Origin of the sequence: Nocardia veterana NBRC 100344 (assembly GCF_000308855.1) — a bacterium.
Classification (GTDB): Bacteria; Actinomycetota; Actinomycetes; order Mycobacteriales; family Mycobacteriaceae; genus Nocardia; species Nocardia veterana.
Genome location: NZ_BAGM01000111.1, coordinates 1 through 45,363 on the forward strand (window position 1 = coordinate 1; position 45,363 = coordinate 45,363).

Here is a 45,363-nt window from a genome sequence, read left to right on the forward strand (position 1 = left end):
GCCTACCCGCGGACGAGCGACCGCACCCGCACCGCCGAACGCGCGCGGGTCGCCGAACCGCAACCCCGTCGTGGCCGGCCCCAGCCGCCGAGCGATGTGCCCCCGCATCCCCGCCCGAACGTGCGCTACCGGGACCGCTGAGCGGAATTCCTCGTCCGTCCCCGAATTCCCCACGCCCACACATCGTTTCGTGCGGACACGGCGTTACCTGGACGGTGGCGCGGCGGGCGCCGTGGATCGTCGGACGGCGGCGGGTGGTCACGGCCGCAACCCGCACCATCGGCAGCGCGATGACGGCGGCGCCGGAAGGGCTTCGCGGCGTGGGGCTTTCGTCACCGCCGGGTACGGGTCGTTACCGAGAAGTCGGCGGTCGCCTGCCGGTGGACGGCGCCGGGTGCACCACCGGCGGCCGGCCCGCTCAGCGGCGGGCGGTGCTGCGCAATTCGCGCGGGAGGGCGAAGACCAGGGTCTCGTTGGCGGTGGTGACTGGCTGAACCTCGCCGTAGCCGTGTTCGGCGAGCAGGTCCAGGACCCCTCGGACCAGGATTTCGGGCACCGACGCGCCGGAGGTGACGCCGACCGTCGTCACCCCGTCGAACCAGGCCGGATCCACCTCACGGGCGAAGTCGACCAGGTAGGCGGCGCCGGCACCGGCGTTCAACGCGACCTCGACCAGCCGTTTGGAATTCGACGAGTTGCGCGACCCGACCACGATGACCAGATCGCATTCCGGGGCCATCGCCTTGACCGCCACCTGGCGGTTCTGGGTGGCATAGCAGATGTCGTCGCTCGGCGGATCCTGCAGCTTCGGGAAGCGCTGCCGCAGCCGCTGCACCGTCTCCATCGTCTCGTCCACCGACAGGGTGGTCTGGGACAGCCAGATCACCTTGTTCTCGTCCCGCACCCGCACCCCGTCGACGGCGTCCGGGCCGTCGACCAGTTGCACGTGGTCGGGCGCCTCACCGGCGGTGCCCTCGACCTCCTCGTGCCCCTCGTGGCCGATGAGCAGGATGTCGTAATCGTCGCGAGCGAAGCGCTTGGCCTCCTGATGCACCTTGGTCACCAGCGGACAGGTGGCGTCGATGGTGTGCAGATTGCGCGCCGCGGCGGCCTCGTGCACGGCCGGCGAGACGCCGTGCGCGGAGAACACCACGACAGCGCCCTCCGGAACCTCTTCGGTCTCGTCGACGAAGACCACGCCGCGCTCCCGCAGCGTCTCCACCACGTGCCGGTTGTGCACGATCTCCTTGCGCACGTAGATCGGCGCGCCGTGCTTGTCGAGGGTGCGTTCCACGGTTTCCACCGCGCGGTCCACACCCGCGCAGTAGCCGCGGGGTTCGGCGAGCAGCACCCGCTTGCCCGCGCCGGCACCGGCCGCATCGGCCGAGCGGGCGATTCCGACATTCAGTGGGATAGCCGAGGACATGACCACAGCTTACGTGCGCGGCCCGGATCGGCCAGTGTCGCCTGCGCGGCGGGCCCGCGACCCGGCCCGGGAGGCGCGACAATGGAGCATGTGAACTCTGTTCTTTGCATCACCGGCCGTTTCGGGCAGGCTAGGGGCATGTTTCGACCTCCCTACCTGGCCCGGGTCGCCGCTGGGGCCGCCGTCTACGCACTCGAGGAAACTCGCCGGTTACCCACGGTGGCACTGCATCTGCCGATCACCGCGATCAGTCAGCTGCTGCAGACCTCGATGCATGTGCAGCAGTTCGTGACCAGCCTCGCGCTCAAGGGCGACGCGGTCTTCGACCGGCTCGCCAACCGCCCGGTGGAGCAGCCGGAGTGGGCGACCTTCGACGAGGACCTCGACGATGAGCAACCGTTCGGCAGTTCCGGTCGGGCCGGCCGCGGGGACGACGATTTCGCGGCGCGTCTGAGCCGCTTCGACAGGTATGCCGACCCGGATCCGGCGGCGGAGACCGCGGCGTCGGTGGCATCGATCACCTCGACCGCGACCAACGGCTATGCGGGATCTCACACCGGCGATGCCGCGACCGAGGCGAACCACAGCGGGGCGGGGAAGTCCGAAACAGCGTCCGCTGCCGAAGGGCCGGCCGAGCGCGGCGGTGTGGTCGAGCCCGAGGTCGCCGCCCGCTACGACTACGCGAATATGACGCTGGCCCAGCTGCGCGCGCGGCTGCGCATGCTCAGCGTCGAGGATCTGACCGCACTGCTGGAGTACGAGCAGCAGACCTTCGACCGGGCGCCGTTCGTGACCATGTTGACGAACCGGATCGCCACCGTGCAGGCCAAGTGACCGAATCACACGCCGACGCGCCGGCGACCGGGGGCCGAGCTTCCGGGGAACCGGCGCGTTCTGCTGCCCGCCCCGCCAACTCCGCCGAACAGCCCTGGCCGGTCCGCAGCATCGCGATGAAGGTCGCGCAGTGGATCGACCGGCTCGGCAGCGTGTGGGTGGAAGGTCAGATCACCCAGATCAACGCGCGGCCGGGCACCCGCACCGCGTTCCTCGTGCTGCGCGACACCGCTGCCGACATGTCGCTGTCGATCACCTGCGATCCGCAGCTGTTGCGCGCCGCGGCGGTACCGCTGCAGGAGGGCAGCCGGGTGGTGGTGTACGGCAAGCTTTCCTATTTCACCGGGCGCGGCACTATTTCCTTGCGGGTCACCGAGATTCGACCCGTGGGCATCGGCGAGCTGCTGGCCCGCATCGAGCGGTTGAAGGCCCTGCTGGCCGCCGAGGGGCTGTTCGATCCACGGCTCAAGCGCCCGATCCCGTTCCTGCCCAAGGTGATCGGCCTGATCACCGGCCGCGCGAGCGCCGCCGAACACGATGTGGTGACCGTCGCCCGGCAACGCTGGCCCGCAGTGCGTTTCGAGATCCGCAACACCGCCGTCCAGGGCCCGACCGCCGTCCCGCAGATACTGGACGCGCTGGCCGAGCTGAACGATCATCCCGAGGTCGAGGTGATCGTGCTGGCCCGCGGCGGCGGCAGCGTCGAGGATCTGCTGCCGTTCTCCGATGAAACCCTCTGCCGCGCCATCGTTTCCGCCACCACACCGATCGTGAGCGCGATCGGCCACGAGCCGGACAACCCGCTGTCGGACTATGTCGCCGACCTGCGCGCGGCCACGCCGACCGATGCCGCCAAACGCCTGGTGCCCGATGCCGCCGCCGAATTGGCGGGGGTACGCGAACTGCGCGCGCGTTCCGCCGCGGCCCTGCGCGGTTGGGTCGACCGCGAGGCGCGCGCCTTGCAGCAGTTGCGCTCGCGGCCGGTGCTCGCCGACCCGCTGCGACTGCTCGACCAGCGCCACGACGAAGTCGAACGCCTGCGCAGCGCGGCCCGCCGGGCGGTCGAGCACACTCTCACCGCGGAAGCCACCACGACGCGGCATCTGCGGGAAAAACTCACCGCCGTCGGCCCGGCCGCCACCCTGGCCCGCGGCTACGCGGTCGTCCAACGGGTCGCCGGGACCGAACGCCACGTTGTGCGCACGGTCGCCGAATCGCCGCCCGGCACGCAGCTGCGGATCCGCGTCGCCGATGGTGCGGTCACGGCCGCCGCGCTCGGCAGCCAGGCGCTGACGAACCCGCTCGCCGGCACACCACCCACCTCCGCGCCACCCGGACCCGAGCACGAGGAGTTGTCATGACCGAGAGCGAAGTCGCCGAAATCGCGACCTTCGGCTACGAACGCGCCCGCGACGAGCTGGTCAATGTCGTCAAGATGCTGGAACAGGGCGGCATGGACCTCGACGATTCGCTGGCCCTGTGGGAACGCGGCGAGGCCCTGGCCAATCGCTGTGAGGCCCATCTGGCCGGGGCCCGTCGCCGGGTCGAGGAAGCGCTGTCGCGTCGCGAGGACGGGGATTCGGAATGACCGTCCGCCGGATCGTCCCGGATCTGCACGTCGCCGATATGGAGCGCGCCCGTGCCTTCTACCGGGCCCTCGGCCTAGCGGAAGTGATGGATCTGGGCTGGGCCGTGACGTTGGCCTCGCCCGACAATCCGACCGCGCAGATCATGCTCCTCGACGCGAATACCGAGGCGCCGCAACCGGATATCAGTATCGAGGTGGCCGATGTCGACGCCGCCCACGACAGGATGGTCGCCGCGGGTGCGGAGGTGGTCTATCCGCTGCGCGACGAACCGTGGGGGGTGCGGCGCTTCTTCGTGCGCGATCCGGACGGGACGGTGGTCAACGTGGTGAGCCACCGCTGATCCGATTCAGGGCCGCAGCGGTGTCGCGGCCCCGACCGCCTGGGCCAGCGCGAGATAGGACGCCTCGTCGGCGGCGCCCTTGATCAGCACCCGGCTCGTCCCGAAGTCGGCGATCCAGCCCGGCTCACTGCCGGCGACGTGATAGACGGTCCACTTCTGCCCGCCCACCATGCGCGAACCGGACGGGCTGCGCGTGCTCACGATGTGGTCGGCCAGCGCGCTTTCGCCGGCGTTGGACTGGCTCAGCTGCAGATACGTACCCTTCGAGGTGATGTATCCGACCGTGCTGACCGCACCGCCGCTCGGGCCGGTGACGGTGTCCCGGCTTCCGGAGTTCGGCTTCCAGTCGGCGGGCACCTCGGGGTCGCGAATCGGGAAGGACAGGGTCTCGGCGTCGTCGTGCAACGCCGACTGCACATCGAAGTTCGGGACCTGTCCGGGCGTCGGGCCGTGCGCGGCGAAGCTGCACTGGCTGGCGACCGCGGCCAGCACCACGCAGATCAACACCAGCGGGATCAACGACCAGATCAGATCCCGATAGTCGTTCATGATGCGTGGTTTCTGCGACACGCCCCAAGTATCCACGCAGCGCGGCTCGCGCTCCGCGGGCCCCCGGGGCACGAGGCCGACGTCACAGCCGCCCGACCGGCCCGGACGGATCGCGCGCCGATCTGGAACAGCAGTACCTGAATGACGGATCCGACCGTTCTGCGACAATTCACGCAGCAATACACAACTCGAGGAGGCACCGTCATGACGGCACCCACACCCGCAACCAGTCGCCGCCGCGAGGCTCCGGACCGCAACCTCGCACTGGAGTTGGTCCGGGTGACCGAGGCCGGTGCGATGGCCGCGGGCCGCTGGGTCGGCCGGGGCGACAAGGAGGGCGGCGACGGTGCCGCGGTGGACGCCATGCGACAGCTGGTGGCGACCGTCTCCATGCGCGGCATCGTCGTGATCGGCGAGGGCGAGAAGGACGAAGCACCGATGCTGTACAACGGCGAGGCCGTGGGCGACGGCACCGGCCCGGAGGTCGATTTCGCGGTCGATCCGATCGACGGCACCACGCTGATGTCCAAGGGCTCGCCCGGCGCCATCTCGGTGCTCGCGGTCGCCGAACGCGGCGCGATGTTCGACCCCTCGGCGGTGTTCTACATGGAGAAGATCGCGGTCGGCCCCGAAGCCGCCGACGTGATCGACCTGTCCGCACCCATCGCCGAGAATCTGCGCCGCGTGGCCAAGGCCAAGAATTCGGCGGTATCCGACCTGACCGTGTGCGTGCTGGACCGCCCGCGGCACGCCCGCCACATCCAGGAGGTCCGTGACGCGGGTGCGCGCATCCGGCTGATCTCGGACGGTGACGTCGCAGGCGCGATCGCCTGCGCCCGTCCCGACTCCGGCACCGACATGCTGGTCGGCATCGGCGGCACTCCCGAGGGCATCATCGCCGCTGCCGCGCTGCGCTGTATGGGCGGCGCGCTGCAGGGCAAACTGGCGCCCAAGGACGACGAGGAGAAGCAGAAGGCGCTCGACGCCGGCCACGACCTCGACCGCATCCTCAACACCGAGGATCTGGTCTCCGGCGACAACGTCTTCTTCTCCGCCACCGGCGTCACCGACGGCGACCTGCTGCGCGGCGTCCGCTACTACAGCGGCGGCGCCTCGACCCAATCCATCGTGATGCGGTCGAAGTCCGGCACCGTGCGCATGATCGACGCCTACCACCGGCTGACCAAGCTGCACGAGTACGCATCGGTCGACTTCGTCGGCGACGAGGACGCGATCCCGCCGCTGCCCTGAGCGGATTCATCCGAGCCGGCCGTGGTCGCTTCGTCGAAAGCGAAGGGACCACGGCCGTTTCGGTATTCGCCGATCGGGGCACCGTGCGCCCGTCCCGGACGGCTATGAGTTCACGACGGATTGCGGCCCCTGCCGTCGGCCGTCGTGGGAGCAGAACTGCTCCGCGTTCATCCCCGCATACCGCCGGTTATCGCGGCAGCGAGCTTTCCGCCCACCCAGAGACCCGCGCCGTGGATGGCGTGCGCCCGAAGACTACCGACCCGCGCGCGGACGGGATTCGCCGTCTTCGATGCGGCAACGCCCATTCCGAACGCGGGCTGCATAACCAGCCAGGGCGCGGCCACGCTGCCCAACCCGACCGCCATCGCGGTACCCGGTCCGGGCCGGCCACCGGCCACGGTGTCGAGTACCCCGGCGAATCCGACCCCGATCGCATAGTGCGCCGCATAGCCGAGCTGCCGCTCCCCGGGAATCGGTGGTGCCGCGACTATCGAACCGTGGGCGAACCGCCCGCGCGGCATATGCCCGAGCCAGCGCCCGACGAGCCGATAATCGAGGGACACCACCCCGAACGCCTTGTGCAGGGCGAAGGCTGCGGCATCCATGAACGCCGTGGCCGTTACTCCCGTGACGATGATCCGAATTGCCCTTTTCATGAATGACTCCCTTGCCGCCGCACGGCGGACTTGTACTCGATGGATACACACACGACGGTCACCAGCGCCAGGCCGGCGCCGATCCATCCGATAGCGGTCACGGACGCACCGGCGTGCAATGCCGCGCCCGCGACGAACGGAACCAGGCTGATGCCCAGTTGGAAGGCCGATACCGTCGTCGCACCGGCGAGAGTCGGTGCGGCAGCGGCGATGTCGAACACGCGGCCGTAGATGGCGGGGTTGAGCAGGAATCCGAAGACTCCGAGCAGCACGACGAGCGAGACCACGACGGGCGGGTGCGCGGCGAAGATCGCGATCAGGGCCGAGCACACGCCGATCCCCAGGGCACCGGTAAGCAGTGCGCGGTGCGGTCGGCGATCGGAAATCCGGCCGCCGATCGCCAGGCCGATATACGCGCCGACACCGAACAGCATGAGCACCGGCGCCACCCACCCGGACGCGACGCCCGTGACGGTGGTCAGCAGCTCACTGAGGTAGTTGAAGACCACCATGTAAGCCGCGGTGCTCAGTAGCGTCACCAGGTATACGAGCCACAACCGGGGTTGTCGCAGCGTCGCCAATTCCCGTGCAACGCTGGGCATTTCCGCGGCACGGGTGGGAGGCAGCACCGCGGCGACCGCGGCTGCGGCGCCGAGGGTGAGAACGACGATCAACCAGAAACCGGCCTGCCATCCGAGGCGGTAGCCGATCGCCGTGCCTGCCGGACCGCCGAGAATCATCGCCAGGCCGAGCCCACTGATCACCACCCCTGACGCGCGGGCCGAGCGCTCCGCCGGCACCAGGCCGACGGCCGTCACCGCCGCGACGGCGAAGAATCCGGCGTAGGCGAGGCCCGCCAGGAATCGGGTGATCAGCAGCGCGGTGTAGCTGCCACCGATCAGACCGGCGGCGATGCACCCGGCGAAGGCGACCTGGGTGCACACCAGCGCGGTGCGGCGCGGCCAGCGCAGGCTCACGATCGCGAACGGCGGTCCGCCGATCACCACGCCGATGGCGAAGGCGGTGATCAGACCGCCGACGGTGGCGAGACCGACACCGATATCCGTGGCGATCGCCGGTAGCAGCCCGGCGAGCAGGAACTCGGCGCTGCCCATCGCGAAAAGACCGAAGGCCAACAGGTATACGCCACCCGGCAGCCGGCGCGTATCGGCGCCGGCCGGTGGGGCCGCTGTGCGGACACTCAACGAATCTCACCTCTTGCGTTGCTCTCAGGCATCGAATTCATGACCCGAACACTGCTCGACGCCCGACCGAGCGGCAACGAATCGTTGCCGAAACAGGAACGCTGATGTGTACTGGCGCGGTGACCAACCACCCCGCCATCGACGCGACGCTCGGACAGATCGGCATGCGACTGCGCCGAATCCGGGAGGCACAGGACGTCTCCCTGTCGGAATTGGCCCGCCGGACCGGCATTTCCAAGAGCACGCTGTCCCGCCTCGAATCCGGCGGACGCAAACCGAGTCTGGAATTGCTGCTGCCGATCGCGGCCGCGTTGGCGGTACCGCTGGACGACATCGTCGCCGCCCCACGCATCGTCGACCCGCGAATGCCGCAGCAACCCCGGCACAGCGGTGGGCGCACGATCGTCGCGCTGTCGCGAAATCAGGGCGAACCCAAGGCGTACAAGCTGACGATCCCGGCGAACGAATCCGAGCCGAATCCGCGCACCCACGCCGGCTACGAATGGCTGTTCGTGCTCAGCGGCCGGCTACGGCTCATCCTGGGCGACTACGACCTGGTTCTCGGCCCCGGTGAGGTCGCCGAGTTCGATACCCGGCACCCGCACTGGTTCGGTTCCACCGGGCACGGCAGTGTCGAGGTGCTCAGCCTGTTCGGTGGACAAGGCGAGCGAATCCACGTGCGCGCGCGGCCGAAGAATCCCGTGTCCGTGGCAGGGCAGCCGTAGCCGATATCGCCGCTGCCGATCATCCGGGGACGGGGACTGCTATTCCCCTGTCCCCTGTGCGAAAGGCCTCAGGCGTGGCAGCTCAACCGGTCCCGCTCCCGCCGTAACCTCGAGGTATGACCGACGAGACGCAGTACCGCATCGAACACGACACCATGGGCGAGGTCCGCGTTCCGGTGAACGCGCTGTGGCGGGCCCAGACGCAGCGAGCGGTGGAGAACTTCCCGATCAGCGGGCGCGGCCTCGAACGTGCCCAGATCCGCGCGCTCGGCCTGCTCAAGTCCGCCTGCGCGACGGTGAACCGCGATCTGGGCCTGCTCGACGGGGTGAAGGCCGAGGCGATCATCGCGGCCGCGAACGAGATCGCCGAGGGCCGCCACGACGACCAGTTCCCGATCGATGTCTTCCAGACCGGCTCGGGCACCAGCTCGAATATGAACGCCAACGAGGTGATCGCGAGCCTGGCCGCCGCCCGCGGCGTGACGGTCCATCCGAACGACGACGTCAACATGTCGCAGTCGTCCAACGACACCTTCCCCACCGCGACCCATGTGGCGGCCACCGAAGCGGTGGTGAAGGAGCTGATGCCCGCCCTCGACCACCTGCGGCTGCGGCTGCTGGACAAGGCCACCGAATGGCGCACGGTGGTGAAGTCCGGCCGCACCCACCTGATGGATGCGGTGCCGGTGACGCTGGGACAGGAGTTCAGCGGCTACACCCGGCAGGTGGAGGCCGGGATGGAACGACTCGTCGCCGCCCTGCCCCGGCTGGGTGAGCTGCCGATCGGCGGTACCGCGGTCGGCACCGGACTCAACGCGCCCACCGGCTTCGGCGCGAAGGTCGTTGCCGAACTGCGCAGGACGACGGGACTCGACGAATTGTCGGAGGCCCGCAACCACTTCGAGGCCCAGGCCGCCCGCGACGGCCTGGTGGAGATCTCCGGTTCGCTGCGTACCATCGCCATCAGCCTCACCAAGATCGCGAACGATATCCGCTGGATGGGTTCCGGCCCGCTGACCGGACTGGCCGAAATCCAGCTTCCGGATCTGCAGCCGGGTTCCTCGATCATGCCCGGCAAGGTGAATCCCGTTCTCCCCGAAGCGGTCACTCAGGTCGCCGCCCAGGTGATCGGTAACGACGCGGCGGTGGCGTGGGGCGGCGGCAACGGCGCTTTCGAACTGAACGTCTACATCCCGATGATGGCCCGCAACGTGCTGGAATCGATTCGCCTGCTGGCCAACGTCTCTCGACTGTTCGCCGACAAGTGCGTGGCCGGGCTCACCGCCGATGTCGAGCGGCTGCGCCGGCTGGCGGAGTCGTCACCCTCGATCGTGACGCCGCTGAATTCCGCCATCGGTTACGAGGAGGCCGCCGCCGTCGCGAAACAGGCTCTGCGCGAGAACAAGACGATTCGGGAAACGGTCGTGGATCGCGGCTTGATCGGGGACACCCTGTCGGAGGAAGAACTCGATCGCCGGCTCGATGTGCTGTCGATGGCGAAGGTCGACGAGCAGGACTGAGCAGCGGCCGGATCACCGTGCGGGGCCCTGGGTTCCGGGCTCCGCATCGGATTCCGAGGCCGGCGCGAACTCACCGCTCGGCCGCGACCAGGGCGGGATAGTCGCGCAAGTCGATGTCGTTGGCGGCGTTGTCGCTGTATTTCAGCATCAGATCGAACAGGCGCGAGCCGACGAACCAGTTCCGCATCCGGATGCCGCGCGCGGTCCGCGGGGCGAGGAAGCGACCGGCATTGGACTTGCCGGCGATCTTGGCGTAGCGCTTCATGGCCTCGTCGTAACGAGCGAAGGCGACGGTGTGGTCACCGTCGGCCAGGGCCAGTTCGCCCGCGAGCACATAGGCACCGACGACCGCGAGCCCGGTGCCGAAGCCGCCCAGCGTATTTCCGTAGGCCGAATCGCCGACCAGTGCGATCCGGCCCTTGGTGTAGCCGCCCTTCATCCGTACCTGACCGAGCGAATCCAGGTAGAACGAATCGAGATCGGCCAGCTCGGCCATCATCGCCGGCACGGGCCCCACGGCTCCGGCGAAGGCCTCGGCCAGTAGACGACGCTGCGCCGCCTCGTCCCGGCGGTCGTACTCCAGCACGTCGGCGGCAAACATGTACATGTGGGCGGCCTTGTTGCCGCCCCGCACCGCCAGGCGGCCGGGCTCGTTGTAGGCCACCGACCGGTTGCGGCGACGCGGGCCGTTCGGATCGTGGCCCCATCCCGCCGCACCGGCCGTGCAGTAGTAGTAGCCCAGATGCTTCACGAACTCGCTCTCGGGTCCGAGGGTGAGCGCCCGCACCCGGGAGTGGATGCCGTCGCATCCGACCACCAGATCGAAGGTGCGCGCGGGTGCGCGCTCGAATTCGACCTGCACGCCCGCATCGGTTTCCCGCAGCGCGGTGATCGAATTGCCGAACAGGTACTCACACCCCTCGGCAGTGCGCTCGTAGAGGATTTCCGCCAGATCGCCGCGCAGGATCTCGACATCGCCGCCGGTGAATTCCCCTGAGATGACGGCCGATTCGCGGCCCTCGGCGTCCTCGAGGACCATATCGGTCTTGCCCGTCTGCCGCCGATGGATCTCGTCCCAGATCCCCATCCGTTCGAGCACAGTGCGGTGGGTCGCCCCCTTGAAGTCCACGGCCTGGCCACCGGGCCGCAATTCCGGCGCGCGCTCGACCACCGTGACGGCGAACCCGTAGCGCTGCAGCCAGTAGGCCAGTGCCGGTCCGGCGATGCTGGCACCGGAGATGAGGACGGATGTGGTGCGCATGGCGACCCTCGTTTCTTAACTGCGTCTGATGGACGCTAATTAGCGTATGATGGACGCAGTTTCTCGTCAAGCCGGAATTCGGAGAGGATGTCGTCATGACCGCACCGACCGCTCTGGAACTGCTGTGGGGCGCCACTGCGCGCCCACGTCGCGGCCCGAAACCGTCTCTGTCCCTCGAACGCATCGTCGGCGAGGCGATCGCACTGGCGGATTCCGATGGTCTGGCCGCCGTCTCGATGCAGCGGCTGGCCGAGCGGCTGGGGTGCGCGAAGATGGCTCTGTACCGCTACGTGCCCGGAAAGACCGAGCTCACCGCGTTGATGCTCGATTACGGCATGGGCAGCCCGCCGGACCCGACGGCCACCGAGGACGGCGCCGCCGGCGGTCCGGATGCCGAACCGTGGCGCGAGCCGCTGCGGCAGTGGGCCCACGCCCTGTACGAGCGCTATCGCGCGCACCCCTGGACCATCGAGCTCACCCCCGGCGCGCGCCCGATGGGCCCGAACGAATTGGGCTGGACGGAGGCCGCGCTCGCGCCGCTGGCCGGTACCGGACTGCGCGGCGCCGAACGCCTCGACACCGTGGTGCTGCTGAACGGCCACGTCCGCAGCCTGGTGCAGCAGACCACCGGCGCCGGGCCGGAACAGGCCGAAAGCGAGATGGCTCGCCAGGTCGGCGAGGTCCTGACCACCCACGCCGACCGTTTCCCCGAGGTCGCCGCCGCCTTCGCCGACACCGCCGACGACGACCGCAACGCCGCCTTGAGCTACGGCATCGAACGCATCCTCGACGGGGTCGCCGCACTGATCGCGCGGCGACAGGCCTGACTCGTTCCGCCGGCTATCGAGGCCGGTCGAACACGATACTCACTCCTGAAAAGAGCGCGGCCAACGAAATCCCGAGGCATAAGCATGCGACCACCGCGGTAGGCATCGGCGAGGGGTGACCTGGGTCCCTGGCGTACCGGTTGCGGCGCAGCCGTAGCCCCGCCATCGTCGTGGCAACGACACCGACCAGGGCCGCAATCGATGCGGCCGGAAACTCGCCGTGTTCGCCGTGCAGTTTCAACACGGCGAAGGCGACGCCGACGGCGGTCAGACCGGTGCGCCGCCAAGCCAGGATTGTGCGTTCCGGTTGGAGACCGGGGTCGCGGGGTGCGTTCGCGCACGTCATCCCACACCTGCCACCGCGCAGATCAGCGCCGCCGCTACGACTCCGCCGACAAGTATCGACGTCAACGGGGTTCTCGGCAGCGGCGCGTCGTGTCGCATGGCACGCTGGACACAGCGCCACCGCAGCAACGCACCGACGGCGATCACCGCGGCCAGCGTGATACAGGTCAGAGCCAGCGCGCGCCGGGCCGACTCGGAAAACTCGGGAGCCAACAACTGCCCGACGGCGACGCCGCCTGCGAGCAAGGCCAATGCCGTCCGCACCCACGCCAGCAGGGTCCGCTCGTTGGCGAGGGTGAAGCGATAGTCGGGTTCCCGATCGGTCACATTCTCACTCCGTCTTCGCCGAAGATCGTCGCTGGTGCGGTCCGCCGACGGTGGTCGTGGAGTTCGTCGTCTGCCTGCATCGCCGCCTCCAGCAGCGACGCGCCTTCCTTGCGTAGTGCTGCAATGCGGCTGTTCCACCGGTCGAGCGTCGCTTTGGTCTCGATGACGAAGCTCTGCGCGGCCGGCCCCAGAGCTTCGGGGCGGTGGATGATTCCGAAGGGGGTGCGCAGTTCGGGCCGTGTTTCCACCACCACCGCCCCCGAACGCGCCGCGCCGGTGGCCATACGCAACGGCAGAAAAGCGCCGCCGATCCCGTCCAGCACCAAGGTCAGCTGCGCGTGACGGTTCGGAACCTGGGCCACGATCCGCGGAACCGCGGTCTCTCGGCGCAGTGTGGTCGTCACGATGTTGTTCTCCCGCTGTGCCGAGCTGCTGGCGATGAGGGCGACATCGTCGAGTCGGGTGAGGGAGAACGACTCGCTCGGATCGATGTCGGTGCCCGGCGGAAGCACGAGGAGTAGCCGTTGTTCGGCGAGCTCGACTGCCTTCAGGCCCGCCAGTGGCACGGGAAAGGTGGTGAAGCCCAATTCGCAATTGCCGCTCGCCACTTCTTCGCACAATTGCGCGGCGTCGGTGAATTCGAGTAGGTCCAATCGGATGCCCGGATGCATGCGCGTGAACGACCAACTCCACGCCGCGACCGCTTCGCTCGACATCTCGGGCATCGTCCCTACGGTGATCGCACCCACCTGGAGATCTCGTGCCGCGCGCATGATGTCACGCGCCGCGAGCACGTCGGCGAGAACGGTCCGCGCCGGTTCGACCAGCAGCTGCCCGGCGGGACTGAGAACGAGATTGCGTCCGGTGCGATGGAACAACGGCACGCCCAGTTCACGCTCGAGCTGGCGGATACTCTGCGACAAAGACGCCTGTGCGATGTGCAGGTGCTGTGCCGCCCGATTGACTCCCTGCTGCTCCACCACTGCGAGAAAGTACTCGAGCTGCCGAAATTCCATACTCGCTCCTGCCTGCTAAGCAGACTTCCGTCGGGTGACCCGGAAGCTGTCGGGCAGCGTGCCGTCCATCCCGACCTGTTTGATCATCGCCTTCGCAAGATTTCGTTCATGGACCGGCGAGGATCCCTCATAAATCCGCAGTGCCCGCACGTCACGCCACATCCGTGGCACGGGATGCGGCCCGACGATACCGGCACCACCGAGCAATTGGACACAGCGGTCCGCGACTCGGCTCGCCATCTCCGAGCAATACAACTTGGCCGCCGCGATCCGGTGGCGGGGAATATCGCCGGCATCGAAAGCCTGCGCACAGTCGAGCGTCATCGACCGCCCGGCCTCCAATTCGGCGAAACTCCGCCCGAGCTCGGCTTGCACCGCACCCAATTCCGACAACGGGCCACCGAACTGATGGCGCCGGTCGAGATAGGCGGTGGTCTCCTCGAGCATCCGGGTAGCTTGACCGACACATGTCGCCGCGACATGGAGGCGGGCGTGGTTGATACCGCGCAGCGCTTGCGTGAGGCCACGGCCCTCGATGCCACCGAGCAGATTGCCTGCGGGTACTCGTGTGTTCCGGAAGAAGATCTCGCCCACCGGGGCCTCGGCGTGCCCGTTCATCATCTCCGGTAGCGCTGTGCTTATGCCTGGCGATTGCGCGTCGACGATGAATGCGGAAATACCTTCGGCTCCCGGCTCGTTCGGGTCGGTTCGAGCGAAGACGAGAAACGCGTCGGCCCAAGCCGCGTTCGTGATGTAGCGTTTCTCGCCCTCGATCACATAGTTCTCACCCTGGCGCGTGGCAGTGGTAGCGAGATGCGCGGCGTCGGACCCGGCTTCCGCCTCGGTCAGCGCGAAGGCGGTGACGAGCTCACCGGCGGCCATCGCCGGTAACAGACGTCGCCGTTGATCCTCGGTGCCGTGGTCGAGAATCGCCTGCGAGCACAGCCCGATCACGGTCGAGAAGCGTGAACGGTAAACGCAGGAGGCGCGGGTGAATTCGAACGTCAGCCGCACCTGCTGACTCATCGACCATTCCAGGCCGCCGTAGCGACGCGGAATCGAAACTGCGAACAACCCCAGCCGCGCCATCCGCTCCACAATGTGCTGCGGCACAGCACCGTCGGCAACCATTTCCGGTTCCGAGGGGATGAGTTCGGTATCGGTGAATTCGGCTATCCGTTGCAGGTACTCTTCGAAACCGAGGCCCTCGACAGCGGGATCGATCATGCGTAGCGCCTTTCCATTGGTCGATGGTCGAGAGCGGAGATCACCCCGGCCTCGACCAGTACGGTGATGTCTTCGTCGGAATAGCCGACCTCGCGCAAAATCCGAGCACTGTCCTCACCCACGGCGGGGGCGGGGCGCGAAACGGTCCGCCGGCGGCCGTCGATCGTGAAAGGGCAACCGGGGAAGGTTATTTCGCCCCCGTCTCGCCCGGCGACCGATACCAGCACCCCGGCCGCCGATACATCGGGGTCCACGGCGACCTCGTCGAAAGCACGGACGGCGCCGCACACGATGCCCGCCGACTGCAGAAGTTTCGTCGCCTGCTCGCGAGTCATTCCGGCGAAGGCGTCGTTGAGCGCCGCAAGCAACTCCCCGCGATTGCGCACCCGGGCCGGGTTGTCGGCGAAGCGCGGGTCCTCGATCATGTCCGGCCGGTCTATGAGGGTGCACAGTGCTGCCCATTTGTCATCGGTATACGCCGACAGGACCACGGCGCCATCGGCAACTTCGAGAAGGTCCGCGGCCGGTGCCGCATTCGCCTGCCCATTGCCTTTGCGGCGCAGCGGAATTCCGGTGAGCTGGTATTCGCCCCAGGTCGCGGCCTGCATCGACAATACGGCTTCCATCAGCGAGGTCTCCACCTGCGCACCGCGCCCGGTACTGTGCCGCTCGTACAGTGCGGCCAAGATTCCCATGGCCAGCGCGTTGGCGGCCGAAACATCGGCAACCGCGAAACCGACTCGCTGCGGGCTACCGTCCGCGGGCCCGGTCGTGTGCATCAACCCGAACTCGGCTTGCGCCGCGATGTCGAGGCCCGGCCGGCGCCGAGAAGGGCCTCTGGTGCCGAATCCGGTGATGCCGGCATAGATCAGACGGGGGTATTGCGCCCGTAGGCTCTCGGCGCCGAGCCCCATTCGTTCGGCGGAGTCGGCGCGGAAGTTCTGAATCAGGACGTCGGCCCGTTCGAGCAGTGCGTGTAGAACACCCTTGCCCTCCGGCCGAGCCAAGTCGATTGCGAGACTTCGCTTGTCGCGGTTGTAGGCCTGCACCATCGCTCGACCGAATGTGCCCACGCCGCGTGCCTGGTCACCCCGGAGACTCTCCACCTTCACAACGTCGGCACCCAGATCCGCCAGCGTTTGCCCCGCGCTCGGGCCGGCGATGTACTGGCCGAAGTCCAGCACCCGTATTCCGTGCAGAGGTCCGCGTGTGGACATCAATTCTCCTTCCGAACTGCGACTGCGGCACTGAGTCGTTCGAGATCGGCGCGCGCCTTTTCGGGGTTCAACATCAACGCTCCGAGTACGCCCAGTACGCAGACGGCGATACCGACGGTCAGAAATCCCGTGGCGTATCCCTGGGCCGGGTCCGGCGCAGGGTCGACGAGGAGTCCGAGACCGTACGGTGCGACAATTCCGGCCACGCTGTACGCGGCGATGATGCAGCCGAAGAACGCCACTCGCTGCCGGGCGGGCAGGAAATCGGCTGCGCCCGCGAAGGCCACCGAGAAGGCGACGCTGTTCACCGAGAAGGCCACGGTCACCAGAATCAGTTGCATAATTCCTGCACCGGTCTGGGTGAACGCGATCATCGCCACCCCGCCGCCGAGTAGGTAGAGGCCGGTCAGGGCACCGCGTGCGAGTCTGGCGCTGTAACCGATGCGCAGGAGCCGACCGGACAGCAATCCCGCGGACAACAGCACGACCACAGCCGCCGCATAAGGGATCGAGGACAGCGCGCCCACGACGCGCTCGGAGTACCCGAGGCCGTCGTGCAGATAAGCGGGCAGCCAGGAAACCTTCAGCGAGGAAATCATGTAACCGGCAAATGACATGAGGACGAGTCCCCAGAAACTGCGCAACATCAGTAGCCGATAGAACGGCACGACGATATGACCATTCGGATCGAGATCGCCGGAGCCCACGGTCGTCCGGGTGCCGGGATGGGCCGAGTTCCGGAAGGGCATTCGGTCCGTGAACCGGACCCAGGCCAAGATCCAGAGCCCACCGACGACAACCAGAACGAAGAAGGCGGTGTGCCACGACCACGTGAGGATCACCCATGTCAGAGTGGGTGCGGCCACCAAGGGACCGATCGAGGACCCCGAATTGACCAGCGCCCCGGCGAAGGCCCGCCGTTCCGGCGGGAATCTGTCGGCGACAACGGACTGACAAAACGCGTGCGCGGGGCCCTCGAAAAAGCCCAGTAGCATCCGCGAGACCAGCAACACGCCGAAGGTCGTGGGCACGGTCAGCGGCAACATGGTGAACACCCACGCCGACATCAGCAACACCCCGCCCCAGACGTAGGTGATCTTGCGGAGGACGATCGCCAATGCCACGGCCCCCAGGGCGAACAGCCAGAAGAAGGCGCTGCTGAGCAGCCCGTACTGGCTTGCCGAGAGGTGCAGATCGTGACGGATGTGGGTGGCGGCCAGCCCGATCAGGGCCTTGTCCGCGAAATTCAGGGTGAAGAAGAGGAACAGGAACAGCACGAGAATCCAGGCTTTGGCGGGGATCTGTGGTTTCTTGTCCGCTCTCGAATTGACATCGGCCAGTTGAGCGGAAGTCGTCATATCTTTTCTCCTCAGTGCTGCCATCCGGATGCTGGGTGGCGCACTGGCTGCCAAATCCGAACCTGCTTCAGATCACACCAGGACGTGGTCGTGATCAATAGCCGAAACACGGTCGGACAATTCGGTTCTACCTATCGGTTCACATCGGTAACGGCTCGCGATCCACCGGACCCTCGGCCACCGACGCGGAGGCGAAGCCCGCCTGTCGTCGTCATTTCTTCGGAAACGGCGCGTTTATGGTGGTGAAATACTGAATGACGGCCGCGGCGGCGATGGGGGCGCCGACGAATATGGAGCCGGCGAGGACGCCCAAGGGGGCGAGGGCAGCCGCACCGATCAAGCATCCGGCGAGCGGCCCGGCGCCGAACAGGGTGGCCAGCGGCCCGGTAACGATCCCGCCGGTCACTCCGCCGAGCAGGCAGCCGAGCACACCGGCCGCCAGCGCGCCCGCCATCGCCCCGAAACTGGCTCCCATCGTGATGGTGGTCGTCAGCCGGCTCCAAGCGGCGGCTTCTCGGTCGTAGGGCGTTTTCCACGGTGCTTGGTCCTCGAAAGGCAACGCGGCGGGTTTGTAATGGGCCCGCGCGGGGTCGAGCACCGGCGTCAGTGTGGCCGTCCTTCCGTCGATACGGGCCTCGACAGGGAAGGCGATGTCGTCGACATCGACCTCGAGTGGGATACCGGCAAGGAGCTCACCGTTCGCTCCCATGATTCGAAACCGGCCATGCTCGGCCGACATGCTCCCACTGTCGAGGGAGATAACCGCGGAGTCGCCGCGGCGATAGGCGGTGTAATGCACCGAAGAGACATCGGAGACCCCGACGCCGGGGTCGGCGACCGCCGGACCCGACACGAGTACCGTGCCCGCGACAAGGGCAGCTGAGGATACAACGCTGGACAATTTCATGTGTGATTTCCTTTCGGCGCGCAATTGCCGTATCGGTCTCTCGCAGGCCGGCATCGGTAGTGCAGATGCTGCGGCCGCCGGATGCGCTGCCATGGTTCAGATCACACCAAGCGTCCGAGCTGATCAATGAACAAAATCCGGTCAGGGTGTTCGTTACTGCCGAACAGTGCAGGTGAGAGGCCTTTGCGGGCCACGTTCCGAGCAGCCTTCGCACATTCGCTTACATAGCCGGATCGAATGACGAAGCAATATCGAATGGCGAAAGATTCGACAGCCCGGACGAATCGAGGACCGAAATTCGAACCGGCGAAATCAGCGCGAGGACGGGTGTGGCATCCGGCCGGACCGAGCCGACCCGGGCGCGAAACGACCGCGATCATCCCCCGTCGGCGCGTCCGCGGGCCTACAGTCTGACTATGGCCGAACTACCGGAGCTACAGCAGAACGCCGTGACCACGGTGCGCGAATTCTTCGCCGCGATGGAGATGGGCGCGGTGAACGAGGCACTGGACCTGCTGGATGCCGACATCGTGTGGAAGAACACCTCGCTGCCGGATATTCGCGGGATCCACCGCGTGGGCGCGGTCCTGCGCGGACTCGGTCGCGACGCCTTCGGCTTCCGTGCCGACATGCACCACATCGCCGCGGAGACCGGTGCCGCCCCCGCGGTCGAGGGCGAGACCGTGCTCACCGAACGCACCGACTACCTGCGCATGGGCCCGCTGGAGATCGAGTTCTGGGTGTGCGGCACCTTCGAACTGGTCGACGGCCGGATCACCCTGTGGCACGACCACTTCAGCTGGGAGAACGTCCTGCGCGGCACCGCGGCGGGACTGTGGAATCTGGTCCGCCGCCGCTGACCGGGTGCCGCGGCGAACACCGGGGCAACCCCGGTGTCGCATCGGTGCGGCCGTGGTGCGCAGCCGCGACCACGACCGCTCGGAAAATAATCAGGGGCGCAGCTGCGCGACTTCGGCCCGCGCCGCTTCCCCTTCGGCCCCGAAATCATTGCGCGAGAAGATGTTCCAGCGCTGCAGTAGCGGTGTGAAAACCAGCTCGCCGGCCCGCGCGGGCTCGTAGATCCCGGCCTCGGCCAGCACATCGGTGCTGTTGCGGCCATCGGGCAGGGTCAGTTCGGGGACGCGGAACTCCGCGATCCGGTCCGCGATCGCCCGCATCGTCTGATCGGGGGTCAGCTCCAGCGCCGCGTCGACCAGATTCGCGAAGAACTCGGACTGTAGTTCGTCGTCGAGCGCGATTCGCTCGGCGATCGCGGTGACCATCGGATTCTCCTGCAGCGCCGCGATATTGCGATGCCGCACCGCCGAGGCGGCCTCCTCGAACGCGCACAGTGCCAGCACGTCCAGCAGATGCATGGGCGGGCGGCGGAAGCCGGTGGTCATATGCGCCATCCGGGCTCGTTCCAGCTCCACCGGATCGACCGCGCGGGTCACCATCAGGTAGTTGCGGATGAGGATCTCGTGCCGGTTCTCCTCGGCCGTCCAGCGGCCGACCCAGCGCCACCACGGCCCGGTCCGCAGGTACTTACCGAGCTCCCGGTGATACGACGGCAAATTGTCGGCGATCAGCACGCTCACCGTGAGCGCCACCGCGGCAACCTCTCCGAGGGCGACCTGCTCCGGATCCCAGTCGACGCCACCGAGGAAGCCGAAGTTGCGTCCGTCGCTGAAGGGCACGTACTCATGCGGCTGCCAGCCGTCGGCCCGGTCGATATGACGCCGGAGATTGTCTTCCACCGCGCCGGCAAGCGATTCCAGCAGCTCACGGTCGGTCATCAGAGTTTGCACCCGGACAACCTACCGACTGTTCGCCCGGAGCGGGGAAATTTGCGTCCCACACCGTGCGATACACAGCGGCGCGGCCGCGAGACCGTGATCCGGTCCCGCGGCCGCGGAGGTACACCCATGGGCTACTTGGTTGTCACCGTGGTCTGACGGTCCGACGAGTTCCAGGTGATCGTGCCGCCGGTGAAGTCGCTCTCCTTACCGGTCGGGTTGTCCTTCTCGTCGCTGGTCGGGTAGCCGAGCTTGCCGTTCACTCCGCCGTTGCCCTCCCATGCCTGGCGGATGTCGCCCCACACCACGTGCGCGTCGGTCTGCTCGCTCCAGCAGATCGCGCCGCCGGTGAACTCCTGGCACGAGCCGCCGTTCGGGCCGTTGACCGAGGCGCCGGTGGGCTCACCGAGCGGGCTCTGCACCCCGCCCATCTCGGTGTACTTGGTGAGGATGTGGCCGGAAACGGTGATCTCCTGGCCGTTCTGAGTGGCGATCTTGGTCTCCGATGCCGCGGCACTGCCGGACGGCGTCTCCCCGGAGGTGTTGGTGCCCGAGGCCATCGGGGCCGACGTCTCGGTGCCCGAAGCCATCGCGCCGGTGGTTTCGGTCATCCCGGCATGCGTGCTCGTCCCCGAGCTGTTGTTGTCGTTGCTACAGGCGGCAGTGAACAGCAGTGCCGTTCCGGCGAAAGCCATCACGACAGCGGCGGAGCGTCGAGCGAAGTGGTGCATGTCCATCCTCTCGAAGGTGAGAGCCGGTGGCGCCGCGGCTGCGACGCCACCGACCGTCAGGCCAGCGCTCGGGCTACGGTTCGGCGAATCGATTGTGAAACACCGACAACCGCTCCGAACAGGGTTCTTGCGGAAATATACCCGCCACCGTGTGGGATGAACCATATTCCGAATGTTTGCTGGCCCACACCTTTTCCCGCCCGCGCTCGGTCGGCGGGATTGCCCGAACGCCTCAGGCGTTCGGGCCGTACTCCTCCAGCATCTCGGTGACCAGCGCGGCGATCGGCGAGCGCTCGCTGCGAGTCAGGGTGACATGGGCGAACAGCGGATGGCCCTTGAGCTTCTCGATCACCGCGGCCACCCCGTCGTGCCGGCCGACCCGCAGGTTGTCGCGCTGGGCGACATCGTGCGTCAGCACCACCCGGGAGCCACTGCCCAATCGGCTGAGCACGGTGAGCAGCACATTGCGTTCCAGCGACTGCGCCTCGTCCACGATCACGAACGAATCGTGCAGCGACCGGCCCCGAATGTGGGTGAGCGGCAACACCTCCAGCATGCCGCGGGAGAGCACCTCCTCCATCACCTCCGGGCTGGCCAGCCCGTCCAGGGTGTCGAAGACCGCCTGCGCCCAGGGGCCCATCTTCTCGCTCTCGCTGCCCGGCAGGTAGCCCAGCTCCTGGCCGCCCACCGCATACAGCGGCCGGAAGACCACGACCTTGCGCTGAGAACGCCGTTCCAGCACCGCCTCCAGTCCGGCGGTCAGAGCCAGCGCCGATTTACCGGTACCGGCCTTACCGCCCAGGGAGACGATGCCCACGCTCTCGTCGAGCAGCAGATCCAGGGCGATGCGCTGTTCGGCCGACCGGCCGTGCAGGCCGAAGGCTTCCCTATCGCCGCGGACCAACTGCACTCGCTTGTCCGGCGTCACCCGGGCCAGCGCGCTGCCGTTGGTGCCGAGCAGTCGAATTCCGGTGTGGCAGGGCAGGTCCCGGGCCTCGTCCAGATCGACGACCGATTCGGCGTAGAGCCGGTCGACGACGGCGGCGGAGACATCCAGTTCGGTCATTCCGGTCCAACCGGAGATGACCACGTCCTGTGCGTGATATTCCTCGGCCGGCAGGCCCACCGCGCCCGCCTTTACCCGCAGCGGAATGTCCTTGGACACCAACACCACCCGCTGCCCTTCCGCGGCCAGATTGAGCGCGCAGGCCAGGATCCGGGAATCGTTGGTGTCGGTACGGAACCCGACCGGCAGCACCGCGGGATCGGTGTGATTCAACTCCACCTGCAGCGTGCCGCCGTCCGTGCCGATCGGAACCCGCTGATCCAGCCGGCTGTGTGCCAGGCGGAGATCGTCGAGGTTGCGCAGGGCTTCGCGGGCGAACCAGCCGAGTTCGTGATGGTGCCGTTTGGCCTCCAATTCGCTGATCACCACCAGCGGCAACACCACGTGGTGTTCGCCGAAGCGCGTCATGGCCCAGGGGTCGGACAACAACACGGAGGTGTCGATCACGAAGGATTTGCGGGGCGAGGTGCCGGCTCCCTTTCCGGAGCCTCCGCTCTTGCCGGAGCGGGCTTTCGAGGGAGCGATGACGGAGCGTGCATCAGTCACGGTGGGCTCCTTTGTTGTCCGTGCCATACCCGCACGGACGTTCTCGCTGGGCCGGTCCGCCCTGGGGTCAAACGACCCGAGGGCCGGGTACCGGCCCCCTCGTACTGAGTTGCTCAGCCACGATCAGGACCTCCCGGACGAGCCACACCGACGCGGCTCGCACTTCGACGGTACTGCGGTTTCGCGATTCCGGCTCCCGAGATGACAGGCGTGTCGATGAACAAGTAGTTAACGCCGACCAGTAGCTATCGGTCAGCTACAAGGTTGCCCGCGGTGGTGACCGAACCCGCTAGAGTCGGTACATGAGCGATGTCGCGGAGCTGGAGAAGCTGTCGTCGAAGGAACTGCACGATCGGGCGGTCAAATACGCGGTGCGCCACGGCGATGTGAAGTTCCTGTGGCGCCTGCTCGAACAGATTCCGGCCGCCCAGGCGGCGACCGGCGATATCGGCGAGAGCGAGGCCGACATCAAATACGTACTGCCCATGCTCGACGACTACGTGCACGCCGGCGAGGGCAAGATAGCCGAGGCGTTGCGCCCGCTGTACATCGAATATCTCAGCACCCGGGACTGACCACTACCAGGTGACCGGCAGGCGGTCCACGCCGTGGATACCCGTACCCTGCCGCAACTCGATGTCGACGGGATCGACCGCGAGGCGCAACGTCGGAAAGCGAGAAGCCAAGGCGGGCAGGGCTACTCGCATTTCGACTCGCGCCAGCTGCTGACCGAGGCACAGATGTGCGCCGTGCCCGAAACCCAGATGGCCCATCGCATCGCGCCGCACATCCAATACATCGGGATCGTCGAACCGTGCCGGATCGCGGTTGGCTGCCTGCAGTGACACGGCGACGGTCTCCCCCGCCCCGATGACCTGCCCGTTCACCTCGACATCGGTCAGCGCGACCCGGGTCGCGGTGTGCGCCACGGACAGATACCGCATCAGCTCCTCCACCGCGCCCGCGGCGAGACCGGGTTCGGCGCACAGCAGGTCGAATTGGTCGCGGTGGGTCAGCAGGGCATAGGTGCCCAGGGCGAGCATGTTCGCGGTGGTGTCCAGCCCGGCGGCGAGCAGGAATGCGCCGACACCGGCCAACTCGTCGAAAGTCAACTCCCCGCTCGCGGCGAGATCGCCGAGCAGATCGTCCGTAGGCTCGGACATCTTGTCCCGCACCAGGTCTCGCAGGTACGCGGTCATCGATTCATAGGCGGCATAGGATTGTTCGGGCGTGGCGTCGACGCCGCCCATGGCGGCCGCCATGCGCTGGAAGGACACTTCGTCGTCGAAGGGGATGCCGAGCAGCCGGCAGATGGTGAGCGCCGGAATCGGAAATGCGAAGGCCTGCACCAGATCCACCGATTCTTCGCATCGAGCTATGGCGTCGAGCCGATCGGCGGTGATCCGCTCGATGCCCTCGGTGAGCAGGCGCATCCGCCGGGCGGTGAACTTTCCCGCCAGCAGTCTGCGATAGCGCGTGTGCTCGGGAGCGTCGATACCGGTCAGATCGCCGAGCGGGGCGGGTGGAATCGCACCGATATCGGCGAAGGGATAGTGCGCCAGCTCGACGCGCGAACTGAATCGCGGATCCGCCAGAATCGCCCGCGCGGTGTCGTATCCGGTGGCGAGCCGGCCGCGGTGACCGTCCGGAAACAGCATGCGCTGCAACGGATTGCGCGCACGCAACTCGGCGAGGCCGGCCGGTGGGTCGAACGGACAACCGGAGGGGCGGTCGGTGGGCAGTCGGACCGGTTCCGAGGGGGCTTCGGGGAGGGACATGGCGAGCGCTCCGTTCACTGTTCGGACTGAACAGAACGCTACGTTGCATTCAACAATTCAACAACGCTACGGGCGCGGGATTGAGCCCTTATACGCTGGTAAATAGCAGATATATCAGTGCAACCGGCCTGCCGATCAATGCAACGGAGTGAGACGCCCGTTGCAATGATGGAGTCTTCGCGGACATACTGTGCAACGACCGTGCGACGACGACCGACCAGGAGACGAAATGCCCGGCGGCAGGCTGACCGCGAACGATCGCCGGCGAATCGCCGAAGGACTCGCGGAGCATCTGGGCTACGCCGAAATCGCGCGACGGATCGGCCGGCCCACCTCCACCGTCAGCCGGGAGGTCAACCGCAACGGCGGACCGGGCCGCTATCGGCCCGAACGCGCCCAACGCGCCACCGATTCCCGCGCCCGCCGCCCGCGCAAGCACGAAATCCACAGGCCCGCACTATCTTCGGCGCCGAAGCCCACCCCGGTGGACGACGGGATCGCGGCGTACACCGGCGAGCTCACCGACGTTCTGGTCCGGACCGGGGTGCCGCGGACCGGCGCGGCGATCGTGGCACGACTGATTCTCAGCGAAACCGGCAGCAGCAGCGCGGCCGAACTGGCCGCGGCCCTGCGGGTGAGCCCGGCGACGATCTCCACCGCGGTCGCGACGCTCGAAGCGCACGAACTGATTCGGCGAAGCCATGAGCCCGGCACCCGCCGCGACCGTTACACCCTCGACACCGCCGTCTGGTATCGCACCACCATGGCGGGGGTCCGCGCCAACCACACCCTCACCGAGACCGCGCGCCGCGGCGCGGAATTGCTACCCTCCGGCACCGCGGCCGGGGCGCGCATTCGCGCAATGGCCGCCTACCTGGAGCACATCGGCGCAGATATGGAGCGCTCGGCTCGCCGCTGGCGCCATCTCCTCGACGCCGCATCGTCCTGATCGCTCGAACCCCCTCGGCGACGAGTACGGTCCGCACCGGATCGGCAGCGAGCGGCGCCGGTAAACGAAACGAACCGGCCGCGGGCCGATGGCACCGCGGCCGGTTGGTTGGGGTAGCTCAGCCGAGCAGCTTCCAGTCCTCCAGGCCCTCGTAGAGCGGGAAGTCCCGGGCCAGCTTGGACACTCGCGCCCGCAGCGCGGCCAGATCGGCCTTCCCGGCCAGCGCGGTGGCGATGATGTCGGCGACCTCGGTGAATTCGGCATCGCCGAAGCCGCGGGTGGCCAGTGCGGCGGTGCCGATGCGCAGGCCGGAGGTGACCATCGGCGGGCGCGGATCGAACGGAACGGCGTTGCGGTTCACCGTGATTCCGACCTCGTGCAGCAGATCCTCACCCTGCTGGCCGTCCATCTGCGAGTTGCGCAGATCCACCAAGACCAGGTGCACATCGGTGCCGCCGGTGAGAACCGTGACGCCGTTACCGGCGACATCGGCCCCGCCGAGGCGTTCGGCCAGGATCTTGGCGCCGGACAGGGTGCGCTCCTGCCGCTGCTTGAACTCCTCGGTTCCGGCGATCTTGAAGGCCGCCGCCTTGGCCGCGATCACATGCATGAGCGGGCCGCCCTGCTGACCGGGGAAGACAGCGCTGTTGAGCTTCTTCGCGTACTCCTGCTTGGCGAGGATCACACCGGACCGCGGTCCGCCGAGCGTCTTGTGCACGGTCGAGGACACCACATCGGCGTGCGGCACCGGCGAGGGGTGCAGCCCGGCCGCGACCAGGCCCGCGAAATGCGCCATATCGACCCACAGGTAGGCGCCGACCTCGTCGGCGATCTCCCGGAAGGCCGCGAAGTCGAGGTGCCGCGGGTAGGCCGACCAGCCGGCGACGATCACCTTCGGCCGGACCTCGCGCGCCTGCTTGCGCAGCTCGTCCATATCGACCCGGTGGTCTTCCTTGCTCACGCCGTAGGCGTGCACCTCGTACAGCTTGCCGGAGAAGTTCAGCCGCATGCCGTGGGTGAGGTGACCGCCGTGCGCCAGGTCCAGACCGAGCAGCTTCTCGCCGGGATTCATCAGCGACATCAGGACCGCGGCATTGGCCTGGGCCCCGGAATGTGGCTGCACGTTCGCGAATTCGGCGCCGAAGAGCTCCTTGACCCGCTCGCGCGCCAGGTTCTCGACCACGTCGACGTGCTCACAGCCGCCGTAGTAGCGCCGGCCGGGGTACCCCTCGGCGTACTTGTTGGTCAGCACGCTGCCCTGCGCCTGCAGCACCGCGCGCGGCACGAAGTTCTCCGAGGCGATCATCTCGAGGGTGTCGCGCTCACGGGCGAGCTCGCCCGCCATCGCGGCGGCGAGCTCGGGATCGAGATCGGCGAGCGATTGGGTGTTGACAGAAGCGGCGGTCGTCTGGGTCACGCGGACAGTCTATGTGGTGGCCACTGCGGGACCCGAAGTGCCCGGACGTCGCGGCTCACCCGCCTGCTAACCGAATGCCCGGGCCCGCCGATACCCCGGAGGGAGCCGAGCCTATCTCGCGAGCCCGGCGGCCCGACCGTCCGTCGCCGATACCGAGGAGGAGCCCCGTGCAGCCCGCATTCGTCCCCACCGATCCCCTGCAGGCCCTGCTGCTGTGGGTGCACAACATGCTGTGCACGCTGGTGTCCGGCGCGCCCTGCATGATGCCGATGTGAGCCGCTGGATTCGGCCGGCTCGCAGGCGGGCGGCTCACATTCGGCGCAGCGCCGCCGGGGTCAGCGGCTCGTCGAGCAGGCGGCCGAACCGGGCCACTCGGTCGGCGGCATCGGTCGCACGGTCCAGCCAGCCGCCGAGCAGCCGGTAGCCCTCCACATACGTGCTGATGTAGGCCCGCCACAGCGGCGAGGACAGGAAGCGCAGCGACTGGCGGGCCCGGGCGGGCGTGGTCAGGCTCCAGCGCTGCAGGAATTCGGCGACCTCGTCGGCCCCGCGCCCGCGATCGTGCAGCAGCAAGGCGGCATCCTGACGCACGCCCAGCAGGTTCGCCGAGGCGGTCGAAATCTGTTGGGCGCGTTCACCGTCGAACCGCAGGCCGAGATCGGCGTAGATTTCCTGCGCCCACCGCCCCCAGTCCGGCCCGACGATGGATTTCAGCGCCAGATCCGCCAGCCCCTCCGCCATCAGGCACTGCGGGGTGTTGACCACGAAGAGGGTCTGTTCGGCCTGCCCGGCGGCGACCAGTCCCGCTTCCTTGCGGCAGTGCTCGGTGTGATGGCCGGGATACGCCTCGTGCGCGATCAGCGCCGGAAGCTGCGCCATATGTTGTTTGAGGTCGGAATTGATCGCGACTCGGGACCGGAAGTTGCCCAGGTAGTAGTTGAACCCCGACCAGGGCTTGTCCCCCACGATCTCGTATTCGACCTGTTCGTGGTCGGGCAGCGGGTAGCGTTCGCGCACCAATTCGCGCAGCGCGCCGGAGAAGGCCTGGACGCATTCGGTGAGCCGGTCCGGCGGAATCTCGTCGGCCCGCCGGTGAGCGATCATGCGATCGAGCAGCGGACCATCGCCCGCCAGCACCTCGTCGAGCCGACGATGCGCCTCCCGATAGTCTGCCTCGTCGCCGAGTTCGATATCGACGTCGAAATAGGCCCGGACCTCGTCGACGAAGGTGATCTCGTCCCCGGCGAACTTGCGGGCCGAGCATTCCAGTGCCCGCAGGTGCGCGGCGAGGAATTCCGTCCGCTGCTCGCTCAGACCGGCCTCGGGCAGCGCTTCGGCCAATGTGGCTGCGCGATGCGCCAACTCGCGCGGCTGCGGCGCCGGCGCCGACTCGACGGCCCGCCGCAGCGCGGGATCGCCGGTGTAGGCGTCGACGAATCCGGGTTCCAGCCGGTCGAATGCCAGTCCCAGGCGCAGATATTCGGTGACGAGCGGATGCGCTTGCATGACATCCGACGATAGCGGCCGGCCCGTTCCCAGCGCGGTCGGCGAGCGAAACCCGGCGCCGGCGAGAGAAATGTCACCCATAGTTACCGGCGAGTAATAACACCCCGCGTTCGACCGGGTGCCGACCCCGAGGAGAATTCGCCTATGCGAGGACTGTCGAGCGGATCTCACCACGCCGGGCACGGCATCGGTGAGAACTTATCGGTGAAATCGGGTCGGCCCACCGTGCGCCCGCCCGGCGGAGGGACGCCGGACCGGGAGTGTAAGTAGGTGGGGCGGATGAGCGAGCCGAGTCCGTATGTCGAATTCGATCGCAAACAATGGCGCACCCTGCGCAAGTCGACCCCACTGATCCTCACCGAGGAAGAGCTGATCGGGCTGCGCGGTCTCGGCGAGCAGATCGATCTCGAAGAAGTCGCCGAGGTCTATCTGCCGCTGGCCCGTTTGATCCATTTACAGGTAGCGGCGCGGCAACGCCTGTTCGCCGCCACCGCTACCTTTCTCGGCGAAACCCATCCCGATCACCAGGTGCCCTTCGTCATCGGTATCGCGGGCAGTGTGGCGGTCGGGAAGTCGACGACGGCCCGCGTGCTGCAGGCCCTGCTCGCCCGCTGGGATCACCATCCGCGCGTGGATCTGGTGACCACCGACGGATTCCTTTATCCCACAGCGGAGCTCACCCGCCGCGGCATCATGCACCGCAAGGGCTTCCCGGAAAGTTACGACCGGCGCAAACTGCTGCGCTTCGTCACCGAGGTCAAATCCGGGGCGCCGGAAGTGTACGCGCCGATGTATTCCCATATCGCCTACGACATCCTGCCGGACCAATTCCACTGCGTGCGCCAGCCCGACATCCTCATCGTGGAGGGGCTCAACGTCCTGCAGACCGGGCCGCGGCTCATGGTGTCGGATCTGTTCGATTTCTCGATCTATGTCGACGCCCGCATAGAGAATATCGAGCGCTGGTACATCGATCGGTTTCTCTCCCTGCGTAAAACGGCGTTCGCGGATCCCAATTCGCACTTCCATCACTACGCGAAGTTCACCGACTCCGAGGCGACCATCGCCGCCCAGGAGATCTGGAATGCCACCAATCGGCCGAACCTCGTGGAGAACATCCTGCCGACCCGGCCGCGGGCAACCCTGGTGTTGCGCAAGGATTCCGACCACAGCATCAACCGGATCCGCTTGCGCAAACTCTGATCAGGCCGGCCAGGCCGCGTCCAATCGGGCGGCGACGTCGATATCGCGGACCGCCGCGATATGGGGTTTGCGAATCTCGTTGGCGACGTAGCGCGCCACGAACCGGCGAATCTCGTGATCGACGCTGGCCAGCAGCCGCAGCAGCTGACCACGCCGGGTGGCGGTGGCGACGTCGACGCGCACATCGCCCGGCCGCGGTTCGGCGATGTCGACCACGATCCGCAGCGGCGCGGCCGTGCGCACCGTCAGACGAATGTGCACGAAACCCGTCACCTCGAAGCGGTGCCGGTCGACGGCCAGGTCCAGGAGCAGGTCGATCTCCAGCGGAACGGCGAGATCGAAGGTGACGAGCTCACCCACCGTTCGCTGCAGAACCGGCTCGCCCAGCTGCACCTGCGCCGACGCCTTGGCCAGATGCGCCGGACCCACCCCGATCGGCCCGAAATCGAAAGCGCTACCTGCCAATTCGCCGAACACCGCGGCGATACGCTGCTCCGAGGCGGCATAGGCGACGAATCGGCGGCCGAATTCGGCATAGCTGACCTCGGGCAACGGGGACTCGGCCGGCTCCGTCACCCGCGTACCGCCCCGCATCTCGCTCATGTTCGCGACGGTACGCGAATGGCGCCGCCCACCGGGCGATGATCATGCAATGCAACCCATCCTGCGCCGGGCCGTTATCTACGACCGGCACATGCGGTGGATCCGCGATCAGATGCCGTACCGGCGGTATCAGATGCCGTACCGGCGGTGCCGGGCGGCGTAGTCGCGCAGCGCGCGCAGGAAGTCCACCCGCCGGAACTCGGGCCAGTACGCCTCGGTGAACCAGATCTCGGAGTACGCGCTCTGCCACAGCAGAAATCCGGACAGCCGCTGCTCACCGGAGGTCCGGATGACCAGATCGGGATCGGGCTGCCCGGAGGTGTAGAGGTGCTGGCCGATGGCGTTGACGGTGATCGACTGCACCAGGTCCTCGCCGGTCTCCCCCGCCGCGATCTCCTGCCGCACCAGCGAACGCACCGCGTCGGCGATCTCCTGCCGCCCGCCGTATCCGATCGCGACATTGACGTGCACCCCGCCGCGTCCGTGCGTTTCGTCGGCGGCCTTCTGCATCCGGCGGGCCACATCCTCGGGCAGGCCGTCCAGCGATCCGACGATCCGCACTCCCCAGTTGTTCTCCGGCGCGGACAGTTCCTCGACGACGTCGGTGATCACCTCGAACAGGGTTTCCAGTTCGTCGGCGGAACGACTGAGGTTCTCAGTCGACAGCAGGTAGACCGTCACCATCTCGATGCCCTCGGCCTGACACCAGCCGACCAGTTCGGCGATCTTGAGCGCGCCGACCCGGTGTCCGTGGGTGACGTCGGTGAAGCCGTTCTCGCGGGCCCAGCGGCGGTTTCCGTCGCAGACGACCGCCACGTGCCGCGGATGTTGTTTGCCTGCCAGCTGTTTCGACAGTTGCGCCTCGTAGATGCGATAGGGCAGGCTGCGCACCTTACCGATGAGCACCCCACTAGCAAGCTTCACGGCTGCCAACCTTATCCACCTCTCGCGTGCCGCCCGAGCTCTCCGCCAACTCTGCCGCGCAGGGATGGCAGCGGACACCACGAATCAGTTCCTCGGTTCATCGACCATATCGCTCCGTCCGGCGGCACGCGGAGCCCAGTGCCGGTACAGTGGCTACAGGACTAACCTACGGGACCGTAGGTTACTCAGGAGGTAACTAGTGTCCGAAACGGTGAGCTCGGTGAATCCGGCCCCCGGCGACCACGCCGCCTCCGGCTCGCGGGGATCGGCTTTCGAGGAATTGGCCCGGGAGGGCCTGCGCACCCTGGCGGTGAAACCCCGGATGCGCGGCTGGATCCACACCTACGCGGCCGGCATCGCCGCGGTGGCGGTCGCGGTCCTGGTGAGCGTCGCGGCCTCGGTCTCGGCGACCGCGGGCTGGTCGACCCTCGTCTACGGCCTGACGGTCTGCGGACTGTTCGGGGTGAGCGCCGTCTACCACCGGGTGACCTGGCGCACCCCACGCGCTCGAACCCATATGAAGCGCGCCGACCACTCGATGATCTTCCTGTTCATCGCCGGGAGCTACACCCCGTTCGCACTGCTCGGCCTGCCCGGGGCCACCGGAATCACGCTGCTGAGCGTGGTCTGGTGCGGCGCCGTCGCGGGGGTGGCCCTGAAACTGCTGTGGCCCAGCGCGCCGCGGTGGGTCGGCGTTCCGCTGTATCTGCTGCTGGGCTGGGCGATCGTGCCGGTCGCGGCGACACTGACCCACAACGTGGGGGTGGCGCCGATGATTCTGCTGCTGATCGGCGGAATCGCCTACAGTGTGGGCGCGATCCTGTACGCCACGAAATGGCCCAACCCCTGGCCGGAGATCTTCGGTCACCACGAATTCTTCCATGCGGCAACGGTTCTCGCCGCCCTGTGCCATTACGCGGCGATCTGGCTGGTCGTATTGTCGTAGGGCAAGATCGCCGGTAACCCGTCGCGTCGATGCGCGCGGGATCTATGCTCGTTCGTGCTATACGTCCGAAACCGGTGATACCGAACCAGACCACTGCCAGGGGCTATGACCAGTCGACTCGTGCTCTGGGCCCTGCGTGCGCGCTGGGGCCTTTCGACGGTGGTGATGGTCTGCAACCTCGGCGGCCTCGGCGTCATCGTCGTCGAATTGTGGCTCAGCGGATTTCTTGCCAATCTCGGCGAGGACTGGCTGCGCGCCGTCGCCCAGACCGCGATCTACCCGGTCCTGGGCGCACTGGCCGGGATCGTGCTAGCGGTGCGCGATCGGGTGTACTACTTCGGGTGGATCGACCAGACCCGCCGCCCCACCCGGCCCGAGGCCGAGCGGCTGCTCAAACTGCCGATCGCGATCACCGCCCGGGCCCTGGGCATCTGGATTCCGGGCGTCGCCATCGCGACCGCGCTGTTCGCGCAGGTGGTGCCGACCCGTGCATTGTGGGCCATCGGGGCGATGTTCTTCCTGGGCGCGCTGGAATCGGCCGGATTCACCTTCCTGGTCGTGGACCGGCTCATCCGGCCGACCATTCCGGTGATCGCCCGGGTACTCGGCGGCACCTCGCACTGGAGCGCCACGGTACTGAACCGGCTGGTGATCTCCTGGGCGGTGGCCGGCGCGATGCCGCTGCTGATGTTGATCACCGTGCTGGGCGATCCGGTGGCCGATGCAAGCGATCGGGTGCGCACCGCGTTGTACATGTCGCTGGTCGGCCTGGTGGTCGGCGCGCTCACCACCGCCACCCTGGCGCGTTCGGTCGCCGCGCCGCTGCGCACCCTGCGGCGGGCGCTGGATCGCATCGCCCGCGGTGAACTGTCGGCGCGGGTGCCGATCACCAGTGCCAGCGAGATCGGCCGGCTGGAACTGTCGGTGAACGAGCTGGCGGAGAACCTGTCCGAACGCGAGCGGATGCGCGATGTCTTCGGCCGCCACGTCGGCAACGAGGTCGCCGAACGGGCGCTGGCGGGCGGGGTCGACCTGACCGGCGACGTGCGGGTGGTGACCGCGCTCTTCGTCGATGTCACCGGATCGGTGGAGATGGCCACCGAGCTGGCGCCGCACGAATTCGTCGAGCAGCTGAACCGGCTGCTCGCGGTGGTGGTCTCGGCGACCGAAGACAACGGCGGTCTGGTCAACAAATTCGAGGGCGATGCGGCCCTGTGCATCTTCGGCGCTCCGATCGCCCTGGGCGACAACGCGACTCCAGCACTGCGCGCGGCCCGGCGCATCCGGGACGAGGTCGCCCTCGGCGGTGAATTCGACATCGGCATCGGAGTCGCCCGCGGCACCGTCTTCGCCGGCGATATCGGCACCGACACCCGGCTGGAATTCACCGTGATCGGCGATGCCGTCAACGAGGCATCGCGGCTCACCGCCGAGGCCAAGGAGGTGCCGCGGCGCATTCTGGCCAGCCAGGCGGTGATCGACGCGGCCACCGAATCGGAGCGATCCCGCTGGGTGCTCTACGACAAGATCCAGTTGCGCGGCCGTCGAGAGCCGACCGCCTGCTGGACCGATCACAAGCCGGTGGGCGTGCAGCCGCGCGAAACCGACGCGCCGGATTGACGGCGGTCGGCCCGCATCGGCGACGCAAGCGCAGCGCCGCCCGTGGCCGATGTCAGTCGCCGACGAGCGCGGCGCGTACCCGCGACGGATCCGAAACCGGTAGGTCGCACACCGCACCGCGGCAGACGTAGGCGGCGGCAGCCACGCCGAGCGCGGGCCGATCGGCCAACAGCGGAACCGAATCGGCTTGTCCCGCAACGACTACGGCCCCTCCGGGAGCGAATCGGCGTGCGGTACGGAGCAGTTCGGTGGCCTGATCGTCGGCCGGCCGGGAGATCGCGATCTGGATCGGCCCGGTCACCGCCGCTTCCGCCACACTGAGCCACTGGCCGCCGGATCGCGGTGCCCGGGCGAGTACGAGGGTGCCGGCGTTCAGGGTGGCGTCGGCCAGGGCCCGGTAGCGGACCGCCTGCTCGGGGGCGCTCAACGCCGACGCGGTCAGCAGCGCTTCGGCGAACGCGGAGGCGCCGGCGGGGGTCGCGCCGTCGAGCGGGTCGCGGGGGCGGGCGACCAGTTGTTCGGCGTCGGCGGCGGTGTCGAACCAATTGCCCGGCCGCTCGGGATCGTCGAAAAGAGTGACCGCGGTGTCGATCAGCGATTGCGCCCGGTTCAGCCAGCCCAGCTCACCGGTGGCCTGATGCAGCGCCAGCAGCGCGGTCGCCAGCCAGGCGTAATCCTCGAGCACAGCCGGCGCCGAGCCGGGCGCCCCACCGAGCGAGGCGCGCACCAAGCGTCCGTCGACCAGATGACGGTCCAGCAGGTAGTGCGCGCAGCGGGCCGCGGCCGCGATCCACTCCGGTCGATCGTGCACCGCGCCGGCCTCGGCGAGCGCGGTGATCGCCATCCCGTTCCAGGCGGTCACGACCTTGTCGTCCCGCTCGGGTTGGGGGCGGCGGTCGCGGACCGCGCGTAGCCGCTGCCGGATCTCGTCGAAACGCCGAGCGTCTGCGGGATCCTGCCCCGGGCCGGCGCCGGGATCGGTGTAGCGGGTGAGCACCGACGTCCCGTGTTCGAAGGTCCCCTCCGCGGTGACCCCGAAAACGCTTGCCGCCCAGGGGCCGTCGACCGGTCCCAGCGCCTCCGTCAACTGCCGCGGCGTCCAGACGTAGGTGGCGCCCTCGACTCCCGGCGCGCCCGGTTCCAGGTGGGTGTCGGCGTCGAAGGCGGAAGCGAATCCGCCCTCGTCGGTCAGCAGATCGGTCAGCAGGAATTCGGCGGTTTCCGCCGTGACCCGCTGTGGCAGGGTCGAATTCGCTTCCGGATCGCGCGCCGCCGATCGCGCCAGATGGGAGTAGACCCGCAGCAGCTGCGCGTTGTCGTAGAGCATCTTCTCGAAATGCGGGACCACCCAGGCCGCGTCGACCGAGTAGCGGGCGAAACCACCCCGCAGCTGATCGTAGATCCCACCCCGCGCCATCGCCGCGCAGGTCTGCGAAACCACCTGCCGCACTTCGTCTTCGCCGGTGCGCTCATAGTGGCGCAGCAACCCCTCGAGCAAGGCCGAGGGCGGGAATTTCGGCGCCCCGCCGAAGCCGCCGTGCCGGTCGTCGACATCACGCAACACGGTGGCCACGGCGTGGGCGAGCAGTTCCGGGGAGACGCTGGTCTCGCTCGCGGGCAGCCCCGCGCCCTGGCTCCGGAGCGCCTCGGCCACCTGCCCGGCCGCCTGATCGACCTCCTCGCGGCGGTTGGCCCAGGTGTCGGCGACGGCGGTCAGCAACTGGGTGAACGACGGCATTCCCCCGCGCGGTGTCTTCGGGTAGTAGGTGCCGCAGTAGAACGGCTCCCCGCTCGGGGTGAGAAAGCAGGTCATCGGCCAGCCACCCTGCCCGGTCATGGCGACGGTCGCCGCCATGTACACCGCGTCGATATCGGGACGTTCCTCCCGATCGACCTTCACACAGACGAAGTTCGCGTTCATCAACGCGGCAGTGGCCTCGTCCTCGAACGATTCGTGTGCCATCACATGACACCAGTGACAGGAGGCGTAACCGACCGACAACAGAATCGGCACGTCCCGCTCGGCCGCCTCGGCCAGAGCGGCCGGACCCCACTGCCGCCAATCCACCGGATTGGCGGCGTGCTGACGCAGATACGGCGATGTCGCACCGGTCAATTCGTTCACCTCCCCAGCCTCCCACACCCGCGCCGGGCCAGCGGGCCCCACAGCTGCCGGCCCCCGGACCAGTCCGCCCCACCTGCGTCTTCGGCGGTCGCGAGAGTTCCCGGCAGCGGCAAAAGCCGGCCCGGCGCAGCCCGGCGTTTCGCGATACATTCGTGCCGCTTCGACGAGCATGTTCGTTCGGCGACATGGCGGATGAGGCACCCGCAATCACGAGAAAGCGAGTTGTTCATGCGCGCATTGGTCGTCGACCCGGCCGCTCCCGCGAAACTCCGCCTGGACGAGGTTCCCGAGCCCGTTCCCGGCCCCGGCCAAGTAGTTATCGAGGTGCAGCATTCGTCGCTCAACGCGGCGGAACTGTACTTCGCGGAACGCTCGCAGCCGGGAACCGTGCTGGGGTTCGACGCCGCCGGTGTCGTGGTCCGGGCGGCCGAGGACGGATCCGGACCGGCCGTCGGCAGCCGGGTGGTGACTTTCGCCGCCGACGGTGGCTGGGCGCAGCGCCGGGCGGTCGATGTGATCGACCTGGCGGTGGTTCCCGAGTCGGTCGGGCTGGCGGAGGCGGCGACTCTGCCGGTCGCCGGGGGCACCGCCCTGCGGGCCTTGTGGCAGGCCGGGCCGATCGCCGGTCGGCGGGTGCTCGTGACCGGCGCGTCCGGTGGTGTGGGCTCGTTCGCGGTGCAGCTCGCCGCCATCGCCGGCGCCTATGTGATCGCCTCGGTCGGCTCGCCCGAGAGCGGGAAGGGCCTGGACGAGCTGGGGGCCGACGAGGTGGTCCTCGGGCCGGAGAATGTGGACGGCCCGATCGATGTCGTCATCGACAACGTGGGCGGGCCGCAGCTGGCCACCGCCTACGGCTTGCTGGCCCCGGGCGGAAGTTTGCAGAGCGTCGGGTGGGCCGCCGGCGAGCCGGCGGTGCTGGCACCCGGATCCACACTGGGCCGTCCGACTCCGGTATCGATCACCTCGGTCTACAACGGCTCCGGTCTGACCGACCGGCCCGCCCAACTCGAGGCACTGCTGCGGCTGGTCGCCGCGGGCCGCTTGACGCCGAAGATCGCCTGGCGCGGCCCGTGGGACCGGATCGCCGAGGCCGCCGACGCGCTGGCCAACCGCCGGCTGCGGGGCAAGGCCGTGCTGGACATCCACACGTCCTGAGCCGGCCCGGCCTCAACGCAGCCGACGCTCGCGCCGGCGGGGCCGCAGGACCCGGACGGCGCGACGCCAGCCACGCGGTCGGGCGACGAACCGGATCGGGCGGTCGTAGCGGGGGTCGGGGTCGTTGCGTGCCTCGCGGCGGGCGGCGGCGAAGCGGGCCAGGCCCTCGCGGAATGCCGCCGGATCGCCGCCCACGTCCGGATGCGCACTGCGGACGAACCGGCGATAGGCCGCACGGTCGGCCGCCGTCCACCCGGCGCCCGACTCCGTGGGCTGACGATCTCCTCCGGTCTGCACCATCGATTCCAGTATCACCACATCCACCGCGACGGCCGTCGGGCGGGGCACCCCACCCCGGTATCGCGGCGAAAACGTGACCGTATCCGGCGGCGCCGGTGGGTACTCCGGCTCCATGGACGACACTGCGCAGACCCGGCCGGCACCGGCGCGGCGGCGCCCCTGGTTCGCGGATCTGGAAGAGGCCGAACGCCGTGGCGCACACGGCAATGCGGGACTCGGATACTTCGATTGCGATTGCGAGATATGCCATCGGCGGTTCCGGCCGACCGCGGTGTGACGGCGCGGAGGTGAAATCCGCTGCCGGAAAACGGGATGCCGCGGCGCGGGCGGTCTTCTACTGTGGTCGAGTGCGCCCGGTGCGCAGGCAGCGGTTACTTCCTCTTGCGGAGATGGTCGCGGGTTCGAGTCCCGCCCAGGTGATCCACCTGGTAGCTCAGTCGGCAGAGCATCTACGTACCGTCGCCGACATCGATCTCGGGCGCATCCCGTCGTCCCTCGCTCGATTCCGCACATCGAATCCTCGCGGGCTGCAACATATCCGGGCTCGAACGGTTTTCTCGGCGCCGATAAATCGGATGCGCGCCGCACTGCCGCGCCGATAGACTGACGCACGCGTCCGGTGCGCAGATCACGGTTACTTCTGGCGTCAGCGGGTTCGATTCCTGCACGATCCCCGGTTCCGCCGGGGATCGGAACCGTGGCCGAACAGTTCTCGGACGCACTCACTTTCGCACCTCCCGGTGCGAAGTCGGCGCGGGGGGACGTGCCGACGCCGAATTCGGGAGGCGGGCGTCCACAGCTGCCCGTCCCCGGTGGACCACGGGGGTTTCCGTATGGGCAAGTTCAATTCCGCTCGGCTGCGGCACGCGGCCCGGGCCGCCACCTCTCCGATCCGATCCGCACGCTTGCCCGCCGGCCACACGGCCGAGGGCGCACCGGGGTTTCTGCGGACGCCGCAGGGTGAGCTCTTCCTGCTCGCGGTGACGAATATGGTGGGCGAGGACGCCTTCTACGAATCCGCGACCGACCGGAACAGCCGCTACGCCGAGCTGGTGCGCGAAGTGACGCTTCTCGACCCGGACTGGACTGCCCGGTTTCTCCGCTGGCTGCGCGGCACCGCGAATATGCGGAGCGCCGCACTGGTCGGCGCCGCCGAATTCACCCGGGCCCGCCTGGATGCCGGGTTGTCCGGCAGCTCCCGGCAGGTCGTCGACTCGGTACTGCAGCGCGCCGACGAGCCGGGTGAACTGATCGCCTACTGGTTCGCCACCTACGGGCGCGCCCTGCCGAAGCCGGTCAAGCGCGGGATCGGCGACGCCGTGCGCCGCCTCTACGACGAGCGATCCCTGATCAAGTGGGATTCGGACGCGCACGCGGTGCGGTTCGGTGACGTGCTGGATCTGACCCACCCCGCGCCCGCACCCGAAAAGCCTTGGCAGGGAGAGCTTTTCCGGTACGCGCTGAATCGGCGCCATCAGCGCGGGGATGCGGTGCCCGACGCACTGCCGGTGTTGCGAGCCCGGGCCGCACTGCTCGCGCTGCCCGTCGACGACCGCCGTCGGCTGTTCCGGGACGGCGCACGGGCCCGCGACGCCCTGCGTGCGGCGGGGATGACCTGGGAGTCGGTCGCCGGCTGGCTGCAGGGCCCGCTGGACGCCCGCGTCTGGGAGGCGCTGATTCCCTCGATGGGCTACATGGCCCTGCTGCGGAACCTGCGCAACTTCGACCAGGCCGGGGTGAGCGACGCGGTCGCCGCGCAGGTCGCGGCCGAACTCGCCGATCCGGAGCGGGTCGCTCGGTCCCGGCAGTTGCCGATGCGGTTCCTCTCGGCCTATCGAGCGGCGCCGTCGCTGCGCTGGGGGCACGCGCTGGAAACCGCGCTGGGCCATTCGCTCGCGACGGTTCCTAGGCTGCCGGGCCGGACCCTGGTGCTGGTCGACACCTCCGGCTCGATGGATTCGGAGTTCTCCGCCGACGGTTCGCTGCGGCGCTGGGATGCGGCCGCGATCTTCGGGATCGCCCTGGCGAGCCGGTGCGAGGCCGCCGATGTGGTGTCGTTCTCGCAGGCCGGGACGTGGCAGGGCCGCACCTACGCCGCGAGTCGAGTCTTCGAGCTGCGTCGTGCCGAGCCCCTGCTGCGGGCCGTGGAGCGATGGAAGTCCGATGGCTACTTCATCGGCGGCGGCACCGACACCGCCCGCGCCGTTCGCACCCACTACGCCGGGCACGATCGGGTGGTCGTCCTGACCGATGAGCAGGCCACCGGCGCCGAGGTGAACCGGGCCGTCCCGGCGGCGGTACCGCTCTACACCTGGAATCTGGCGGGCTACCGCTACGGCCACGCGCCGAGCGGCTCGCACAACCGGCACGTATTCGGCGGTTTGACCGATGCGGCCTTCGGGATGATCCCGCTGCTGGAAGCGGGGGCGAACGCCGACTGGCCGTTCTGAACGATCCCGGCCGGGCAAGCATGCCCGGCCGGGACTCCCGCTCAGGCGCCGAGCGCCCCGGCCAGCGTCGGCCACGAATCGTGCAGGTCCTGTTCGAACAGCCCCCAGGTGTGTGATCCTTCCGGCCGATCGACATAGGTCGCCGCGATTCCGAGCTGGGCGAGACGACTCGCGAAGGCCCCGGTACACGCGCTCGCGACGGCCTCGACCGGCGGGAAGGGCAAACCGCGATCGATGCCGCCCGGAATGCCGGAGGCGGCGGACAGGTAGATCGCCTTACCGGCGAGGGCCCCGGCCCGTGCGAAGGCGTCGTGGGCGGGCCAGGCACCGGCCCCGGGCGGTCCCCACATATTCCCCGGGTTACCGCCGCCGCGGATCACCTGGGCGCTCACCATCGCGATTCCGGCCGGATCGTCGGCCCAGGGGCAGCCGCTGTAGGAGGCGACCGCGTCGTAACGCTGCGGCGCCTGAATGGCGAGATCCACGGCCGACGCGGCGCTCATCGACACCCCGGCGATGGCATTGCGTCCGCTGGTTCCCAATTGGGCGTCCACGACCCCGGGCAGCTCCTGGGTGAGGTAGGTCTGCCAGCGGTTGCGGCCCATCACCGGATCGTCGGCGATCCAGTCGGTGTACATGCTGTTGGGTCCGCCGACCGGCATCACCACATTGACGTGCTTGTCGGCGAAGAAGGCCCGCACATCGGTGTCGTCCCACCACGAGATGTTGTCGACGCCGCCGCCGATTCCGGTGAGCAGATACAGCGTCGGCGCGGGTCCGCCGCCGGCCGCACGGATCACGCGGTTGGTGATCACGCGGTCCATCGACGGTGAGTACACGTCGAGCTGCACGGCCGCCGGGCCCAGGGGTGCTTCGTTCACCACATGCGCCGCGGGTGCGGCCGCAGCCGAGGGCAGTGCCGTCAGCGCGAGGACGCCGCCGACAACGACCGCGCTCAGCATCGCGAGGAAGTGTTTGGTAGTCGTCACCCCCGCCGAGTACCCAGCCCTCCGGCCGCCTATCGGAATCGGATGGCTCCCAGCATGATCGGGCCGACGTTCCCGGTGCGGCGCGGGCCGAGATTCGAAGCCGAACCGGTTACGGTCCGGCCGTGCCCGGCGGTGGTTTCGGGCCGTTCTCGCCGCCGCCGTTGCTCGCGCCGTGCGGTTCGTTCTCCGGCGCCTTCGGATCCGTCTGCGATTCCGGGTCGCGGCCGGCCACACCGGGTTCGGTCCCCTCGTCGGCTTCTTGATCCGGTTCCGGGTGCTCCCGGGAGAAATCGGCGGGCAGCCGCTTGATGTGCTTGTTCATCGAGCGGATCAACAGCACCGTGCCGGCGAGCAGCACCAGGATGATCACCAGACCCAGCGGCGAGGCCTTGCCGAACTCGGGACCGGTCGGGTTGGTGGTGGTGTTCTGAGCCAGCAGGGCGGTGTGCGCGAACAGGACCATCATCGAACCGTGCCTTCGACCGCGTGCTCGGCCACCGGGACGTCGTCGGCGTCGCGGATTCCGGCGAACAGGTCGGTCTCCGGAATCGCGGTGCGGACCCGGGTCCTGGCCAGTTCGAATTCCTCGGTCGGCCACAACCGCTGCTGCATCTCCAGCGGGATGGCGAAGAACATGCCGTTGGGATCGATCTGGGTGGCGTGCGCGCGCAGCGCCTCGTCCCGCTGCGCGAAGTATTTACCGCATTCGACCTGCGTGGTCACCCGCGACATCACGTCGCCGTGCTCGGCGGCGCGCTCACGGATGCGCTCCATCCAGTCGCGCAGCGGGAAGGGCTCGCCGATCCGCTCGTACTCGTCGGCGAAGATCTCCAACCGCTGCAGGCTGAAGCCGTGGTTGTAGTACAGCTTCAGCGGCGTCCACGGCTCACCCGCATCGGGGAAGCGTTCCGGGTCACCGGCCGCCTCGAAGGCCGCCATCGACACCTTGTGGCACATGATGTGGTCCGGATGCGGATAGCCACCGTTCTCGTCGTAGGTGGTCATCACGTGCGGCTTGAACTCGCGCACCACCCGGACCAGCGCCTCGGTGGCCTCTTCGAGCGGCACCAGCGCGAAGCTGCCCTCCGGAACCGGCGGCAGCGGATCCCCCTCCGGCAGCCCGGAGTCCACGAAGCCGAGCCAGCGGTGCCGGACGCCGAGCGCCTTGGCCGCGGCTGCCATCTCCTCGCGACGCACCTCGTGGATGCGATCGAGAATGCCGGGCACATCCATCGCGGGGTTGAGAATCGATCCGCGTTCACCGCCGGTCAGGCTCACGACCAGCACTTCGTCACCCTCCGCGGCGTATTTCGCGGTGGTGGCGGCGCCCTTGCTCGACTCGTCGTCGGGGTGGGCGTGGACCGCCATGAGGCGCAGCGGCCGATCGAAGCTGCCGCTCACTTCTCGTTCACCTCGTTGCTCACCGTTTCACCTCATAGCCGTCCGCCGTGCCCGAGCGGCACGCGGGTGTCCGAACTGCATTCCCTATAGTTCCATCCGACGGGTCTTTTGTTCCGACCTACCCCCTGATCGACCACGGGAGCAACCACATCATGAGCGAGGCGGCGCCGCAGTCCGACCGGACCGATCCGGACGGGCGCACTGCCGACGCCACCACCGGCACGGGCTCCGACCGCGTATCGGATCGTTACGGCGCCGGGCCGGTTCGCAATCGCCGCTGGATTCCGATCGCACTGGGCATCGGGGTGGTGATCCTCGGGCTGATCGTCGCCTACGCGGGGTATCGGCAGTACGGCCCCAAGGATATCGAGCCGGATCAACTCGGGTACGGCGTCGTCGACGACTCCACTCTGACCGTCCACTTCAAAGTGACCCGTAAACACCCCGAACAGCCGGTCGTCTGCCTGGTGCGCGGCATGGATTCCGGGGGCAGTGAAGTCGGCCGCCGCGAGGTCCTCGTTCCGGGGTCGAGCAGCGGCACCGTCGAGCTCACCACCACGGTCCGAACCACCGCGCGACCGGCCAACGGCAACATCTACGGATGCAGCGATCAGGTGCCGCCCTATCTGAAGGCGGGCTGACACCCCAGAATCAAGCCTTCTACCTGCACATTTCCAATTCGTGCTAGAATGGCGCGAACACGGTTCCGAACGTTCGGAGCCGTGTTTGCTGCATTGACGGCCAGCGCTGCCGGTTCCCGGGCACACAATGCCCGCGACACCGTCGGGGTTCGAGGACTTCCCCCCGGATCGCTCTAGCCGTCGACCGTTGCTGTGCGCGGACGTGTGCCCGCACACCGGCGACGGGTATCACGGAACCCGGCGCGCCGGGAACAACTACTAGGGAGTGATCGAGATGACTGAGACGCAAGTGACCTGGCTCACACCGGAGTCGCATGAGAGGCTCAAGAGCGAACTCGACGCGCTCATTGCCAACCGTCCGGTCATCGCGGCCGAGATCAACGAACGCCGCGAAGAAGGCGACCTCAAGGAGAACGGCGGCTATCACGCCGCCCGCGAGGAGCAGGGCCAGCAGGAAGCTCGCATTCGGCAGCTGCAGGAGCTGCTGAACAATGCCAAGGTCGGCGTTCCGCCGTCGAAGTCCGGCGTCGCCCTGCCCGGCTCGGTGGTCAAGGTCTACTACGACGGTGACGAGACCGACACCGAGACGTTCCTCATCGCGACCCGCGAGGAGGGCCTGGGCCGGTCGGATCTGGAGACCTACTCACCGAGCTCGCCGCTCGGCGGCGCGCTCATCGACGCGAAGGTGGGCGAGACGCGGGAATACCGCCTGCCGAACGGCAACATGATGAAGGTGACGCTGGTCAGCGCCGAGCCCTACCACAGCTGAGGCGGGCCATGGACGCGGGCAACAGTGGAATCCCCGGCAGCTCCGGCGACCCGGACGACGACCACCCCAATCCGGTCGGTGACACCGTTCTGGGCCTGTTGCGCGCCGTCCTGGGCAGATTCGGCCGGGTCGGCAGCAGCCTGGCCGAACGCCTGAAATAGTCCGGAACGACGAACGGCCGCACCGTATCGGTGCGGCCGTTCGTCGTTCGGCGTGCGGTGTCGACCTATTTCAGCGCCTGCTCCACATCGGCGAGCAGATCGCTGATGTCCTCGATGCCGACCGACAGCCGCACCAGATCCGCGGGCACCTCCAGCTCGGAGCCCTCGGTCGAGGCGTGCGTCATGGCGCCGGGGTGTTCGATCAGCGATTCCACGCCGCCGAGCGATTCGGCGAGGGTGAAGATCTGCGTGCGGGCGCAGAAATCGTGCGCCGCCTGCTTACCACCGGCCAGACGCACCGAGATCATCCCGCCGAAGCGACGCATCTGCTTCTGCGCCACCGCATTTCCCGGATGCTCGGGCAGGCCGGGATAGATCACCTGGCTGATCGCCGAGTGATCGGCGAGGAATCCGGCCAGGGTTTCGGCATTGTCGCAGTGCCGGTCCATCCGCAGCGCAAGGGTTTTGATGCCGCGCAGGGTGAGGAAGGCATCGGTCGGTCCGGGCACCGCGCCGGCGCCGTTCTGCAGGAAGGCGAAGGCCTTGTCCAGTTCGGCGTCGTTCGTGATCAGCGCGCCGCCGACCACATCCGAGTGCCCACCCAGATATTTGGTGGTCGAATGCACGACGATATCGGCGCCGAGCAGCAACGGCTGCTGCAGGTAGGGCGAGGCGAAGGTGTTGTCCACCACCAGTTTCGCGCCTCCACCGTGGGCGACGTCGGCCAGCGCCGCGATATCACCGATATTGAGCAGCGGATTGGTCGGCGTCTCCAGCCACACCAGTTTGGTGTTGGGGCGCATGGCATTTCGCACGGCGTCCGGATCCGTCACCGGAGCCACCGAATACTCGATACCCCAGTGCGTGAACACCTTGTCGATCAACCGGAACGTGCCGCCGTAGGCGTCGTTCGGGATCACCAGATGATCGCCCGGGCGCAGCGTGGCCCGCAGCACACAGTCGGTGGCGGCCATCCCCGAGGAGAAGGCCCGCCCGTAACCGCCCGATTCCAGCGCGGCCAGATTCGCTTCCAGCGCGGTGCGGGTCGGGTTGCCGGTGCGGGCGTACTCGTAGCCGCCACGCAGCCCGCCCACGCCGTCCTGGGCGAAGGTCGAACTGGCGTAGATCGGCACGTTCACCGCGCCGGTCTGCGGGTCCGGATCGCATCCGGCGTGCACGGCTCGTGTGGAGAACCCCAGCTGATCATCGGTCATACCGACCAGCCTAGAGCCGGGCCGAAAGCGGCTGAGAAGCGGGAACCCCGCTCATCGTCCGATGTGAGCGGGGTCATCGCCGTGTGGGCGTTCAACTCAGTACGCGGAGTTGACGTTGTCCATCGAGCCGTAACGGTGCGCGGCGTAGTTGCAGGCGGCCGCGATGTTGGCAACCGGATCCCAGATGTCCCAGGAGGTGCCGTCGACGTGGTAGGCCTGGAAGGTCGGGTCGATGACCTGCAGCAGCCCCTTGGAGGGGATGCCGTTCATGGCGTTGATGTCGTACAGGTTGATGGCCTGCGGGTTACCCGAGGACTCCCGGATGATGTTGCGGTAGATGCCGTCGTAGCTGCCGGGGATTCCGTGCGCGGCCATGATGTCGAGGGCGTTGCGGATCCAGCCGTCGAGGTTGTCCGGGTAGACCGGGGCCGGCGGGGGCGGCGGCGGCAGCACCGGCTCGGGAGCGGGGGCCGGCATCGGCGCCGGAATGGCC

Annotated in this window: 47 protein-coding genes and 1 tRNA gene; 21 read left to right on the forward strand and 27 right to left on the reverse strand. The window is 68.1% G+C overall.

The features are described from left to right. Positions 1-418: 418 nt before the first annotated feature. Positions 419-1,426 (reverse strand): 4-hydroxy-3-methylbut-2-enyl diphosphate reductase, encoded by a 1,008-nt coding sequence (locus tag ON37_RS20955; protein ID WP_040721644.1) that lies wholly within the window; start codon positions 1,424-1,426, stop codon positions 419-421. Positions 1,427-1,564: 138 nt separating this feature from the next. Here ON37_RS20955 and ON37_RS20960 point away from each other — a divergent pair, with 138 nt between their 5' ends. From ON37_RS20960 to ON37_RS20975, 4 genes are read left to right on the forward strand one after another with little or no spacing between them, the layout of a single operon-like run. Then, positions 1,565-2,260 carry a lipid droplet-associated protein gene (locus tag ON37_RS20960; RefSeq protein ID WP_040721645.1) on the forward strand — a complete coding sequence of 232 codons (696 nt, stop codon included), beginning with the start codon at positions 1,565-1,567 and terminating at the stop codon, positions 2,258-2,260. Next, positions 2,257-3,621, forward strand: coding sequence for an exodeoxyribonuclease VII large subunit (gene xseA, locus ON37_RS20965; RefSeq protein WP_083893167.1), 1,365 nt, complete (start codon positions 2,257-2,259; stop codon positions 3,619-3,621). Before ON37_RS20960 ends, xseA begins: the two co-directional genes overlap by 4 nt. Further along, positions 3,618-3,848, forward strand: a complete 231-nt coding sequence (locus tag ON37_RS20970) for an exodeoxyribonuclease VII small subunit (RefSeq protein WP_040721646.1) — start codon at positions 3,618-3,620, stop codon at positions 3,846-3,848. The genes xseA and ON37_RS20970 overlap by 4 nt, the downstream gene beginning before the upstream one ends. After that, positions 3,845-4,189, forward strand: a complete 345-nt coding sequence (locus tag ON37_RS20975) for a VOC family protein (RefSeq protein WP_040721647.1) — start codon at positions 3,845-3,847, stop codon at positions 4,187-4,189. The genes ON37_RS20970 and ON37_RS20975 overlap by 4 nt, the downstream gene beginning before the upstream one ends. 6 nt (positions 4,190-4,195) lie before the next feature. Here the strand turns inward: ON37_RS20975 and ON37_RS20980 are convergent, their stop codons facing one another. Next, complete coding sequence (locus tag ON37_RS20980) at positions 4,196-4,759, reverse strand: DUF4245 domain-containing protein (RefSeq protein WP_174362132.1); 564 nt, start codon at positions 4,757-4,759, stop codon at positions 4,196-4,198. 183 nt (positions 4,760-4,942) lie between these two features. Between ON37_RS20980 and glpX the strand changes: the two genes are divergently transcribed. Further along, a complete protein-coding gene (glpX, locus tag ON37_RS20985) occupies positions 4,943-5,989 on the forward strand; it encodes a class II fructose-bisphosphatase (RefSeq protein WP_040721677.1) in 1,047 nt (348 codons plus the stop codon). Between the two features lie 167 nt (positions 5,990-6,156). Here glpX and ON37_RS20990 read toward each other — a convergent pair whose 3' ends face one another. Continuing rightward, positions 6,157-6,645, reverse strand: a complete 489-nt coding sequence (locus tag ON37_RS20990; RefSeq protein ID WP_040721649.1) for a DUF2938 family protein — start codon at positions 6,643-6,645, stop codon at positions 6,157-6,159. Continuing rightward, positions 6,642-7,850: an MFS transporter gene (locus ON37_RS20995; protein ID WP_040721650.1), complete on the reverse strand. Its 1,209-nt coding sequence runs from the start codon at positions 7,848-7,850 to the stop codon at positions 6,642-6,644. The genes ON37_RS20990 and ON37_RS20995 overlap by 4 nt, the downstream gene beginning before the upstream one ends. 104 nt (positions 7,851-7,954) lie before the next feature. On the opposite strand from ON37_RS20995, the gene ON37_RS21000 reads away from it, so the two are divergent. Together ON37_RS21000 and ON37_RS21005 are read left to right on the forward strand one after the other, a co-directional pair. Then, positions 7,955-8,575 carry a helix-turn-helix domain-containing protein gene (locus tag ON37_RS21000; protein ID WP_210741990.1) on the forward strand — a complete coding sequence of 207 codons (621 nt, stop codon included), beginning with the start codon at positions 7,955-7,957 and terminating at the stop codon, positions 8,573-8,575. Positions 8,576-8,691: 116 nt separating this feature from the next. After that, entirely contained in the window at positions 8,692-10,095 is a 1,404-nt protein-coding gene (locus tag ON37_RS21005) for a class II fumarate hydratase (RefSeq protein WP_040721652.1), read from the forward strand. A 70-nt stretch (positions 10,096-10,165) separates the two neighbouring features. On the opposite strand, the gene ON37_RS21010 is transcribed toward ON37_RS21005, so the two are convergent. Next, a complete protein-coding gene (locus ON37_RS21010) occupies positions 10,166-11,356 on the reverse strand; it encodes an FAD-dependent monooxygenase (RefSeq protein WP_040721653.1) in 1,191 nt (396 codons plus the stop codon). Between the two features lie 95 nt (positions 11,357-11,451). Between ON37_RS21010 and ON37_RS21015 the strand changes: the two genes are divergently transcribed. Beyond that, positions 11,452-12,183, forward strand: a complete 732-nt coding sequence (locus ON37_RS21015; protein WP_040721654.1) for a TetR/AcrR family transcriptional regulator — start codon at positions 11,452-11,454, stop codon at positions 12,181-12,183. Positions 12,184-12,196: 13 nt separating this feature from the next. On the opposite strand, the gene ON37_RS34750 is transcribed toward ON37_RS21015, so the two are convergent. The 7 genes from ON37_RS34750 to ON37_RS21045 form a co-directional block, all read right to left on the reverse strand. After that, positions 12,197-12,529: a DUF202 domain-containing protein gene (locus tag ON37_RS34750; RefSeq protein WP_174362133.1), complete on the reverse strand. Its 333-nt coding sequence runs from the start codon at positions 12,527-12,529 to the stop codon at positions 12,197-12,199. Next, positions 12,526-12,855 carry a YidH family protein gene (locus tag ON37_RS21020; protein WP_040721655.1) on the reverse strand — a complete coding sequence of 110 codons (330 nt, stop codon included), beginning with the start codon at positions 12,853-12,855 and terminating at the stop codon, positions 12,526-12,528. Before ON37_RS21020 ends, ON37_RS34750 begins: the two co-directional genes overlap by 4 nt. Further along, the gene (locus tag ON37_RS21025; RefSeq protein WP_040721656.1) at positions 12,852-13,871 is read right to left on the reverse strand and encodes a LysR family transcriptional regulator; all 1,020 of its coding nucleotides are present in this window, start codon (positions 13,869-13,871) and stop codon (positions 12,852-12,854) included. The genes ON37_RS21020 and ON37_RS21025 overlap by 4 nt, the downstream gene beginning before the upstream one ends. Positions 13,872-13,886: 15 nt before the next feature. After that, the gene (locus ON37_RS21030) at positions 13,887-15,098 is read right to left on the reverse strand and encodes an acyl-CoA dehydrogenase family protein (RefSeq protein ID WP_040721657.1); all 1,212 of its coding nucleotides are present in this window, start codon (positions 15,096-15,098) and stop codon (positions 13,887-13,889) included. Continuing rightward, a complete protein-coding gene (locus ON37_RS21035; protein WP_040721658.1) occupies positions 15,095-16,315 on the reverse strand; it encodes a CaiB/BaiF CoA transferase family protein in 1,221 nt (406 codons plus the stop codon). Before ON37_RS21035 ends, ON37_RS21030 begins: the two co-directional genes overlap by 4 nt. After that, complete coding sequence (locus ON37_RS21040; RefSeq protein WP_051031854.1) at positions 16,315-17,673, reverse strand: MFS transporter; 1,359 nt, start codon at positions 17,671-17,673, stop codon at positions 16,315-16,317. Before ON37_RS21040 ends, ON37_RS21035 begins: the two co-directional genes overlap by 1 nt. 211 nt (positions 17,674-17,884) lie before the next feature. After that, a complete protein-coding gene (locus ON37_RS21045) occupies positions 17,885-18,673 on the reverse strand; it encodes a DUF8020 domain-containing protein (RefSeq protein WP_245553288.1) in 789 nt (262 codons plus the stop codon). A 323-nt stretch (positions 18,674-18,996) separates the two neighbouring features. On the opposite strand from ON37_RS21045, the gene ON37_RS21050 reads away from it, so the two are divergent. Next, the gene (locus ON37_RS21050) at positions 18,997-19,440 is read left to right on the forward strand and encodes a limonene-1,2-epoxide hydrolase family protein (RefSeq protein WP_040721678.1); all 444 of its coding nucleotides are present in this window, start codon (positions 18,997-18,999) and stop codon (positions 19,438-19,440) included. Positions 19,441-19,530: 90 nt separating this feature from the next. Here the strand turns inward: ON37_RS21050 and ON37_RS21055 are convergent, their stop codons facing one another. The 3 genes from ON37_RS21055 to phoH2 form a co-directional block, all read right to left on the reverse strand. Then, on the reverse strand, positions 19,531-20,376 hold the full coding sequence (locus ON37_RS21055) for an acyl-ACP desaturase (RefSeq protein WP_051031855.1): 846 nt from the start codon (positions 20,374-20,376) through the stop codon (positions 19,531-19,533). Between the two features lie 134 nt (positions 20,377-20,510). Beyond that, positions 20,511-21,113, reverse strand: a complete 603-nt coding sequence (locus tag ON37_RS21060; protein WP_245553289.1) for an LGFP repeat-containing protein — start codon at positions 21,111-21,113, stop codon at positions 20,511-20,513. A 226-nt stretch (positions 21,114-21,339) separates the two neighbouring features. Next, entirely contained in the window at positions 21,340-22,719 is a 1,380-nt protein-coding gene (gene phoH2 / locus ON37_RS21065) for an RNA 5'-3' helicase PhoH2 (RefSeq protein WP_083893168.1), read from the reverse strand. A gap of 302 nt (positions 22,720-23,021) precedes the next feature. Between phoH2 and ON37_RS21070 the strand changes: the two genes are divergently transcribed. Then, positions 23,022-23,294, forward strand: coding sequence for a hypothetical protein (locus ON37_RS21070; RefSeq protein ID WP_040721663.1), 273 nt, complete (start codon positions 23,022-23,024; stop codon positions 23,292-23,294). A gap of 3 nt (positions 23,295-23,297) precedes the next feature. Here ON37_RS21070 and ON37_RS21075 read toward each other — a convergent pair whose 3' ends face one another. After that, positions 23,298-24,497 carry a cytochrome P450 gene (locus ON37_RS21075; RefSeq protein ID WP_040721680.1) on the reverse strand — a complete coding sequence of 400 codons (1,200 nt, stop codon included), beginning with the start codon at positions 24,495-24,497 and terminating at the stop codon, positions 23,298-23,300. Positions 24,498-24,726: 229 nt separating this feature from the next. Here ON37_RS21075 and ON37_RS21080 point away from each other — a divergent pair, with 229 nt between their 5' ends. Further along, positions 24,727-25,446, forward strand: a complete 720-nt coding sequence (locus ON37_RS21080) for a helix-turn-helix domain-containing protein (protein WP_040721664.1) — start codon at positions 24,727-24,729, stop codon at positions 25,444-25,446. A 118-nt stretch (positions 25,447-25,564) separates the two neighbouring features. Here the strand turns inward: ON37_RS21080 and glyA are convergent, their stop codons facing one another. Beyond that, entirely contained in the window at positions 25,565-26,863 is a 1,299-nt protein-coding gene (gene glyA, locus ON37_RS21085) for a serine hydroxymethyltransferase (RefSeq protein WP_040721665.1), read from the reverse strand. Positions 26,864-27,172: 309 nt separating this feature from the next. After that, entirely contained in the window at positions 27,173-28,369 is a 1,197-nt protein-coding gene (locus ON37_RS21090) for a hypothetical protein (protein ID WP_040721681.1), read from the reverse strand. 270 nt (positions 28,370-28,639) lie between these two features. Here ON37_RS21090 and coaA point away from each other — a divergent pair, with 270 nt between their 5' ends. After that, on the forward strand, positions 28,640-29,572 hold the full coding sequence (coaA, locus tag ON37_RS21095) for a type I pantothenate kinase (RefSeq protein WP_040721666.1): 933 nt from the start codon (positions 28,640-28,642) through the stop codon (positions 29,570-29,572). Here coaA and ON37_RS21100 read toward each other — a convergent pair whose 3' ends face one another. Together ON37_RS21100 and ON37_RS21105 are read right to left on the reverse strand one after the other, a co-directional pair. Continuing rightward, entirely contained in the window at positions 29,573-30,166 is a 594-nt protein-coding gene (locus ON37_RS21100) for a hypothetical protein (protein ID WP_051031860.1), read from the reverse strand. Between the two features lie 138 nt (positions 30,167-30,304). After that, positions 30,305-31,099 (reverse strand): isoprenyl transferase, encoded by a 795-nt coding sequence (locus ON37_RS21105; protein WP_245553291.1) that lies wholly within the window; start codon positions 31,097-31,099, stop codon positions 30,305-30,307. Between the two features lie 322 nt (positions 31,100-31,421). Between ON37_RS21105 and trhA the strand changes: the two genes are divergently transcribed. Both trhA and ON37_RS21115 read left to right on the forward strand, forming a co-directional pair. Next, a complete protein-coding gene (gene trhA / locus ON37_RS21110; protein WP_051031861.1) occupies positions 31,422-32,045 on the forward strand; it encodes a PAQR family membrane homeostasis protein TrhA in 624 nt (207 codons plus the stop codon). Positions 32,046-32,150: 105 nt separating this feature from the next. Then, the gene (locus tag ON37_RS21115) at positions 32,151-33,665 is read left to right on the forward strand and encodes an adenylate/guanylate cyclase domain-containing protein (protein ID WP_051031856.1); all 1,515 of its coding nucleotides are present in this window, start codon (positions 32,151-32,153) and stop codon (positions 33,663-33,665) included. 52 nt (positions 33,666-33,717) lie between these two features. Here the strand turns inward: ON37_RS21115 and ON37_RS21120 are convergent, their stop codons facing one another. Beyond that, entirely contained in the window at positions 33,718-35,790 is a 2,073-nt protein-coding gene (locus tag ON37_RS21120; protein ID WP_040721668.1) for a thioredoxin domain-containing protein, read from the reverse strand. Between the two features lie 228 nt (positions 35,791-36,018). Here ON37_RS21120 and ON37_RS21125 point away from each other — a divergent pair, with 228 nt between their 5' ends. Beyond that, the gene (locus ON37_RS21125; RefSeq protein ID WP_085997361.1) at positions 36,019-36,945 is read left to right on the forward strand and encodes a zinc-binding dehydrogenase; all 927 of its coding nucleotides are present in this window, start codon (positions 36,019-36,021) and stop codon (positions 36,943-36,945) included. 12 nt (positions 36,946-36,957) lie between these two features. On the opposite strand, the gene ON37_RS21130 is transcribed toward ON37_RS21125, so the two are convergent. After that, positions 36,958-37,293 (reverse strand): hypothetical protein, encoded by a 336-nt coding sequence (locus ON37_RS21130; protein ID WP_210741982.1) that lies wholly within the window; start codon positions 37,291-37,293, stop codon positions 36,958-36,960. A 64-nt stretch (positions 37,294-37,357) separates the two neighbouring features. On the opposite strand from ON37_RS21130, the gene ON37_RS33035 reads away from it, so the two are divergent. The 3 genes from ON37_RS33035 (at position 37,358) to ON37_RS21135 (ending at position 39,695) form a co-directional block, all read left to right on the forward strand. Next, positions 37,358-37,522 carry a hypothetical protein gene (locus ON37_RS33035; RefSeq protein WP_157171527.1) on the forward strand — a complete coding sequence of 55 codons (165 nt, stop codon included), beginning with the start codon at positions 37,358-37,360 and terminating at the stop codon, positions 37,520-37,522. Positions 37,523-37,595: 73 nt separating this feature from the next. Beyond that, positions 37,596-37,665: transfer RNA gene (locus tag ON37_RS33040), tRNA-Lys, on the forward strand. Positions 37,666-38,078: 413 nt separating this feature from the next. After that, on the forward strand, positions 38,079-39,695 hold the full coding sequence (locus tag ON37_RS21135) for a TROVE domain-containing protein (RefSeq protein ID WP_040721671.1): 1,617 nt from the start codon (positions 38,079-38,081) through the stop codon (positions 39,693-39,695). A gap of 41 nt (positions 39,696-39,736) precedes the next feature. Here ON37_RS21135 and ON37_RS21140 read toward each other — a convergent pair whose 3' ends face one another. The 3 genes from ON37_RS21140 to mca form a co-directional block, all read right to left on the reverse strand. Next, positions 39,737-40,657, reverse strand: a complete 921-nt coding sequence (locus ON37_RS21140; protein ID WP_040721689.1) for an alpha/beta hydrolase — start codon at positions 40,655-40,657, stop codon at positions 39,737-39,739. A gap of 136 nt (positions 40,658-40,793) precedes the next feature. Continuing rightward, positions 40,794-41,150: a hypothetical protein gene (locus ON37_RS31110; RefSeq protein ID WP_051031858.1), complete on the reverse strand. Its 357-nt coding sequence runs from the start codon at positions 41,148-41,150 to the stop codon at positions 40,794-40,796. Next, the gene (mca, locus tag ON37_RS21150) at positions 41,147-42,052 is read right to left on the reverse strand and encodes a mycothiol conjugate amidase Mca (RefSeq protein ID WP_040721672.1); all 906 of its coding nucleotides are present in this window, start codon (positions 42,050-42,052) and stop codon (positions 41,147-41,149) included. The genes ON37_RS31110 and mca overlap by 4 nt, the downstream gene beginning before the upstream one ends. 185 nt (positions 42,053-42,237) lie before the next feature. Here mca and ON37_RS21155 point away from each other — a divergent pair, with 185 nt between their 5' ends. The 3 genes from ON37_RS21155 (at position 42,238) to ON37_RS33045 (ending at position 43,656) form a co-directional block, all read left to right on the forward strand. Beyond that, on the forward strand, positions 42,238-42,726 hold the full coding sequence (locus tag ON37_RS21155) for a DUF4307 domain-containing protein (RefSeq protein ID WP_083893170.1): 489 nt from the start codon (positions 42,238-42,240) through the stop codon (positions 42,724-42,726). Between the two features lie 274 nt (positions 42,727-43,000). Beyond that, positions 43,001-43,495, forward strand: a complete 495-nt coding sequence (gene greA, locus ON37_RS21160; RefSeq protein ID WP_040721673.1) for a transcription elongation factor GreA — start codon at positions 43,001-43,003, stop codon at positions 43,493-43,495. An 8-nt stretch (positions 43,496-43,503) separates the two neighbouring features. Continuing rightward, positions 43,504-43,656, forward strand: coding sequence for a hypothetical protein (locus tag ON37_RS33045; protein WP_157171528.1), 153 nt, complete (start codon positions 43,504-43,506; stop codon positions 43,654-43,656). Positions 43,657-43,721: 65 nt separating this feature from the next. Here ON37_RS33045 and ON37_RS21165 read toward each other — a convergent pair whose 3' ends face one another. Continuing rightward, positions 43,722-44,870, reverse strand: a complete 1,149-nt coding sequence (locus ON37_RS21165; protein WP_040721674.1) for a cystathionine gamma-synthase — start codon at positions 44,868-44,870, stop codon at positions 43,722-43,724. Between the two features lie 96 nt (positions 44,871-44,966). Then, a partial coding sequence (locus ON37_RS21170) for a transglycosylase SLT domain-containing protein (protein ID WP_040721693.1) occupies positions 44,967-45,363 on the reverse strand: 397 nt, incomplete at its 5' end.

Excerpts from the sequence above, each read along its gene's own strand:
- ON37_RS21100 (WP_051031860.1), bottom strand. The coding sequence starts at position 30,166 with ATGCGGGGCGGTACGCGGGTGACGGAGCCGGCCGAGTCCCCGTTGCCC.
- ON37_RS21075 (WP_040721680.1), bottom strand. The coding sequence starts at position 24,497 with ATGTCCCTCCCCGAAGCCCCCTCGGAACCGGTCCGACTGCCCACCGAC.
- ON37_RS21060 (WP_245553289.1), bottom strand. The coding sequence starts at position 21,113 with ATGGACATGCACCACTTCGCTCGACGCTCCGCCGCTGTCGTGATGGCT.
- ON37_RS21015 (WP_040721654.1), top strand. The coding sequence starts at position 11,452 with ATGACCGCACCGACCGCTCTGGAACTGCTGTGGGGCGCCACTGCGCGC.
- ON37_RS21040 (WP_051031854.1), bottom strand. The coding sequence starts at position 17,673 with ATGACGACTTCCGCTCAACTGGCCGATGTCAATTCGAGAGCGGACAAG.
- ON37_RS20990 (WP_040721649.1), bottom strand. The coding sequence starts at position 6,645 with ATGAAAAGGGCAATTCGGATCATCGTCACGGGAGTAACGGCCACGGCG.
- ON37_RS20975 (WP_040721647.1), top strand. The coding sequence starts at position 3,845 with ATGACCGTCCGCCGGATCGTCCCGGATCTGCACGTCGCCGATATGGAG.
- ON37_RS21165 (WP_040721674.1), bottom strand. The coding sequence starts at position 44,870 with ATGACCGATGATCAGCTGGGGTTCTCCACACGAGCCGTGCACGCCGGA.
- ON37_RS21155 (WP_083893170.1), top strand. The coding sequence starts at position 42,238 with ATGAGCGAGGCGGCGCCGCAGTCCGACCGGACCGATCCGGACGGGCGC.
- ON37_RS21030 (WP_040721657.1), bottom strand. The coding sequence starts at position 15,098 with ATGATCGATCCCGCTGTCGAGGGCCTCGGTTTCGAAGAGTACCTGCAA.
- trhA (WP_051031861.1), top strand. The coding sequence starts at position 31,422 with ATGCGCGGCTGGATCCACACCTACGCGGCCGGCATCGCCGCGGTGGCG.
- ON37_RS21125 (WP_085997361.1), top strand. The coding sequence starts at position 36,019 with ATGCGCGCATTGGTCGTCGACCCGGCCGCTCCCGCGAAACTCCGCCTG.
- ON37_RS20955 (WP_040721644.1), bottom strand. The coding sequence starts at position 1,426 with ATGTCCTCGGCTATCCCACTGAATGTCGGAATCGCCCGCTCGGCCGAT.
- ON37_RS21135 (WP_040721671.1), top strand. The coding sequence starts at position 38,079 with ATGGGCAAGTTCAATTCCGCTCGGCTGCGGCACGCGGCCCGGGCCGCC.
- greA (WP_040721673.1), top strand. The coding sequence starts at position 43,001 with ATGACTGAGACGCAAGTGACCTGGCTCACACCGGAGTCGCATGAGAGG.
- mca (WP_040721672.1), bottom strand. The coding sequence starts at position 42,052 with ATGGCGGTCCACGCCCACCCCGACGACGAGTCGAGCAAGGGCGCCGCC.
- ON37_RS21055 (WP_051031855.1), bottom strand. The coding sequence starts at position 20,376 with ATGACCGACCGTGAGCTGCTGGAATCGCTTGCCGGCGCGGTGGAAGAC.
- ON37_RS21045 (WP_245553288.1), bottom strand. The coding sequence starts at position 18,673 with ATGGCAGCGCATCCGGCGGCCGCAGCATCTGCACTACCGATGCCGGCC.
- ON37_RS21115 (WP_051031856.1), top strand. The coding sequence starts at position 32,151 with ATGACCAGTCGACTCGTGCTCTGGGCCCTGCGTGCGCGCTGGGGCCTT.
- ON37_RS21000 (WP_210741990.1), top strand. The coding sequence starts at position 7,955 with ATGTGTACTGGCGCGGTGACCAACCACCCCGCCATCGACGCGACGCTC.
- ON37_RS21035 (WP_040721658.1), bottom strand. The coding sequence starts at position 16,315 with ATGTCCACACGCGGACCTCTGCACGGAATACGGGTGCTGGACTTCGGC.
- ON37_RS31110 (WP_051031858.1), bottom strand. The coding sequence starts at position 41,150 with ATGATGGTCCTGTTCGCGCACACCGCCCTGCTGGCTCAGAACACCACC.
- ON37_RS33035 (WP_157171527.1), top strand. The coding sequence starts at position 37,358 with ATGGACGACACTGCGCAGACCCGGCCGGCACCGGCGCGGCGGCGCCCC.
- ON37_RS21005 (WP_040721652.1), top strand. The coding sequence starts at position 8,692 with ATGACCGACGAGACGCAGTACCGCATCGAACACGACACCATGGGCGAG.
- ON37_RS33045 (WP_157171528.1), top strand. The coding sequence starts at position 43,504 with ATGGACGCGGGCAACAGTGGAATCCCCGGCAGCTCCGGCGACCCGGAC.
- ON37_RS21070 (WP_040721663.1), top strand. The coding sequence starts at position 23,022 with ATGAGCGATGTCGCGGAGCTGGAGAAGCTGTCGTCGAAGGAACTGCAC.
- ON37_RS21140 (WP_040721689.1), bottom strand. The coding sequence starts at position 40,657 with ATGCTGAGCGCGGTCGTTGTCGGCGGCGTCCTCGCGCTGACGGCACTG.
- ON37_RS21080 (WP_040721664.1), top strand. The coding sequence starts at position 24,727 with ATGCCCGGCGGCAGGCTGACCGCGAACGATCGCCGGCGAATCGCCGAA.
- ON37_RS20960 (WP_040721645.1), top strand. The coding sequence starts at position 1,565 with ATGTTTCGACCTCCCTACCTGGCCCGGGTCGCCGCTGGGGCCGCCGTC.
- ON37_RS21010 (WP_040721653.1), bottom strand. The coding sequence starts at position 11,356 with ATGCGCACCACATCCGTCCTCATCTCCGGTGCCAGCATCGCCGGACCG.
- ON37_RS20970 (WP_040721646.1), top strand. The coding sequence starts at position 3,618 with ATGACCGAGAGCGAAGTCGCCGAAATCGCGACCTTCGGCTACGAACGC.
- ON37_RS21025 (WP_040721656.1), bottom strand. The coding sequence starts at position 13,871 with ATGGAATTTCGGCAGCTCGAGTACTTTCTCGCAGTGGTGGAGCAGCAG.
- ON37_RS34750 (WP_174362133.1), bottom strand. The coding sequence starts at position 12,529 with ATGACGTGCGCGAACGCACCCCGCGACCCCGGTCTCCAACCGGAACGC.
- glpX (WP_040721677.1), top strand. The coding sequence starts at position 4,943 with ATGACGGCACCCACACCCGCAACCAGTCGCCGCCGCGAGGCTCCGGAC.
- ON37_RS21050 (WP_040721678.1), top strand. The coding sequence starts at position 18,997 with ATGGCCGAACTACCGGAGCTACAGCAGAACGCCGTGACCACGGTGCGC.
- ON37_RS21090 (WP_040721681.1), bottom strand. The coding sequence starts at position 28,369 with ATGCAAGCGCATCCGCTCGTCACCGAATATCTGCGCCTGGGACTGGCA.